This window comes from Klebsiella sp. CB_Kp196 (genome assembly GCF_040061575.1).
GTDB lineage: Bacteria > Pseudomonadota > Gammaproteobacteria > Enterobacterales > Enterobacteriaceae > Klebsiella > Klebsiella michiganensis.
The window spans coordinates 1-56,266 of record NZ_JBEAFH010000043.1; the positions used below are offsets into that span (position 1 = coordinate 1).

Genomic DNA, 56,266 nt, shown 5'->3' on the forward strand with positions numbered 1-56,266 from the left:
AGTACTCGGCTACGAACCGAGCGGTCGGAGGTTCGAATCCTCCCGGATGCACCATCTTCTCCAGGATAGCAGTCACGCTGTTGTTTCACGGTCTGCGAAATAATCGCCAGCGCCGGGGAGGATAACGTTGCTTCAGCAACGGCCCGAAGGACGAACCGAGTGAGTCATCCTCCCGGATGCACCATCCCTTACTTGATACGGCTTTAGCAGCGGTATCAATATCGGCAGTAAAGCAAGTTTCCCGATGCATCCGTAGCTCAGCTGGATAGAGTACTCGGCTACGAACCGAGCGGTCGGAGGTTCGAATCCTCCCGGATGCACCATCTTCTCCGAGATAGCAGCTACGCTGTTGTTCCATGGTCTGCGAGATAATCGCCAGCGCCAGGGAGGATAACGTTGCTTCAGCAACGGCCCGAAGGGCGAACCCAGTGAGTCATCCTCCCGGATGCACCATCTTCTCCGAGATAGCAGCCACGCTGTTGTTTCCGCCAGCCACTCTCCTTGCCTCAAAACCCCTTAAGCGCAATCATTCACCTTATTCTTCAGCACTTTTTTCATTGGCAACTCCCTCTTTCCACTATAATTTATTCCTGTATATCGATCTGATTTTGGGTGAGATAAGTGCAAGGAGAGAAATCCATGAAATGGTTCAAAGCAATATCTGCGTTTTGCGCGACGCTTCTGGTCGCCGTATCGCTGGCGGGCTGCGCAGGTTCGTCCACAAAGGAAAGTACTGGTGGGTACATTGACGATACCGTCGTGACCACCAAAGTCAAAACCGCGCTCTTCAATGATAAAGAGATTAAGTCTTCGGAAATTAGCGTCCAGACCTTTAAAGGTCGTGTACAGCTGAGCGGCTTTGTCTCATCCGCCGAAAGCGCTAAACGTGCGGTAGAAGTGACGCGAAAAGTGCAGGGCGTTCGCGTGGTGGAGAACGATTTAAGAATCAAATAAACGCATCAGATTGCATCTGTATCGACAAGGGCGCCTTCGAGCGCCCTTGTCGCATCTGCCGCTGGCAGCGACAAACCTGACCTTTTGCGTTACAGTAAGACCTCCTTAACCGGTTGGTGAGAAGACGATGTACGAACGTTATGCAGGACTGATTTTTGATATGGATGGCACGATCCTCGATACCGAGCCGACGCATCGTAAGGCATGGAACGAGGTTCTCGGACGTTACGGTATGCGTTTTGATATGCAGGCTATGGTCGCGCTTAACGGCTCTCCAACCTGGCGGATTGCTCAGGCCATTATCGAATTAAACCAGGCTGATTTAGATCCTCACCTTCTGGCGCGGGAAAAGACGGACGCGGTGAAAGCGATGCTGCTTGATAGCGTCCGTCCTCTGCCGCTGATTGAAGTGGTTAAAGAGTGGCACGGTCGTCGTCCGATGTCAGTCGGTACCGGCAGCGAGAGCGCCGTTGCTGAAGCGCTGCTGGCCCATCTGGGCCTGCGTCACTACTTCTCGGCGGTGGTTGCCGCCGATCATGTCGCCAACCATAAACCCGCTCCTGATACTTTCTTACTCTGCGCTGAGCGCATGGGCGTTGCGGCGGAAAAATGCGTGGTCTTTGAAGATGCGGACTTCGGTCTGCAGGCGGCGAAGCGCGCCGGAATGGATGCCGTGGACGTGCGATTGTTGTGAGCGACGCGCTGTCGCTGATATCGCTGTTTGCCAGCAGCTTTTTAAGCGCTACGCTGCTTCCCGGTAACTCGGAAGTGGTGTTGATCGCCATGCTTCTGGCGGGAGTGAGTCAGCCGTGGTTACTGGTTTTAATAGCAATAATCGGTAATAGCCTTGGAGGGGTAACTAACGTTATTCTGGGGCGCCTGTTTCCGCTGCGCAAGACATCGCGCTGGCAGGAGAAGGCGACCGGCTGGCTGAGGCGTTACGGCGCGGTCACGCTATTATTAAGCTGGGCGCCTGTTATAGGCGATTTGCTGTGTTTACTGGCGGGATGGATGCGCATTTCCTGGGGACCAGTGCTCTTTTTTTTATGCCTTGGCAAAGCATTACGCTATATCGTCATTGCGGCGATAACGCTTCAGGGCATGACGTGGTGGCACTAATTGGACTGACGGTTCAACCATTACAATTATGCTAATTCAAACGATTTCGACAGGCGGGAGGTCAAATTGATCCCGGACGTATCACAGGCGCTGGCCTGGCTGGAAAAAAATCCGCAGGCGCTGCAGGGTATTCAACGTGGTCTTGAACGCGAAACGCTGCGCGTCAACGCTGACGGCACGCTGGCCACTACCGGTCATCCGCAGGCACTGGGTTCAGCGCTGACTCATAAATGGATTACCACCGATTTTGCCGAAGCTTTGCTGGAATTTATTACGCCGGTTGATGGCGATATCCAGCATATGCTCACCCTCATGCGCGATGTTCATCGCTATACCGCACGCCATATTGGCGACGAGCGGATGTGGCCGCTGAGCATGCCTTGCTATATCGCGCCCGGCCAGGATATTGAACTGGCGCAGTACGGTACCTCTAATATCGGCCGCCTGAAAACGCTGTATCGCGAAGGGCTGAAAAATCGCTACGGCGCGCTGATGCAAACCATCTCCGGCGTGCACTATAACTTCTCGCTGCCGATGGCTTTCTGGCAGGCTAAGTGCGGCGTTGAGGATGCTGAAAGCGGTAAAGAGGCGATTTCCGCGGGCTATTTCCGCTCCATTCGCAACTATTACCGTTTTGGTTGGGTGATTCCATACCTGTTCGGCGCCTCTCCGGCGATCTGCTCATCGTTCCTGCAGGGCAAACCGACGGCGCTGCCGTTTGAGAAAGCCGGCAACGGCATGTACTACCTGCCGTATGCGACCTCGTTGCGTCTGAGCGATCTGGGCTATACCAATAAATCGCAAAGTAATCTCGGAATTACGTTTAACGATCTCTACGAGTATGTGGCAGGATTGAAGCGGGCGATTAAAACGCCTTCCGAAGAGTATGAAAATATCGGGCTGGAGAAAGACGGTAAGCGTCTGCAAATCAACAGCAACGTGCTGCAGATCGAAAACGAGCTGTACGCGCCGATTCGCCCGAAACGCGTGACCCGCAGCGGCGAAACGCCTTCCGACGCGCTGCTGCGCGGCGGTATTGAGTACATTGAAGTTCGCTCCCTGGATATCAATCCGTTCTCACCGATTGGCGTTGATGAGCAGCAGGTGCGTTTCCTCGATCTGTTTATGGTCTGGTGCGTGCTGGCCGATGCGCCGGAGATGAGCAGCGACGAGCTGCTGTGCACGCGCACCAACTGGAATCGGGTGATTCTGGAAGGCCGTAAGCCGGGCCTGACGCTGGGTATTGGCTGCGAAACCGCTCAGTTCCCGCTGGCTCAGGTCGGCAAAGATCTGTTCCGCGATTTACGCCGCGTGGCGCAAACGCTGGATAGCATCCACGGATGCCAGGCCTATCAGCAGGTCTGCGATGAGCTGGTCGCCTGCTTCGATAACCCGGAATTAACCTTCTCGGCGCGCATTCTGCGTTCTATGCTTGAAGAGGGGATTGGCGGTACCGGCAGAGAGCTGGCCGATCGGTATCGGACGATGCTGCGCGAAGAGCCGCTGGAAATTTTAAGCGAAGCGGATTTTGTCGCCGAGCGTGAAGCATCGGTACAGCGTCAGAAGAAGGTGGAGGCGGCGGATAGCGAGCCGTTTGAAGCGCTACTGGCGAGGCACGCGTAGTTTTACGAGCCGTAAAAAAGAAAACGGCCACATCACTGTGGCCAAACTTTCATCTCTGATTCAGGGATGATGATGATAATAAATGCGCGTCTTTCATATACTCAGACTCGCGGCCTCAAAAAGAGTTCATTTTATTTTAAAAAAAATCACTATCGGAGGTGAAGAATGCCGTTGTTAGATAGTTTCACAGTCGACCATACCCGAATGGAAGCGCCTGCGGTGCGTGTCGCGAAGAAAATGAACACGCCTCACGGCGATGAAATCACCGTTTTCGATCTGCGATTCTGCGTGCCAAACCAGGAAGTGATGCCGGAAAGAGGCATTCACACCCTTGAGCACCTGTTTGCCGGCTTCATGCGCGATCACCTGAACGGCAATGGTGTGGAAATTATCGACATCTCTCCGATGGGCTGCCGCACCGGGTTCTATATGAGCCTGATCGGTACGCCGGACGAGCAGCGCGTCGCGGATGCCTGGAAAGCGGCGATGGCCGACGTGCTGAAGGTGAAAGATCAGAATCAGATCCCGGAGCTGAACGTTTATCAGTGCGGAACCTACACCATGCACTCGCTGGAGGAAGCTCAGGAAATCGCTCGCCATATTATTGAGCGCGATGTCCGCGTCAACAGCAACGATGAGCTGGCGCTGCCGAAAGAAAAACTGCAAGAACTGCACATCTAGTGCTTCTGCCACGGCCCGGCGAACCGCGTCGGGCCGCTACTCCCTGACGCCGCGATGTCGACGACTTTAACCTTCAATTTTCAACACCGTTCGCTGGTGCCTTTTGCCCATGATTACGCCCATGGCGATAGCGAACCCTGGCATCAGCACGATTGCGCCCAGCTGCTGCATATCCTCAGCGGCGTGGTGCGGGTGGAAACCGCACAGGGTTATTGGGTTGTGCCGCCGGGGCGTGGCGTCTGGCTGCCCGCCGGTACGCCGCATACCCTACGGGTGACCGGCGTCGCGGCCGCGCGAACCCTGTTTATCGATCCCCTTGCCCGGGCCGATCTCCCCTCATCCTGCCAGATAGTCCAGGTGACTCCGCTGCTGCGTGAACTGATCGTCGCGTCGCTGACGCTGGCGGAATCCTACGCGCCGGGCAGCCGCGATGAACGCATTTACGAACTGATCCTCGATGAAATTCGCGGCATGGCAGTGCTGCCGTTTGGCCTGCCGGAGCCGCAAAGCGAAGCGCTGCGCCGTTTATGCCAGAAGGTAAGAGAAGCGCCCGGCGAACCCTGGAGCAGCGCCGAGGCGGCGAAGGAGAGCAGCATGAGCGAGCGCACGCTGAATCGTCATTTTCAGCAGCAGACCTCGCTCACCTGGAGCGAGTGGGTGCGCCGGGCGAAGCTGATGGAAGCGCTGGTTCGCCTGGCACAGGGGCATTCGGTACTGCGGGTGGCGCTGGATCTCGGCTACGGCAGCCATAGCGCTTTTAGCGCCATGTTTCGCCGGGTGATAGGCGTTGCCCCCAGCGACTACTTCCGCTCGCCGGCGTAATGGCCTGCGCTCATCGCATTGCACAACGCCTGCAGCGAGGCGCGCGCCACGTCGCTATCAATTCCTACCCCCCAGCGGCTGTCGCCATTCGGGAAGACGCAGCGAATATAGGCCACTGAACGGCTGTCGCTACGTTCGCCGAGGGTGTGTTCATGATAATCTTTAATCACGATGTGTTGGTTTAACAGGCCGCTCAGCCCGCTGGCGGCGGCGGACAGCAGGCCGTTGCCGCGGCTCTGCAGTCGTCGCGTTTCACCGGCGATGCGCAGGGTCGCCTGCAGAGAAAGCTGGCCGTCCTGCTGGCTATCGCTTTGGTAATCCAGCAGCGCAAGCGGCGGCTGGGGCAGAAGTCCGTAGCGGGCGCGAAACAGCTGCCACAGCGCGTTCTGGGTCATCTCTTTACCATGCGTATCGGTTTCGTGCTGAACGTGCAGGCTAAAATCCTGCTGCAGCGCGCGCGGCAGCTTCAGGCCATGATTCTGCTCAATCAGCCACGCGCTGCCGCTTTTGCCGGACTGGCTGTTGACGCGGATCACCGCTTCGTAGCTACAGCCGATATCCTGCGGGTCGATGGGCAGATAGGGCATTTCCCAGCGATCGCCGGGCCGGCGGGCATCGAACCCTTTTTTGATCGCATCCTGATGCGAGCCGGAAAAGGCGGTATAGGCGAGGCTTCCCGCCCAAGGGTGGCGCGGATGAACCGGGATCTGGTTGCAGCTTTCGACAATTTCGACCACCCGGTTCATTTCGGAGAAGCTGAGCCGGGGATCGACGCCCTGGCTGTAGAGATTCATCGCCAGCGTCACCAGACAGACGTTACCGGTGCGTTCGCCGTTGCCGAACAGGCAGCCTTCGACGCGGTCGGCGCCGGCCATCACCGCCAGCTCCGCGCTGGCGACGCCGGTTCCCCGGTCGTTATGCGGATGGACGCTGATGCACACATCGGCGCGGCGCGAGAAGTGACGACAAAAATACTCAATTTGATCGGCATAAACGTTAGGCGTGCTCACTTCTACCGTCGCGGGCAGATTGATAATCATCGGCCGTTCGGCGCAGGGCTGCCAGATTTCCGCCACCGCTTCGCAAATCTCCAGCGCGAATTCCGGCTCGGTGAAGCAGAAGGTTTCCGGGGAATACTCGTATTGCCAGCGGGTTTGCGGCTGCTGTTCGCACTGCTGGCGGATAAGCCGGGTGGCGCGGGTCGCCAGCTCGACCACCTGCGCTTTGTTCATTCCAAAAACCAGCTCGCGGAACAGCGGAGCGGTGGCGTTATAGAGGTGAACGGTGGCGCGGTGGGCATCGCGCAGCGATTCGAAGGTTCTGAGGATTAAATCTTCCCGCGCCTGGGTCAGCACCTGAATCGTCACATCCTGCGGGATACGCCGTTCTTCAATCAGTTGACGCACAAAGTTGAAATCGGTTTGCGAAGCCGAGGGAAACGCCACCTCGATCTCTTTAAATCCGCACTCCAGCAGCAAGTCCCAGAACTGCAGCTTGCGCGCGCTGTCCATCGGCTCGGCCAGCGCCTGGTTGCCGTCGCGCAGGTCGGTGGAGAGCCAGCGGGGGGCGCGGGCTATTTTTTGCTCCGGCCAGCGGCGGTCGGGCAGGGCAATCGGCGGATAGGGACGGTATTTTTCACCGGGTTGAGTCAGCATGATTTTCTCCTTCTTAGCGGATCTTCATCGTGCATGACAAGGCGAAAAGGTATCTCCAGCGAACTGGACATCAACTAGCGTAAACCGGACAACCTGCGTTTTGGGCAATAAAAAAGGGATCCGCAGATCCCTTCAGGTCAAACCTTAGTGCGCGCCGCCGCCGCCGCCGCCGGCGCTAAACGGCGGCCTGGCAAACCACACCAGCCCGAGCAGAAGGATAAATATCGCCGCCGAGAACCAGAAAATTTCGTTGGCGGAGATAATCAGCCCCTGGTTGGTTATCTGCTGCGCTATCCAGCCGGACGCCTGCTGTTGCGTCATCCCTAATCCCTGCAGCTGATCGTACATCTGCTGGGCGTTGGGATTATACGGCGTCACCGATTCGGTAAGCTGAGCATGGTGCAGCGCCTCGCGGTTCGTCCACATGGTGGTGGTAATCGAGGTGCCGATGGAGCCCGCCAGGGTACGCGTGAAGTTCGACAGGCTCGATGCCGCCGCCAGCCGTTCCGGCGGCAGGCCGGACAGCGTGATGGTCGTCAGCGGCATAAAGAAGCAGGCCACCGCGAAGCCCTGGATAAACTGCGGCCACGCCGAGGCGCCGAAGTCCATACCCGGTTCGAAGGTCCACGCGCGCCAGTAGAAACAGACCGCGTACATAATAAAGCTGAAGGTGACCAGCCGACGCATATCCAGCTTATGCGCGAAGCGGCCGATAATCGGCGACAGGATAACCGGGATCACCCCGACCGGGGCCGAGGCCAGACCGGCCCAGGTGGCGGTATAGCCGTATACCTCCTGCAGTAGCTGCGGCAACAGCACGATAGCGCCGAAGTAGAGCATATAGGCGAGGCTGATACACAGGCAGCCGATGGTGAAGTTTCGCGACTTAAAGAGCGACAGGTCGACTATCGGGTTGTCGTCGGTTAGCTCCCAGACGATCAGGAAGCTTATCGCCACCACTGCGACAATGGTCAGGATGATGATCTCGTTTGAGGCGAACCAGTCCAGCTCTTTACCTCGGTCGAGCATCACCTGCAGGCTACCGATACCAATAATCAGCAGCGCCAGGCCAACGCCGTCAATCCGCCGCTGCTCGGTGCGGGTTTCGCGGTTGCGCAGGGTCTGTAGCGTCATGACCACCACGGCGATGCCAATCGGCACGTTGATAAAGAAGATCCAACCCCAGTGGTAGTTGTCGCTGATATAGCCGCCGAGGATGGGGCCGCAAATCGGCGCGACGATCACCGTCATTGACCACAGCGCCAGGGCGATAGAGCGCTTGGCGGGCGGATAGTTGCTGAGCAGCAGACTTTGCGACAGCGGGATCAGCGGACCGGCGACGATCCCCTGAATCACGCGGAAGAAAATCAGCATCGTCAGGCTGTTTGACATGCCGCAGGCCCAGGAGGCGATGGCGAACGCCACCGTCGACCAGAGGAACAGCTTCACTTCACCTACGCGTTTTGCCAGCCAGCCGGTAATCGGAATGGAGATAGCGTTCGCCACCCCAAACGAGGTGATAACCCAGGTCCCCTGGCTCAACGATGAGCCAAGGTTACCGGCGATGGTGGGGATGGCCACGTTGGCGATGGTGGAGTCCAGCACCTGCATAAAGGTCGCGAGCGACAGCGCAATGGTCATAATGACCAGCTGCGCGCCTTCCAGCGGTTTTTGCTGTTGCATTACGCTCACCCCGAATTATCCGGCGTTGGCCTGGATGATGTCGTTTATCAGCTTATTGACCGGCTCAAGGCCGATTTCGCGGGCATTACTTTCGTAAACCGGAGAGCTGCGCACCTGGCTTGCCAGCATCTCGCCGCCGCGGTCGGTGGTGTTCACCTCAACCAGGGTCGAAAGGCCGATGCGCAGCGGGTGCTCTGCCAGCTGTTTTTCATCCAGCTCGATACGTACCGGCAGGCGCTGAACCACTTTGATCCAGTTGCCGGTGGCGTTCTGCGCGGGCAGCAGCGAGAAGGCGCTACCGGTGCCCATATCGAGGCCGACCACTTTACCGGTGTATTTCACATCGTCACCGTAAATATCGCTGATCACGGTGGCCGGTTGACCGATACGCATGTGCGCCAGCTGGGTTTCTTTAAAGTTGGCGTCAATCCACAGGTTGGTCGCCGGTACGACGGCCATCAGCGGGGTGGTGCTGCTGATTTGCGCGCCGGGCTGTACGGAGCGACGAGAAACGTAGCCGCTAATCGGGCTGACGATTTTCGTCCGCTGCAGGGCCAGCCAGGCGTTACGCACTTCGGTGGCCGCTTGCAGTACCGCAGGCTGCTGTTCCAGCTTCGTGCCCAGAACGATCGCCTGATTGGCGTTATATTGCTGAATCGCCACGTCCAGTTCGGCCTGCGCGCTGGCAACCGTGTCGCGCGCGTGCTGCAGCTCTTCGCGGCCAATCAGGTTGGCGGCCCCCAGCGGAATACGACGGTTAAGGTCGGTCTGCGCCTGGGAAAGCGCGGTTTTTTTCACGTCGATGCTGGCCTGCAGCTGCTTGCTGTTGATCATCTGCTGGCGCGTTTGACGTACGCTGGCGGCCAGCTGGGTTTGCGCTTTTTCAAACGCCTGCTGGGCATCGGTCTGGTCGAGGGTGACCAGCGGATCGCCTTTTTGCACGTAGTCGGTGTTGTCGGCCCAGACTTTCGTCACGCTGCCGGACACCTGCGCCATAATTTGTACCTGATTCCCTGCCACGTACGCGTCGTCGGTCTCTTCGAAGTGACGCAGTACCAAAAACCAATAAATCCCGTATGCCACGGCAACAATAATAAAGAGCAAGGTCAGCAGCAGGAGGGCGCCTTTACGTTTCCCTTTTTTGCTGCCCGGTTGCTGCGGGGTTTGGCTCTCCGCATTTGCGCTCATGTTATTCTCCACGATCTTATTATTTCACATCGGCTGAGCCGACCTGTTTATCAGAAAGGCCAGCAGAAGATCTGCTGGCCTGTCCGTTTTCCTTGTCAATCCAGAAAAATTGTTGAGCGGTTGGTTCCGCGCTTAGCGCAGAGACTCCGCAAGCACGCCATCCTCTTCCATTTGGTCAAGGCGACCAAGCAGCTTACGGGTGATGTGCTCGAGCTGATCTTTTTCGCTGGTGCTTAAAGAAGACCAGAGTTGATGCAGGCAGTTGTGCTGCGGGGGTAACACTTCGCGCAGGAACTGATGCCCCTTTTCGGTAAGCTGTAAATGCAGGCAGCGACGATCGTTATCGCTTTCGCGGCGCTCAATCCAGCCGCGTTTTTCCAGCTCGTCGGCAATGCGCGTGGCGTTGGTACGCGAAGAGCCCAGCGCGCAGCTCAGCTCGGAAGGCTGAATGCTGTGGTTTTCCTGAGACTCGAGCGTGATCAGCGCCATAAACAATGTCTCGTTAATCCCTTGCGCTTTCAGCATCTTGTTGCGGTTTTCCAGCAATTTTCCCTGCATATGCATGCAAAGACGGGTGAGCAGAATCTCCTGAAAAGGAAAGTCTTCGTGACGGCTGGCGCGGAACTTGAGCATTTGCTCAATGGGAGTAAACGAACTATCCATTTTGGTTATGACCTCATTAATTACAGTCGATATAATAACTATTGTGACAAATAAATCAAATGAATTATTGACAGAAATTGATACTTTAAGCTTATAGCCATGTGCCGATTTTCCAGACAACACCGTAGGTTAGGGCGCTTAATAGTGTAGGCAAAATAATGCTGCGCGTTTTCCAGAAAGCCAGGCCCAGCACGGCGAAGCCAGCCAGCGTGGGCAGCAGGCGGCGGGCATCGTGGAGAATTTCCGGTACGCTGGAGACCACCAGCAGCGCGCAAATAGAGGCGATGCCGATGGTGTCCAGCAGCACGCTGACCGGCCCGCGACGCGTCGGACGCGCGTTCCCGGCGCGCAGGCGCAGCGGCAGATAGCGGAACAGATAATTTACGCAGCCGACCACGACGCCGATAATTAAAACATCACTGTTCATCGGGCATCCCCTCAATGCTGGCCTGCACCAGCGCGGTCAGACAGCCGCAGACGATCCCGGCAAGGATGGCGGCGGGAATGGAAAACAGGATGATCCCCCCCAGCGCCCCTGCCAGCGCGGCGGTTACGCTAAGCGACTGCTTGCGCTGGAAAGAAGCCAGCAAAAAGCTCATAAACAGCGCGGGAAGCATAAAGCCCAGCGCCGCTTCCACCGCCGGAAAGTCGGTCAGCAGGCCGCTGCCCGAATAAGCGCCGATCAGCGTACCGAAGACCCATGACGCCCAGGACATCAAAGCGATACCGATCATCCAGTTTTCGCTCCAGCGTCGATTGTCGCGTACCAGTTTAGCAGTGGCGGCGGCAAAGACCTCATCGGTCAGGCCGAATGCCCATACCGCGGTTTTTTTCTTGCTCAGCGCGCGCTGGATGCGGCTGCGCAGGGAAGGGCCGTAGAGAACGTGGCGAACGTCCATCGCCATGACGGTGAGCGCGGCGACCCACAGCGAGCTTCCCGCCGCCAGCATCGCGGTGATCACGAACTGGCTGGCGCCCGCGTAAATAATGCAGGAGAAGAACAGACTTTCCAGCGGAGTGAAGCCGAGCTTAGTGGCGTTGAGGCCGAAGGCGAAGGCCACGGGGATATAGCTGATGACGATCGGCAGGCTGTCTTTCAGGCCTTCAGCCAGCGTGGCCGCGTCAGCGGGAGGAGAGTGCGTCAATGCGTCAGGATTTTCCATAGGAATTGCTTATTGATAACTCACGTGAAAATCACATGATTAAACAGGTGGATTTACCTTAGCAGAGAGCGGTGCGGCTTAACAGTAACGAAAACGTTGATGGCTAAAGTTATGCAGTTTATTTGCATATCAATCCATCATTTAGAACAGGAGATGTCGTGTTGTGCAGGATGCGGTCTTCCCCGGGGGCGGCGCAAAGCGCCTTGCCCGGGCTACGGCTTTTGTAGCCCGGGCAGATGCGTAGCATCGCCTCCGGGAATTGGCTATAAAGTGGGAGACTATTTCTGCGCGGCCAGCGCTTCGTTCACCCAGCCGTCAAACTGCTGCTGGTGGGCTTTGATCCAGCCGTCGACGTGGCCTTGGATATCTGCTTCTGAACCATGTCCCTCGTGCATCATGGCATTCTCGGCGTTGATGTCGGCAATCGGCAGCTTCATGATGCTAAACAGCTTCGCCGCCGCCGGGTTTTTCTCGGCCCAGGCCTTATTGGCGACGATATGCATGGTGCTGACCGGGAAGCCGTAGTTGGCGCCATTAGAGAGCTTCGTGTCGATGTTTTTTTGCACACCCGGCAGGGAGGAGAATGGCACCTGCAGCCAGACGACGTCTTTACCCGGCTTCAGCACATCGCTGACCCAGTAAGGTGTCCAGGTGTAGTAGATGACCGGCTTGCCCTCTTTATAACGGGCAATGGTGTCGGCCATCATGGCGGCATAGTTACCCTGATTGTGGGTGACGGTATTATTCAGGCCATAGGCATCAAGCTGATGGTTGATCACCGCTTCACAGCCCCAGCCCGGGGTGCAGCCGGTCAGGTCGGCTTTACCGTCGCCGTTGGTGTCAAACAGTTTGGCGATTTTCGGGTCTTTTAACTGATCGATAGATTTAATGTGGTACTGCTCGGCCGTTTTCTTATCAATCAGATAGCCCTGCGCCGCACCGTTCACAAACACGCCTTCGCGGTAGAACTTTTTATCCCCGCCGGCGGCAGCGTACATATCGTCGTGCAGGGGCTGCCAGTTGACGGCGGTAAAAGTGGCGTCGCCGGAGGCGAGCGAAGTATAGCCAACGTTGTAATCCACTTCGCTCGGCTTATCGACGGTATAACCGAGTTTCTCCAGCGCGCGGCTGACCAGCAGGGTCTGGAAGGTCTCTTCCGAAATGGTGCTCTGAATCGGCTTAACGGTAATGCCTTTGCCAGGCAGATCCGCCGCGAAGGCGGTGGTGGAAATGAGGGCGGTTAACGCTGTGGCAAGGATCGCTGTATGTCGCATCGTTGTTCCTTTTACTTATCAGAAGGGAAGTCTATCCCCCCGGCTGTCGGGGGGATGGGCTCTTATTTACAGAAAGGGCGAGTTATCAGCCCCAGTGGGCCGGTTGCATACCAGCGGCGGTTGCCGCGGCTGCGCGAGTCCCGTCCTACGGCCTGAGTCAGACGGTCAAGAATAATGGCGAGGATAACAATCCCGACGCCGCCAACGGTGGCCAGACCCATATCAAGGCGACCGATGCCGCGCAGTACCATCTGGCCGAGACCGCCAACGGCAATCATTGAGGCGATGACCACCATCGACAGGGCCAGCATCAGCGTCTGGTTGACCCCGGCCATAATCGTCGGCATGGCCAGCGGTAGCTGAACCTTAAACAACAGCTGACGCGGGCTGGCGCCGAAGGAGCGCGATGCTTCAATCAGATCCGCCGGCACCTGGTTAATCCCCAGAATGGTCAGACGAACAATCGGCGGCAGGGCGAAGATAATGGTGACCACCACGCCCGGAACGTTGCCGATACCGAACAGCATCACAATGGGCACCAGATAGACAAACGCCGGCGTGGTCTGCATCGCGTCGAGCAGCGGACGGATAATTTTCGCCGCCCGCGGGCTCCGCGCCAGCCATATCCCAAGCGGCAGGCCGATCAGCATACAAAACAGCAGCGCGGTCAGCACCAGCGCCAGGGTCACCATCGCCTGCGACCAGGCGCCGATAGCGCCGATAGCGATCAGCGAAATCAGCGTCGCCGCGCCCATGCCGACGCTGGAAATCTGCCAGGCAATCAGCGAGAAAATAATAATCGCCACCGGCGCCGGCATACCCAGCAGCAGCTGCTGGAAGGCGCTCAGGATGTAATCCACCGGTACGCGTATTCCCTGGAATACCGGACGAAAATGCATCACGACCCAGTCGATACCGTGCGTGACCCAGCTGTCGAGTGGGATCAGCGTTTTATGGAACGGGTCCATAATATTGAAGTGTTCCGGCTGCGGCGCGGGCGCGCTGCTCAGCCAGTCGGCACCTCCGCCATCGGTCGACGCCGGCGTAGAGGTGCCCCAGGCATCGGCGGATTGCGCTGCGCTATCCGCCGCCGGTGCGGTGTCCCACGGGTTAGATTGATCAGCCATTGTTTGCCCCCTCGCGATCTAAAGCCTGCAGCAGCATCCGTTTGGAAATGATGCCGATGTACTGGTGCCCCTCGTCGACAACCGGCACCGCGCACGGTGCATGGCCGACGTGAGAGAGCAGCTCGCTGAGCGGCGTTTGCGCATCCACCGCCTGCGGTGAGTCGATTAACGCCGCATCAATTCCCTGACCTTCGCTTAGCGCGGCTTTCAGGGAATCAATAGAGACAATGCCAACAAACTTATTCCCGCGTTCAATGACGTAGCCATATTCGCGGTCTTCATCCTGCAGCAATTTCAGCGCGGAACGCGGGCCAAAGCCGGGCGTTTTGCGAATCAGCCCCACCGGGCTACGGCGGGCAATATCTTTGGCGCTGAACACCTGGCTAATATCGACGCCGCGGAAGAAGGTTCGGACATAATCATTGGCCGGATTATTGAGTATTTCATCCGGCGTGCCGACCTGAACCACTTCACCATTTTGCATAATGGCAATCCGATCGCCAATACGCATGGCTTCATCAAGATCGTGGGAAATAAAGACCACGGTACGCTGATGTCTGGCCTGTAATTTAGTGAGCTCATCCTGCATCTCGGTACGAATTAACGGGTCGAGCGCGGAGAAGGCTTCATCCATTAACAGAATATCGGGATTAATCGCCAGCGCGCGGGCGAGACCAACGCGCTGGCGCATGCCGCCGGAGAGTTCGTCCGGGTAGGCATGAGCGTAGTTTTCCAGGCCGACCTGGCGCAGCGCCTCCAGCGCTTTCTCCTGGCGTTCCTGAGTCGGCACGCCGGCCAGCTCCATGCCGAAAGCGGCGTTGTCGAGCACGGTCATATGCGGCATAAGCGCAAAGGATTGAAAAACCATCGCAATTTTTTTTCTGCGCACCTCGCGGAGCTCGGCGTCAGAGATTTTAGCGATATCGACGCCGTCGATCAGGACCTGGCCGCGGGTGGGTTCAATCAGGCGATTGAGAAGGCGAACCATGGTAGATTTCCCCGATCCGGAGAGCCCCATGATGACGAATATCTCGCCTTCTTCAATGGTCAGACTGGCGTTCTTTACGCCAAGCGATAACCCCGTCTTTTCCAGTATTTGTTCTTTCGATAGTCCTTTATCGATATATTTGAAAGCCCGCTGCGGGTGCTCGCCAAATATTTTATAGAGATTCTTGATTTCTAATTTAATTGCCATGCAATAGAGTGTTTCCTGTTATTTATTAATATCGATACGGTACCCGGTGATGATAATTGCTTTTTTACACCCTAACATACTGAGAATCTGTGACAACCCTTTATGTGGCGTTGCCAGGGAAATGCGCAAGGGAGAATTCCGGTGCATCCCCCGTGATATAAGGGCTGAGCGCGAATGACTTGTGGTCGATATTTTTTAGTTATGTTGCGTTAATTCAGGCGAAAATCGAGGGCATGCTGTTGAATATGACACGGTGATGACCGAAAGATATTGAGTGAGGCGAAAACAAATAATGTGAAATAAATCACCAGGAAATATGCTGATATATTCCTGGTGAAAGTAAGGCTAAAAGTCCCAATCGCCGTCGACGGTTTCTTCCGCTTTTCCCATCACATACGATGAACCTGAACCGGAAAAGAAGTCGTGGTTTTCGTCGGCATTCGGCGAAAGCGCGGCGAGGATCGCCGGATTGACGGCGGCCATTTCCGCCGGGAACAGCGCCTCGTAGCCGAGGTTCATCAGCGCCTTATTGGCGTTGTAGCAGAGAAAGGCGTTGACCTCCTCAATCCAGCCGCTATCGGCGTACAGTTCGCGGGTGTAGGCCAGTTCGTTGTCATACAGATCCATCAACAGGTCGAGGGCGAAGTTTTTCATCTCCTCGCGCTTCTCGGCGCTGACTATTTCCAGCCCTTTCTGGAATTTGTAGCCAATGTAATAACCGTGTACCGCTTCATCGCGGATGATCAGGCGAATCAGATCGGCGGTGTTGGTCATCTTCCCCCGGCTGGAGAAGTACATCGGCAGCCAGAAGCCGGAGTAGAAGAGGAACGATTCGAGAAAGACGCTGGCGATTTTTTTCTTCAGCGGTTCATCTGCCTGATAGTACTCCAGCATCAGCTGCGCTTTGCGCTGCAGCGGCGCGTTTTGTTCGCTCCAGGCATAGGCGGCATCGACATCTTTGGTCTGGCAGAGCGTCGAGAAAATGGAGCTGTAGGAGCGGGCGTGCACCGCCTCCATAAAGCTGACGTTCGACAGCACCGCTTCCTCATGCGGGGTGAGGGCGTCGGCCATCAGCGCCGGGGCGCCAACGGTATTCTGGATGGTATCGAGCAGCGTCAAACCGGTGAAGACGCGAATCGTTAGCTGCTGTTCCGCCGGGGTGAGCGTTTGCCAGGCGGGGATATCGTTAGACAGCGGTACCTTCTCCGGCAGCCAGAAGTTGCTGGTCAGCCGATTCCAGACCTCCAGATCCTTATCATCTTCAATTTTGTTCCAGTTGATGGCGCTGATGCGCGATAAATGGGTCATCCTGTTCTCCTTACAGCGCGCAGGACACGCAGCCTTCGATTTCGGTACCTTCCAGCGCCAGCTGGCGCAGACGGATGTAATAGAGCGTTTTGATGCCTTTCTTCCACGCGTAGATTTGCGCTTTATTGATATCGCGCGTGGTGGCGGTATCGGGGAAGAATAGGGTCAGCGACAGCCCCTGATCGACATGGCGCGTCGCCTCGGCGTAGGTGTCGATGATCTTCTGCGGGCCGATTTCGTAAGCGTCCTGATACAGCGCCAGGTTGTCGTTGGTCATAAACGGCGCCGGATAGTAAACGCGTCCGGTTTTCCCCTCCTTGCGGATCTCTATCTTCGACACGATCGGATGGATGCTGGAGGTCGCGTGGTTGATGTACGAAATAGAGCCCGTCGGCGGCACCGCCTGCAGGTTGCGGTTATAAATGCCGTAGCGCATCACGTCATCGCGCAGCTGCCGCCACATATCGCGGTCGGGCAGGACAATACCGGCACGGGCAAACAGCGCGCGGACTTTCGCCGTTTTCGGCTGCCAGTCGCCTTCCAGGTAGGGGCGGAAATAATCACCGCTGGCGTACCGCGACTGCTCGAATCCGGCAAAACGCGTGCCTTTTTCCCGCGCTATCAGCATCGAGGTACGCAGCGCGTGCCAGGTGATGGTATAGAAATAGAAATTGGTGAAATCCAGCCCCGCTTCGCTGCCGTAGGCAATACCTTCGCGCGCCAGATAGCCGTGCAGATTCATCTGTCCAAGGCCGATGGCGTGCGAGGCGGCATTGCCCGCCGCGACCGACGGTACCGAACGGATATCGCTCATTTCGGACACCGCGGTCAGACCGCGCACCGCGACCTCAACCGTGCGGGCGAAATCAGGAGAGTCCATAGTATGGGCGATATTCAGCGAGCCGAGGTTGCAGGAGATATCCTGGCCGATGCTGGCGTAATCCAGGTTTTCGTCAAAGGTAGAAGGCGCGTTAACCTGTAGGATCTCCGAGCACAGGTTGCTCATATTGATGCGCCCGGCAATTGGGTTCGCGCGATTAACCGTGTCTTCAAACATGATGTACGGATAGCCGGATTCAAACTGAATTTCCGCCAGCCGCTGGAACAGATCGCGGGCGCGGATCCAGCGCTTGCTGACCCGCGCGTCGGCCACCAGTTGTGCATACATTTCGCTTACCGCGATATCGCCGAACGGTCTACCGTACAGGCGCTCGACGTCGTAGGGCGAGAAGAGCGCCATCTGCGCATCTTCTTTCGCTAGCTGAAAGGTGATATCCGGAATCACCACCCCGAGCGAGAGCGTTTTAATGCGGATTTTTTCATCGGCGTTCTCGCGTTTGGTATCAAGGAAACGCAGGATATCGGGATGATGGGCGTGCAGATAGACCGCGCCGGCCCCCTGGCGCGCGCCGAGCTGGTTGGCGTAGGAGAAGGCGTCTTCCAGCATTTTCATCACCGGTACCACGCCGGAGGACTGATTCTCGATGCGCTTGATTGGCGCCCCGGCTTCGCGAAGATTGGAGAGCAGAAACGCCACGCCGCCGCCGCGCTTGGATAGCTGTAGCGCCGAGTTCACCGCCCGGCCAATGGATTCCATATTGTCTTCGATGCGCAGCAGAAAGCAGGAGACCAGCTCGCCGCGCTGTTGTTTACCCGCGTTGAGGAACGTCGGCGTGGCGGGCTGAAAGCGTCCGGAGAGGATCTCATCGGTTAGCTGCCGGGCCAGCGCCTCGTTACCCTGCGCCAGGGCCAGGGCCACCATGCAGGTGCGGTCGGCAAAGCCTTCAAGGTAGCGCTTACCATCGAAGGTTTTCAGCGCGTAGCTGGTATAGAACTTCCATGCGCCGAGAAACGTCTGGAAGCGAAAACCGTAGCCCTGAGCGTACGCGAACAGCGCAAGAATAAACGAGCGATCGTAGCGGGCCAGCACCCTGGCGTCGTAATAGCCTTCGGCGACCAGCCACGTCAGCCTGTCGTCCTGGCTGGTAAAGGGCACGGTATTCGGCTCAACGTGGTTGGCCATAAACGCCGCTACCGCCTGATGGTCTTTGTCAAACGGAATGCGGCCGTTGCTGTCGTAGAGATTCAGCATCGCGTTGAGGGCGTGGAAATCCGGCGCCTCGGTGGTTATACGTTCTGCGGTTGTCGTTGCCAAAATTCGCTTACTCCTTTACGCACGTTGTCGACATCTTGCGGGGTGCCCATCAGCTCAAAGCGATAGAGATACGGTACGCCGCATTTCTGCTTGATGACGTCGCCTGCCCGGCCGTAGGCCTCGCCAAAATTACGATTGCCCGCGGCGATGACGCCGCGAATGAGCTGGCGGTTATGCGGATCGTTGAGAAAACGGATCGCCTGCCGGGGGACCGCGCCCGCCGTGCCGCCGCCGCCATAGCTGGGGACGATAAGAATGTAGGGTTCGTCTACCTGGATGCGCTCGCGTTCGTTAAGCGGTATACGCACGGCGGGCAGCCCCAGACGCTGGACGAACCGGTGCGTATTTTCGGAACTGCTGGAGAAGTAGACGATCAGGCTCATACGCTGGCCGCTGACGCTGTCGGGCGCAGGCGATTGATCATATCGGGACGGAAGCCGGACCAGCGGGTCTCTCCGGCAATCACCACCGGCAGCTGACGGAAACCCTGCTCGCGCAGCATATCGACGGCTTCAGGATGGTGGTCGATGTTGATCATGTCGAATTCAAACCCGCGGGTTTCCATGGCCCGTTTAGTGGCATGGCATTGCACGCAGTCGTTTTTAGTGTAAATAGTAATGCGCATGATTCGTATTTCCATTTAAGATAACAGTACGACGTAAAAATTGACGTCGCGTGCTATGGGTTATCGTTGAAGGAAATACTAGATGTAGTTATTTAAAAGTTCAACAACTCAATATATATGGTTTTTGTAAAGGTTAGCCCCCGCGGGAGGATCCGGCGGGGGGCGGGATTTCTTGCCGTGAAATTACAGGCGCATACTCACCGCCAGACGATTAAAGGCGTTCATCAGGCTGATGGCGAAGGTCAGATCGCTGATCTGGCGGGCGCTGAAATGGTCCAGCAGCGGCTGATAAACGGCGTCTTCCGCATGGCTTTCGGCGATATGGGTCACCGATTCCGCCCACGCCAGCGCCGCGCGCTCCGCATCGCTGAAATGGGCGCTCACCCGCCAGCCTGCCAGCGCGTCCAGCTTGTTTTGCGCGACGCCGGATTTACGCAGGGCTTTGCTGTGCATCTCCAGGCAGAAGGCGCAGCCGTTGATTTGCGATACCCGCAAATACACCAGCTCGATCAGCGCGCCATCCAGCTCGCTTTTTTCCAGCGCAATTTTGGCCTGAACCAGGGCGTTATAGACTTCCGGGCTCAGTTCATTGTACGGCTGACGTAGTGTGTTCATTTTACTCTCCTCATTAAGACGCGAGGAAAATAGCACTATAATGGACTGCATAAGATAGCCATATTGCGATGAAAAAAGCAGACCATGATGGACGGTAAAAAAATTCCGCACTACCAGCGCATTGCCCGACAGCTTAAGCAGGCGATTGAGCGCGGCGAGCTGGCTCCGGGCAGCAGGCTGCCTGCAAGTCGGGTCTATGCTCAGGAGCTTGGCGTGTCGCGGGCGACGATTGAGAACGCGTGGGGGGATCTGGTGGCGCAGGGATGGCTGGAGCGGCGCGGACAGGCGGGGACCTTTGTCAGCGATCGGCTGCTGCCGCAGCAAAACGCGCCCGTTCAGCCCATCGCGGGCGATGAACCCGCGGCGCCGCTGCCGTTTCAGCTGGGGCTGCCCGCGCTGGATCTGTTTCCACGCGGCCTGTGGGCGCGCGTGATGGGTCGGCGTCTGCGTACGCAAACGCGTTTTGACCTCGCGCCAGGCGATCCCTGCGGTGAACCGACGCTTCGCCGGGCGATCGTCGATTACTTGCGTCTGTCGCGCAGCATTGAGTGTCGGCCTGAGCAGGTCTTGATCACCGGTTGCTACGCGGCCTCGATGCGCCTTATTTTGCGCACGCTGGCGCGGCCTGGCCAGCAAATGTGGATGGAAGATCCGGGGTTTCCGCTGATCCGGCCGGTAGTGAACGACGAGGGGGTGGCGATCAATCCCGTTCCGGTCGACGACGACGGGATGGATATTCCCTGGGCGCAGCGGCATTACCCGAGTGCCCATTTCGCGCTGCTGACCCCGGCTCATCAAAGCCCGCTCGGCGTGGCGCTATCGCTGGCCAGGCGCAGACAGCTCCTGCTATGGGCGGCGCAGAATAACGCGTGGATTATCGAAGATGATTACGATAGCGAATTCCGCTATCACGGTAAGCCGCTGCCGCCGCTGAAAAGCCTCGACGCCCCGCAGCGGGTCATCTATGCCGGGGCGTTCAGCAAGTCTTTGTTCCCGGCATTACGCGCCGCCTGGCTGGTGGTGCCTGAGCCGCTGGTGGCGCAGTTTCGTGAACGGGCCGCGCTGATGTGCTGTAGCGTGCCGACGCTGTGGCAGCAGACGCTGGCGGATTTTATTCGCGAAGGCCACTTCTGGCGGCATCTGAAGAAAATGCGCGCCAGCTATGCCCAGCGCCGACTGTGGCTTGAGTCGGCGCTGCGGGCGCAGGGATTCACCGTCGTGCCTCAGGCGGGCGGGATCCAGATGGTGGTCAGGGTCGCCGGAGACGATCGGCCTCTGGCGCAGCGCGCCAGACGGGCTGGTCTGGCCGTACAGGCGCTGAGCGACTGGCGGATGGAGGCTCGGGGAGAAGGTGGGCTGATAATGAGCTTCACCAACCTGACGTCGGCAGAAATGGCGAACCAGGCTGTGCGTAAGCTTTATGTCGCGCTTTACCCGCAGAGATAACAAAAACCCCTGCAGGGCAGGGGTAGACGCGTATTTGTTATCTTCATGGGTCTGGCTGTTTTATTATCGACGTAAATTCAGCAATACGCCAATAAATACCCCAACGGCAGCTGCGGCGCCGACGCTTTGCCACGGTTTATCGCGCACGTAGCTGTCAGCGCAGCCCATGGCATCGCACGCCGCCTGCTGAACGCGGTTATTGCCGTTAAGCCGCGCGCGGGTCTCTTTCAGCAGCGCCTGCGCTTTTTTACGCGCGGCCTCCGCTTCGTCCTTGGCGTCGCTGCCCCATGATTTCAGCACCTCTTCCAGCGTATCCGCTAATTGGCTGACATCATTATGGATATCTTCAGCGCTCTCTTCTACGTTGTTGCGGTTTGCTCGGTTGGCCATTGGTTTCTCCCTTAATTCCATTGAGTCTATAAGTGTAGGACAAGATTTTGAATTATGCTGTAAATAGCCCTTTATGGAATATTCCGAAAGCGTTGCCTTTAATGAATAAGGTAAGGTTAACGTGCGGTAAAAGATAATGAGGAATGAGTATGTATTTAAGACCCGATGAGGTGGCGCGTGTTCTTGAAAAAGCCGGCTTCACCATGGATGTTGTGACGCAAAAAGCGTACGGCTATCGCCGTGGCGATAATTATGTTTATGTGAACCGTGAAGCTCGTATGGGGCGTACCGCGTTAATTATTCATCCGGCTTTAAAAGAGCGCAGCACAACGCTTGCGGAGCCCGCGTCGGATATCAAAACCTGCGATCACTACGAGCAGTTCCCGCTCTATTTAGCGGGCGATGCTCAGCAGCATTATGGTATTCCACACGGGTTCAGTTCGCGCATGGCGCTTGAGCGTTTTCTGAGTGGCCTGTTTGGCGAAACGCAGTATAGCTGACAAAAAGCGGCTGGCTGAACCAGTCGCTTTTTTGTATCAACTCAGGCTTTGGCCTGCTGATAGGGGCTGACGCGAAACAGGCGGCGGCAGTAGTCGAGGAAATAGCCGTAAGCTGCGCCCATCATCATCGATACCACGATGTTGGAACTTACCGCCGCGGCGATCTGATGCCAGTCGGCGCCGACAACCAGCAAAATCGCGACGTATACCGGCGACTGGAACGTCACATAGGCCACCACATCCGCAATATTCTTCATCCAGCCGGACGCGCTAATGCGGCGCGCCTGGCGCATCGCGAAATCGCGATAAAAACCGTAAGGCACGGCAATAATAATGTTCACCGGAATCGCCACCAGTCTCGAAGATAACGACTGCTGGAAGGTCATTCCGGAGAGAAAAATTTCGATCATCATGTTCACAACGGTGCAGTACACCACCATCGCGAAGGTGTCTGCTACCGCATGACGCAAGCGGGACTGCGCAGAGAACATTGGTATGCTCCTCGAAAATGAAGTCGATAATGCCAAAAGATTCGCGGTTATTCAGCGTTTTTGGGTGCCTGTTTTGATGTGCGTAGATTATATCTCTGCATTAAAAGAGGCAACTAGCTATAAATTTTTATTTAAAGGCTTTTGGTCGATAAAATACTCTGCGTCAGGCTATTTTTTGTTCGTTACGCTACTTTTGTTCTCTTTGTTGATTTTTTTATTGTTTTTCAATTGGTTGTAAAATAAATACGTCATATGGATGAGAGCCAATCCGGGTTGTGAGGGGGGATTTCGCGACAGAATCGCGTAGCGGTGTGAGTTGTGTCACTTTTGGCGTTTTTTACACGTATAAAAGAGGAATGGTAGCATTATATGCTGATTTGTCTGCTGGGTGGGCATTCGGATTTTTTGCATGACTATTCTATAAGCGCCCGTAGCGCCCTGCGAGGCGCAACCGTAAATATACGGATAACCTGCTGAGCAAACAGGTAATAAGATAAAGACGTTGCCTGGTGAATAGTATTATTTGCAAAAGAATTTATTCAGTGTTGATAATTTCGCTTTTATCGATTTGTTTGCCTTATTAATTGCTAAACATTTCTGGTGCTATATCAGGAATTAGTGAAAGGCTGGAAATACATTATCATATCAATTAAACTAGCGCCGTAATCTTTGTTTCATTTGCTATTTGGGAATTTTTTGAATTATATGTCATTACTATTAGAGAAATTGAATAATATCCGTTCACTTCGCGCCATGTCCCGTGAATTCTCCATTGACGTGCTTGAAGATATGCTGGCAAAGCTAAGGACCGTCACTGAAGAAAAACGCGCTGAGGAGCAGGCGGCTCAGGCGCTGCGCGCAGAACATCAGGAAAAAATAAATACCTGGCTGGAATTAATGATGGCTGACGGCATTACCCCTGAACAATTAGCGGGCTACAACAGCGCTTCCCCGAAAGGGAGCAAAAAGCGCCAGCCGCGTCCGGCTAAATATCGTTTTACCGACCATACCGGCGCCGAGAAAACCTGGACCGGTCAGGGACGTATGCCGAAGCCGCTGGCTAAAGCGGTGGCTGAGGGAAAATCCCTCGATAGCTTCCTGATCTAATATTGAAAACGGTGGGGAGACCCACCGTTATCGTTAGCCGGCTTAATCAGCACACGCCAAAATCGCCGTCTTCTTTATAAGCCGTCACATCGGCGGCCTTCAGCGTATATTTCTCACCCTGCTCGTTGCTTGCCTGAACGGCAATAATGCGATCGTCCTGGACTTCAACGACTTTAAGTTTTGGCCCACCCGCGCGCGGTTGTACCAGGTCACCGACTGAAAACATACTGCTTCTCCTGTGTGCTGATGAATCTTTTCGCTGACATAACCATAGCTCAGCAAAAGCGTTACCAACAGTCTCTCAAAAGAGGTAGAGGCTAGCGACGGTTCCAGGGCATCAAAGCCAAAAGACGCGCCATACCGCAAAACCCGGTAATACCGGCAAAGGTTAAGCCGGCGCCGACGAAGGCGCTAAGCAGAAAAAAGCCGCTGCTGAAAGCATAACCTAAAGCGACGCCAAGCAAAATCAGGGCGCCGGCGACGATCTGTACCTGACGCATAAGCGGCAGCGGCTGTGATTTATCCTCTTTCACCGGCAGACCGGCCGCTTTCCACGCCTGAATTCCGCCAGCCAGCAGCTTTACCTGCGCCGGTGCGGCGGCCTGCGCCAGACGGGCCGCGTTATTTTGGGTGCGCGATCCCGCCTGACAGTGAAAAATAATCGTCTCTTCGGGACTGGCGTGCAGCGCTGCGCCATTCGTCAGCGTCGCCAGCGGCACGAGCTCCGCTCCGGGAATATGCTCGCGGGCGTATTCATCGGCATCGCGGATATCGATCAGCCGGCCGCCCCGGGCGACGAGCGCCTGGGCTTCGGCAGGCGAAAGAGTAGCAATAGGCATAAAGGCTCCTTAAGGACAATAGATTGACTTCAGCGCGGCGACGATTTGCTGAACCGCTGGCCGGGTAATGAAGTAGTGAATGCGCTGCGCCTGACGTTCGCAGCCGATCAGGCCTTCATCACGCATCCGCGCCAGATGCTGGGAAGTTGCGGAGGGGCTCAGCCCGGTTATCCGCGCCAGTTCGCCGGCGCTGGTGCCCGGCGCATCGCATAGCATGCACAGAATCAATAGCCTGCTGGGATGGCTCATGGCTTTCAGCAGCGCGGCGGCTTCGCCGGCGCTGGCCTGTAGCTGTTCGGGTGTATTCATTTATTTTAGTCTTTTCTAAATTTAATAAAGTCTAAAATAAAAAAGCGTATTACGCCAGCAATGGCTGCCGCTGTGGCTAAGCAGCGTGGCCAAAACCAGGACGATTCTTGAGCGCCGGGTTAAGCGTAACTTAAGCCAGGGTGGCGATAATGACGGAAATATGACTGTCGCGAGCTACCGCCATGAACGCACTGGAAACCCTTAATCAAAGCGCCTTTTTAGCGCTGAACGCATCGCCCGGCACGCCGGAGGCGATCCTGGCATTGGCGCGTTTTTCAGCTAGCGGGATCATCTTTGTGGTTCCGGCCATTCTGCTCTGGCTGTGGTTTTCCGGCGGGCGGCAGGGTCATCGGCAGGCGCTGTTTTGTACCTTGAGTATTCTGATCGCGCTGGGATTGGGATCGATCTGCGGAATGCTGCTGTTTCATCCGCGGCCGTTTATGATCCCGCTCGGCCATACCTGGATAAATCATCCGGCGGATAACTCTTTCCCGAGCGACCACGGCACGGTGATGTTTAGCGCCGCGTTTGCACTGCTCTCGCTGCGTTCACGCGCCGCGGGGCTCTTTCTGCTGCTGGCGGCGCTGCCTGTGGCCTGGTCGCGGATCTTTCTTGGGGTTCACTTTCCGCTGGACATGGTGGGGGCGGCGTTGGTTTCAGCCTGCGGCGTCTGCGTCGCGAAGCTTATCTGGTCGGGCATTGGGCACCGCTTAACCTCCCTGTGTGAAGCGATAAGCAGACGCCTGTTCGCCTGGCTACCGCCGCGCTTCACGCCCTGAGCGAATCAGAAGGCTATGCGCTATGGCTTCCGCGACGGGCCGCACGGCGATACAGCGTACTGCGGGCGACGCCTAACGCCTGCGCGGCCTTACTGATGTTGCCGTTATAGCTTGCCAGCGTGTCGGCAATCAGCTGCGCATCGTGCTGCTGAAGCCCGCGCAGCGGGCGGGCGACGGGCGGGCTTCGATACTCCAGGGGCAAATCATCTATCCCCAGCGTTTCACCCTCTTCGGCGAGGGCCAGCAGTACCCTCAACACACTTTGCAGCTGGCGGACGTTGCCCGGCCAGGGATGAGACGTCAGATGTTGCACAACTTCCGGGGCCAGCGCGATGCGACGCTTTTCTCCGCCCAGCTCGCGCCACAATCGTTGGATAAACCCGGACAGTTCAGGCCATTCGCGCAGGGGCGGCAGCGTTAAAGCAAACTCACGCAGGCGGTAGAGCAGGTCTTCGCGGAAGGTCCCTTCCGCGACGCGCTGCGCCAGATTGCGGTGGGTGGCGCAAATCACCGCGAAATTAACCGGCGAGCTCTGGCTGGCGCCAAGCGGCGTGACCTCTTTCTCCTGTAAGATCCTCAGCAGCCGGGTCTGAAGCGTTAACGGCATATCGCCAATCTCATCAAGAAACAGTACGCCGCCGTCGGCTTCGCGAATTTTGCCGATGTAGCCGTTTTTGTTTGCGCCGGTAAACGCCCCGGGCTGGTAGCCAAACAGCTCGGATTCAATCAGTGATTCCGGCAGCGCGGCGCAGTTGATGGCGACGAATTTGCCGCCGCTCCAGCGGCTGTGCCGGTGCAGGGTACGGCTGACGTACTCTTTGCCGCAGCCGGTTTCGCCTTCGATACACAACCCAATCCCGGCGTTAAGCAGGCGCAGCAGCTTTTCGCCTTCGCGCTGGCTGGAGAAAGGCAGCTCGAGGGTGGGGCGTGCGGTCACCGCCACGCCAGCGGTCACGGGAGCGCGTAGACGGTAATAGTAGTTTCGATCTCCGGCGACGAGCGGCAGCGGTACGCTGACGGCGGTTTGCCGCAGCTGCGGAAAAAGCTGCTGGAACGTGAGGTGGCCGAACCGATCTGCGTTAAGTGAGAACTCGCGCATCGCCAGCCGGTTAGCCGCCATCAGCACATTGTCGGTAAAGACCAGCAGACATTCGTCGACGCCGTCGAGCTTTTCCAGCTGAGGATGCAGGCTCATCAGCCACTGTTGCGGATGCAGACTCTGTTTAACCCACAGATATTCTATCTGCTTCGCGGCGCCTTTTACCCACGCCAGCGTGCGGGCGTGCGGGTACCGGGCCGGGCCGGAGATATCCAGCACCCCGGCTATTTTGCCATCGGGACTTTGCAGCGGCACGGCGGCGCAATAAAGACCCTGGTTACTGGTCAGAAAATGCTGGCGGCCATCGATTTCGCAGCTGTCGTCAATCGCCAGCGCGGTGCCAATGGCGTTGGTTCCGCGTCCGCTTTCGCTCCACAGGTTGCCCGGCGCTAAAGCGAAGCGCTGCGCTTTCTGCATGGCGTGCGTATCGCCAAAGGTTTGCAAAACCAGACCGCTGGCGTCAGAGAGAACCACGACGGATTGCAGAGCGTTGACTTTGCGGGATAGCTCATTAACGACCGGCTGGGCCAGCGTTTGCAGGCGGCTGTGTCTGGCGAGCCTGTCGGCCAGTTCGCTGGCGTGCAGGCGAGGGAAGTCATCCGTGGCGGGGTCGAGGCCATAGCGCTGGCTACGGCACCAGGAGTCGCTGAGCAGCGGGTTCGCTTCGATCTCTGGCGTCAGGGCAAACGGATTTCCTGGCACGGGACACCTCGTCGTTTAATTTGTGTTGCAATATTGTAGCTATATGGTTTTCGTGGTGTTGCGATTTGCGACACATAAGAGAGATTCTGTGCGACAGAAAGTGACGTAACCTATCTAATTCATTGAAAATTAATTTCTTTTTTAAAATATAAAAAATGGCATAACCCCTGCAATAGACGAGAGACGCAGCGAGCCGCCGTACAAAACTAATATGCCGCTGCCCTCAACCCTACATGAAGGAGATTCGCGATGCGTTATGCTCATCCTGGCACACCGGGCGCTTTGGTTTCACTGAAGTCAGCCTACGGTAACTTTATTGACGGTAAATTTGTTGAACCCATCGGTGGAGAATTCTTTATGAATACCTCCCCGGTCGACGGTAGCAACATCGGGCAGTTTCCGCGTTCTGATGCCAAAGATATCGACTTCGCCCTTGATGCGGCGCACCGGGCCGCCGACGCCTGGGGCAAAACGTCGGCTCAGCACCGCGCTAATCTGCTGCTGCAGGTTGCCGACCGTATTGAGGCCAACCTGGAATATCTGGCGGTAGCGGAGAGCTGGGATAACGGTAAGCCGATCCGCGAAACCCTCAACGCCGACCTGCCGCTGGCGGTCGATCACTTCCGCTATTTCGCCGGCTGCCTGCGCGCGCAGGAGGGAAGCACGGCGGAGATTGATGAAACGACGGTGGCTTATCACTTCCATGAGCCTCTCGGCGTGGTCGGACAAATTATTCCGTGGAACTTCCCGCTGCTGATGGCCGCCTGGAAGCTCGCTCCGGCGCTGGCTGCGGGCAACTGCGTGGTGCTGAAACCGGCAGAGCAGACGCCGCTCAGCATTACATTGCTGCTGGAGATTATTGGCGATCTGTTCCCGGCGGGCGTCCTTAACGTGGTTCAGGGATTTGGCAAAGAGGCGGGCGAAGCGCTGGCAACCAGTAAACGCATCGCCAAAATCGCCTTTACCGGCTCAACGCCGGTAGGCCGCCATATCATGGCCTGCGCGGCGGAAAACATTATCCCCTGTACCGTTGAGCTGGGCGGTAAATCGCCGAACATCTACTTTGCCGACGTGATGGAAGGCGAAGAAGAGTATATCGAGAAGGCGGTTGAAGGCCTGGTTCTGGGCTTCTTTAATCAGGGTGAGGTCTGCACCTGCCCGTCCCGCGCGCTGATTCAGGAGTCTATTTACGAGCCCTTTATGGCGCGGGTCATGGAGAAGGTGGCGCAAATTCGCCGCGGCGACCCCTTTGATACCGATACGATGATCGGCGCGCAGGCGTCGCGTCAGCAGTTCGATAAGATCCTTTCCTATATTAAGATCGCTCGCGATGAAGGCGGAAAGATCCTGACCGGCGGCGAACGCGCCAGCATCTCTGCCGAACTGGATAACGGTTTCTATATTCAGCCGACGCTGATTCAGGGCCGCAACGATATGCGCAGCTTCCAGGAGGAGATCTTTGGCCCGGTTATCGGCGTCACCACTTTTAAAGATGAAGCCGAGGCGCTGGCTATTGCAAACCAAACCCAGTTTGGCCTTGGGGCCGGGGTGTGGACGCGGGATACCAACCTGGCTTATCGCATGGGGCGCGGCATTAAGGCCGGTCGGGTGTGGACCAACTGCTATCACATCTACCCTGCGCACGCCGCGTTCGGCGGCTACAAACAGTCCGGCGTAGGGCGCGAAACCCATAAGATGGCGCTCAATGCCTATCAGCAGACGAAGAACCTGCTGGTGAGTTACGGTACCGCGCCGCTGGGCCTGTTCTGATCGTCTCTGTCAGCTATTTATTTTAGGATAACCCGCAATCTTCAGCATCGATTGTGGGTTTATTATTCCACAAAGAAAGTGTTGTTATTCATCTTTCCTCCCCGGCTTTCAGATGAAATACACTTGTCATCAATATCTCCTGCTTATAATGACTCGCGTGATTATTGTTTATTCGATAACGAAAATAAGATAAAAGCCAATCTAAGATTTATCCTAATATTCTATAAAAACCCAGTCCGCTCACAGAATTATTGCCGAAAAATCGCGGTGAAATTAGGGGTGGTTGTTAAATTACGCCACCTGATGTTGCTTTTTGATGTTATTGTATCGTGATTTTTGGTTGCATTAATTAACAATGCGCATAATGTTTTTAATATTATCTTTATATGTAAAATAAAACAGCATTTCATTAACATAACAAAATATTGCGATTTGTAATCGGTAGGGATAGTATTTATTTGTTACCTTAATAAAGGGTTTATCAATTTCGCCGAAGAACTTCTTTTTATCAAAATAGCCAATTAAGCAGCTTATTTTTGCTGCCTGATGTCCTGCGGACGGAACGCGAATATTATTAACATGGAGGATCTGCACGCAGATTTGCCCGGGGCTTAAGCCCTCGCGCACAATCTGTCGAAAATATAAGTTAGAGATGAGATGAATAATGAAAACGCAATTTCGTATTATGGCAATGTTTGTCGGTGCTCTGGTGTCCGCTAGCGCAGTATCCTCGCCTTCACAACCCGCCAGATCGGCAATGACCGTTAACCCCGGTTCTAATGCGGGCACGCAGGGGACGGGTGGGCAGGTAGAATTTACCGGATCGATTACCGATTCCTCCTGTAATGTTGATAGCACCAGCGCAAATCAGAGCGTCGATCTGGGGAAATGGGCGAGCAGCTATTTTACCGGCGCAGGTTCTGAAACGACCAAAACCGCCTTCCATATCAAAGTGAAAGATTGTCCTTCTACCGTTACCACCGTCTCGGTGCTATTTGACGGTACCCGCGATACCAACAATAGCGATCTGCTGGCGATTAACGGTACCGCAAGTGGGGTAGCGATAAAGCTGTATGAAGATGATAAGTCGACGCCGGTTGATCTCGGCGCCGTCTCACGCGGCCACAGCGTTACCGCTGGCGCGAGCGGCGCGGCAACGGGTACCGCCGATCTGGAATTCTTTGCTGACTATGTCTCAACCAGCGCGGTTTCCGCCGGTTCTGCCAACGGTACGGCCAACTTCAATATGGTTTACAACTAATACCCTGGAAGCGGGTAAAGCTGCGGTTATTCATGGCTTCCCACGCCGGGTAAGCCGCCAGCCGCCGCCCGGCTGAAATAGGGTCGGCATAATTAATGCAGATTATTTATCAGCTTCAGGCAGTGATACCCGCTTTTATTATTCCCGGACGGTAGTCATTATGAAACGAACGATCGCCGCGATAGCCTTTTTATTGCTATCAACTGCGGCACAGGCCGGTATTGTCATGGGAGGAACCCGTGTTGTTTATCAGGAAGGGAAACGTGAAGCCGCAATATCGGTCACCAATGCTGATACTCATTCACCTTATCTGGTGCAATCGTGGGTAGAAAACTATGCGGAAAACAATAAAAGCCGGGTGCCTTTTATTGTGACGCCGCCGCTTTTCCGTCTCGATCCTGAACAGCAGAACGTATTGCGTATTAACTATATTGGTGGAACGCTGCCCACCGATCGCGAATCCGTTTTTTGGCTCAATGTGAAAAGTATTGCTCCAACGAAACAAGATGAAGTGAACAAGCTTCAGGTCAATATTAAATCAAAGTTTAAGATCTTCTATCGCCCGAATGGTCTGGCGGGCGAGCCTGACGATGCATGGCGCAAGCTGACGTTTAACATTGAAGGTTCCAGGCTGGTTGCCCAAAACCCGACGCCCTATTTTGTCTCCTTTTTTGTTATTTCGGTTGGCGGTACAGATATTCCGCAACCCGGCATGATTGGCCCCTTTGAACATAAAGCGTGGCCGATTACTCATTCCGGGGTAGTTAAATGGCGCGCCATTAATGACTTCGGTGGTATTACGGATTACGCGCAACAGTAATTAATTTGCTTCGCCTGGTCAGGATATTGTGAAAAATAACACTTCGGATATGACTCCCGTTTATTCGGCGATCGCGGCGCCAACCGGCGGGATTTTATTATTGCCGACGGCGCTTTTTCTGCTGTACCAAAGCGGTATCGTGCGGGCGGAGGACTACTTTGATCCGGCGGCATTAGAATTTACTAATCCGCAGCAAAAGACCGCTGATTTACACTATTTTGCTAAAGCTGGCGGCCAGCAGCCCGGGACATACCCGGTCAGCATTTGGGTGAATAACCAGGAGATAGCCCAGGGCGAGGTGACATTTGTCGACAGCAACGGCGAACTGCGGCCGCAGTTAACCCCGGCGCAGCTGGCGGAATATGGCGTCAACGTCAGCGCTTTCCCGGCGTTTAATACCCTGCATGAGGGAGAAACGTTTACTCGCATCGAGCGCTACATCCCCGATGCCAGCAGCCGTTTTGATTTCGCCACTCAGCGTCTGAACTTAAGTATTCCCCAGGCGGCCATGAACGCCCAAAGCCGCGGAGACGTGGATCCGGCACGCTGGGATGACGGTATCCCGGCGGCGTTTGTTAACTATAACCTGACCGGGTCGCAAACCCGGCAGACGGATGACAGCAGCCGCTCCAGCTACCTGAATCTACGCAGCGGGGTTAACCTCGGTGCCTGGCGCCTGCGTAACGTCTCGTCGATGGAGTATGACCGGACCCGGCGCTGGAATTCTCAGAGTACCTGGCTACAGCGCGACCTGAAGTCACTCAAAAGCCTGCTGCGGATGGGCGATACCTTTACGACCGGCGACGTTTTCGACAGCGTGCAGTTTCGCGGCGTTCAGCTGATGTCCGATGATGAAATGCTGCCGGATAGCCAGCGCGGCTTCGCCCCGACGATCCGCGGAATGGCGCACAGCAACGCCAAAGTCACCATCTCCCAGCATGGCTACGTTATCTATGAAACGTTCGTCTCGCCGGGAGCGTTTGCGATAAACGACCTCTATCCAACGGCGCAAAGCGGCGATCTCGAGGTGCAGGTAAAAGAGAGCGATGGTTCGGTGCGGACCTTTACCCAGCCCTTTTCAGCCGTCCCGTTTATGCTGCGGGAAGGACGCGTGAAATTCAGCCTGAGCGCCGGACGCTACCATTCGGAGCAGAGCCAGGCGCGCTCGCCGACGTTTTTGCAGGGTACGCTCTTTTATGGGCTACCGGCTGAATTCACGCTCTACGGCGGTAGCCAGCTGGCGCAGGATTACCAGTCGTGGGCGCTCGGCGTCGGGCGCGGTTTTGGCGAGCTCGGATCGCTTGGAGGCGATGCGACATGGGCGAACACCACGACGCCGTCGGGAAAGCGCTCGGCCGGCCATTCGGTACGGGTGCAGTACCAGAAGGATTTTGCCGGCACCGGCACCTCATTTAGCCTCGCCAGCTATCGCTACTCCTCAGGCGGTTATTACGACTTCAGCGAAGCCAGCGCGCTTGAGAGCCGCAATGGCCTGCTGGATAACAAGCGCAGCCGCGAAGAGGTCTCCCTTTCTCAGGCGTTTGGCGGTATGAGCAGCCTGGCGATTTCCGCCTGGTCGCAGGAGTACTGGCACCGCCAGAGCCGCGATGAAACGATCCATCTCGGTTTTTACAGCGCCTGGCGAGGCGTTTCGTGGGGCGTGGGTTATTACTACACCCAGTCATCCGATCGCCAAAAAGACGATCGCTCGTGGTCCTTGAACCTGAGCATTCCGCTTGGCGGCCCGCTGTCCGAGAGCGCGGTTAGCTACAGCACCACCTCCGACAATAACGGACGCACCTCGCAGCAGGCGTCGCTGTACGGTTCGCTTCCGCGCAATCCCAATCTCTACTACTCCCTTCAGCAGGGCTACGTTAACGGCGGCCAGGGCAGCAACAGCAGCGCATCGCTCGATTACCACGGCGGCTATGGAACCGCGCAGCTCGGCTATCGCCGCGATAGCGCAAGCCATCAGCTGACCTGCGGCGCATCGGGGTCCATCGTCGCCCATCCTCATGGCGTGACGCTGGGTCAGACCGTCGGCGAAAGCTTTGCCATCGTACGCGCGCCGGGTGCCGCCGACGTGGCGATTCAGAACGGCAGCAACGTGCATACCGACTGGCGGGGCTATGCGGTGGTGCCCTCGCTGACGGCGTATCGCAAAAACACCATTACGCTCGATACCGAATCGCTGGCCGACGATGCCGATGTTGAACTTGAAGGACAGACGGTGATCCCCGGCGGCGGGGCGGTGGTGCAGGCAAACTATCAGACCCACATCGGCAGCCGCGTGCTGTTTACCCTTCGCGATAGCCACGGCCCGCTGCCGTTCGGCGCCAGCGTTCGCTTGCGTAAAGCAGAAGACGATCGGGGCGCGGCGCCGGGCGGCATGGTGGCGGATGGCGGGCAGGTCTATCTGAGCGGTATTCCGCAAGAAGGGACGCTCGATGCCGCCTGGAACGCCGACAATCTCTCACGGAGATGCGCGCTGCATTTCCATCTTACCGATACCGTACAGCAGGGGCAGAGTCCGGTTAAAACCGTCTCTGGCCTCTGCCAGTAGGTCTGCACAGAGGTGATTTTGCGCATAGTATCGTTTTTATTCCTGCTGATGGCGGGGATTTATAGCCACAGCGGCTGGGCGGAAACCTGCAGAGGAGATATCGGCCAGATGACCGTGAACGTCCAGAATATCAAGTACCTGCCCACGCTGCCGTTGAATACCCAGATGACCGGCATGATGGCGGATAACGGCAGCGGGATTCATTTCTCCTGCGATCTTCAGGTGCCGAAAGCGGCGGCAAAGCGTCTGGTTTATCGGCAGCTAAAAACGGCCTCAACGCCGCTGTCAATCGGCGGTCAGCACGTGTTCCCCTCAGCGCTGGACGGCATAGGATACTCGCTGGGCTTCCAGTGCAGCGGCGGCGCCGTTCGCTTTATTGATGGCAGCCATGCGGCCGGTAATGGGGAATCCGTGACGGTTTGCGACAGCAATGAGATGGCTAATCTGCTGAACCAGCAGCAGATTGTGGTGAAAGTCTTTGTGACGTTTTATAAGACCGGTAATGTCGCCCTGGTCAGCGGCAACCACGCAAACGTTCCGGCGCAGCCGCAGATTGGCGAACTCACTATCCAGCAGCAGGCCGACAGCCACAGCGGTTTTGTCGCCAGCTCGCCGGTCACGCTCGATATGGCGGCGCTGAATGTCGATATCGGCAGCAGCGGCAGCTGTCAGGTTTCAACCGCGAATATTCACGTTAGCCTCGGCACGGTAAATAAAGCGGAGTTTAAGGGCAAAAACACCACCGGCGGCGTCGCGAAGCGCTTCTCCATACCGGTCTTCTGCTCCACGCCAACCGATATCCGCATCGGCTTTTTTGGCGTCACCTCGCCATCCGGGGGAACGGATACTCTGGCGCTAAGTAAAGCAAACGCCTCCGCGAGCGGTGTGGGCGTCAGGCTCACCTACGGCAATAACAGTGCCCCAGCGCCCGCCGCCGGAACCGGCGTCAAAATCAATGAGGCCAGTAACTTACCTGTACTCAAGCGGATTACCGCCAGCAGCGCGGGGGCGGCGGAAAATATCAACTTTAACGCCCAGTACGTACAGACGGATGACGCGGTAACCGCCGGTACCGCCAATAGCATGGTGACGTTTGCGCTGGAGTATAACTGACCGTCGCTTTCGCGCTGTCGCTCACAAAAAAGAGAAGTCATAACGATTTTTCGCACGGCGAGCGGATCGGTACGCTATCAATGATCGAGAGATTAAGCGGCTGTCCGGGAATACTTTTGTGCGGGAAAATCGATAATGAAAATCGCCTTTGGGGAGCTTAAGCCACTATTGCAGGCGCAGCGGATTTTTGTCGGCGGGCAGACGCTGGCCTGTAGCCACGCCTTTTACCGTGACGACCTGTCGATTGAGATACCGGAAAACTTAGCCACCGAGGCCTATACCACCTACTGGGGACGCTGCGGCGAACGGCTGGCCTCGCTGGGCGCCTTTAGCTATACGCGAACCCTGCTGCCGGCGCTGATTAACGTGGGGCGCTACACGTCGATTGCCGATCGGTTACAGGTGCTCGGCGACCGACATCCCCTGGAGTGGGCCAGCGCCAGCCCGGTGTTTTATGCCCATCATTCCGGCGTGATGGCGACGCTGGCTGCCGATAGCGGCAGGACCAACCAGTTTTATCCTTTTGCAAAAACGCCCCGGCCGATAACCATCGGCAACGATGTGTGGATTGGCCAGAATGTCACCCTGGCGCAGGGGATTACTATTGGCGATGGGGCTGTCATTGCCGCCAACGCGCTGGTGGTCAAAGACGTCGCACCGTACGCCATCGTCGGCGGTAATCCCGCGAAGATCATCCGCATGCGCTTCAGCGAGGCGATTATTGAGCAGCTGATGGCGCTACGATGGTGGCGTTACTCCGCCCAGGATATTGCCGGGTATCCGGTTAATCAGGTTGAGCGCTTTTGCGAGCAGCTCGCCGGGCGGGTGGCCGAAGGAACGATGCCGCCTTTCTCGCCGCCGGTATTGACGGTATCCATGATTAAAGATTTTATAAACAATAAACAGCATCCGCTGCGCAGCGCGGTGTAATCATAAACGGTTCACATTTGAACAAGGATATAACGATGAAGTTGAAGTCAGGTCTTGTTTTCGTCATCGCTGCCGTCGCCTTTGGCGCCCAGGCGCGCGACATGAACAGCATTCAACAAAGCGGCGAACTGAAAGTCGGCGTCCCGGGGGATTACGCGCCGCTGGCGTTTCATAATAAAGCCGGGGAGCTGGTGGGCTACGATGTTGATATGGCGAAAGATCTCGGCAAGCGGCTTGGGCTAAAGGTGAGCTTTGTGACGACCAGCTGGCCCACGCTCTCCGCCGACCTGAAGGCCGATAAGTTTGATATCGCCATGGGCGGGGTGACGGAAACCGCAGCGCGGGCGAAAGATTTCGCGTTAAGCCAGCCGGTGGTGCCGAACGGCAAGATTGCGCTGGCTAACTGCGCGGCGGCGCCGGCGCTCGGTAGCCTGGAAAAAATCGACCAGCCAAACGTGAAGGTGGTGGTGAATCCGGGCGGCACCAACCAAAGCTTTGTCGATGAACATATCAAGCAGGCGCAGATTATTCGGGTGAAAAACAATATCGATAACCTTGAAGCGCTGCGGCAGAAAACGGCGGATATGATGGTGACCGACCTGATTGAGGGCGTCTATTACCAGAGCAATGAACCGGGCGTGTTTTGCGTGGCCAATGAGCAGCCGTTCCCGGGTACCGCCAGCTTCAAAGTCTATATGATGAATAAAGATAACCCGCAGCTGCTGGACAAGGTTAACCAGTGGCTGGCCAGCCAGGACAAAAACGTGCTGAAACAGAAGTGGCGCATTCATGACCAGCTAAAACCATAAAGCAATAAAGGTTTTCTATGCGGGTGTGGCGGAAGATATTCAGCGTATCGGGTTTTCCGCCAGCACATCGTGAAGCAGCCAGTCATAAAACACCTTCACTTCCGGGCGCATGACCGCATGCTGGGGCGTCACAATATAGTAGGACCAGGTGAGCGGCCAGCGGCGGGCCGGGTGTAGCTGAACGAGCTGGCCGGTGGCGAGGAGCTGTTGTACCAGCGCCCGGCGAACAATAGCGACGCCGCGCCCGCTGAGCGCGGCCAGGATGACCGCCGACGTTGAGTTAATATGCAACCCGCTATCGCGCGCCGTTGGCGCCTGAGTGGCCTCCAGCACTTCCGCCCATGATGGAAAGCTGGCGCCGGGATAGGGCGTATCATCATGAATCAGCTTTTGCGCCGCCAGCCACTCGCCGCAGGCGGTTTTGTCTGCCGGGACGATTAGCGGGCTGCACACCAGCACCGCTTCTTCATCCATCAGCCAGGTTTTATTGACCCCGGGCCAGTCGCCGCGACCGCAGCGTACCGCCAAATCCGCTTCGCCGTGGGCCACGTCCATCAGCTTTTCCGTAACGTTGAGACGCAGGTCGATATTATCATGGACTTCAGAGAAGCGGTTTAAGCGCTCCATCAGCCAGTTCATCATCAGCACCTGCGAGGCGGTAATCACCACCACGGAACGCGCCCGGCGGCCGCGAAGCTTATTCAGTCCGCTCTCCAGCTTATCCAGCCCCTGAGTAATATCCTGCAGCGCCGCCTGCGCCTCGCTCACCAGGGTGAGACGCTCTTTACCGCTACGGGTACGGTGCAGCAGCGGATGGCCGACCCACTCTTCCAGCGCCCTGACCAGCTGCCCGACGGCGGCGGGCGTCACGCCCAGCTCGCGCGCCGCGCCGGTAAAGCTGCCGTGGCGGGCGGTGGCTTCAAATGCGTGAAGCCATTTCAGTCGGTTAAGCGAACGCATGGTGAATATCCCTCAGTGAATTTGCGTCTCAGTATAGGTCATCAAGATAGATTTTCTTTGTCGTTGGGCTATTTCTTCTCATTCGTCAGCGCGCTGCAGGAAAGGCATGCTTAGGCTACACAAATCAAGCGTGAAGAGGTGAATGATGAATACGGTGTTTATGGGGAAAAAGCTGTTAGTGGTTGGCGGGACCAGCGGTATGGGGCTGGCGACGGCCAAACGGGTGGTGGAGAATGGCGGCAGCGTGGTGCTGGTGGGCAATCGTCGGCAGAAGGCCGAACAGGCGCGTCAGGCGCTGGCGGCAGCGGGGAAAGTGGATGTTATCGTCGCTGACCTGATGAGCGAAAGCGGTATGCAGCAGGTTATGGCCGCTATTAACGCGGAACATCAGGATATCAGCCTGCTGGTCAACGCCGCCGGCGTTTTCTTCCCGAAGCCGTTTATCGAACATGAAATGGCTGACTACGATCGGTATATGCATCTCAACCGCGCGACGTTTTTTATCACCCGCGAGGTGGTGCGCAATATGCTGGCTAATGGCATCAAAGGTTCGATTGTGAATATCGGCTCGATGTGGGCGCAGCAGGCCATCGGCGCAACGCCGTCGTCAGCCTACTCCATGGCGAAAGCGGGTCTGCATGCGCTGACCAAAAATCTGGCGATTGAGCTGGGCGGCAGCGGGATTCGGGTCAATGCGGTATCGCCGGCGGTGGTGCATACGCCGATATATGAAGGGTTTATCCCTAAAGAGGATGTGAAGGATGTGATGAACAGCTTTGACGGCTTCCATCCCATTGGCCGCGTCGGCACGCCTGATGATATCGCGCAAACCGTGGCGTTTCTGCTCAGCGATAGCACCCGCTGGGTGACCGGCGCGGTTTGGGATATTGATGGCGGCGTGATGGCTGGTCGTCATGCCTGATTACGTTCATTATGTCAGTCAGGGTATTGGCATAACGCAAACGAATTCAGGATAAAGAGAGTCATGAGCGCTGAGATAACGCTGCCCGTCGGACAGCAAAACCAAAATATTGTTCGCCTGGCGACGGCGCAGGCGCTCGCAGGGGCAAACTCGGTGGTGTTTTACGCCACCGGGGCGATTGTGGGCAACGCCATCGCGCCCTCGCCGACGCTGGCTACGCTGCCCATCACCATTTTTGTGCTGGGTATGGCGGCCTGTATTTTGCCGTTTGGCGCGCTGGCCAGAAGACGTGGGCGCAAAACGGTCTTTATGGTCGGTACCGGCGCCGGCGTGTTGACGGGAGCGCTGGCGGCGCTGGCGGTCGCGATCGCTTCGTTCGGGCTGTTCTGTCTCGCGGCCTTTTTCGGCGGCGCCTATGCGGCGGTGGCGGTGTCATTCCGCTTTGCCGCTACCGACGGCGTCAGCGGCGAGCGGCGCGCGCGGGCGCTCTCGCTGGTTATGGGCGGCGGCGTGGCGGCGGGGATCATCGGCCCGATGCTGGTGACTGCGACCATGAATTTGTGGCCGCCGCACACCTTTGCGATGACCTTTATCGCTCAGGGGCTGGTGGCGGCGGTATCCGCGCTGGTCTTGCTGGGAGTAAAAACCCCCGAGCCGGCGGCGCAGGCCAAATCGGGCGGGCGTCCGCTGGGCGAAATCGTGCGCCAGCCGGGGTTTTCCCGGACGGTTTTTAGCGGCGCAATATCCTATATGGTGATGAACTTCCTGATGACCGCGGCGCCGCTTTCCATGCATATGCACGGGATCTCCCAGCAGGCGTCGAATCTGGGCATTCAGTGGCACGTGATCGCCATGTACGGTCCCGGATTTTTTACCGGCAAGTTGATTAATCGCTTCGGCGCCCGGCGTATTAACGCGGCCGGTTTAGTTCTGCTGCTGCTGTCGGTGATGGTTGGCCTCGCCGGTATCGACGTGATGCACTACTGGCTGTCGCTGATCCTGCTGGGTATCGGCTGGAACTTCGGCTTTACCGGCGCGTCGGCACAGATTATGGATTTCCACCGGCCGGAAGAGAAAACTCAGGTGCAATCGCTGAATGATTTTATTGTCTTCGGCGTCATGATGATTGGCTCATTTTCCTCGGGCGCGTTGATGAATCTCTTCGGCTGGAATGCCGTGCTGTGGGGATCGCTGGTGCCGGTTGCGGTTGCGCTGATCGCATTGTTGGCAGGCCGACGCCCAACGCTAAGGGGTTAATCCTCTTAGCTTTTCAAACGCAGGCGGAATTATTTTTCCGCTTTTTATTTCTGCCGCGAGAGCAAATTTAAAATATGAATTGGTAGGGTGAGATAAAATTCATCTCTCTTTTTTACTGCTTAATGGAAACACGCTAATGTGAATCCTCTCATTAATGTTTTACCCGTTTATATAATAAAAATGAATACATGGAAAATTGAGCAAGGGAGTGAGGTTTTTAGCCGCCGCGCGCAGTGCAGAATAATATAGTGATGATAGGGTGTGGTTATTATATCTATAGGCCCTGCCTGTCATCGGCTTTGACGTTAATCAATATCCACGGCGCCGTCACCGCTATGATGTTACGTGAAACTATAAATATAAAACGTCATTATCTCAGCTGCAATGCCTCAAAGGAATGATCTTATGAAGAAAATTGCGACCATTACAGCCTCGGTCATTACCGCAGGCGTGTTATGTTATTTAGGGTTGTCAGGCTATATCTGGTATTACGACAGTCAGCGTATTAAAAAAAACGACGTCCGGCTCTCGGCGGTTGCCGAGAATAATAAAGTCCTCTCTTTTTTTAATGAAAAAGGTTGCGACTATTGCCACACGCCCTCGGCGGAGTTGCCCTTTTACGCCGCTTTTCCCGTTGCCAAACAGCTGATGGATTATGACGTACAGCTGGGATACAAATCCTTTAACCTTCAATCCGTGCGTACGTCACTGATTGACGATAAACCCGTTTCACAAAGTGGATTAAACAAGATTGAGTGGGTTATGCAGCATCAAACGATGCCGCCTACGCGATACGTCGCGCTGCACTGGGCCGGCGGCGTTAGCGACAGCGAACGTATTGAGATACTCAACTGGATTAAGCACCAGCGCGAGCGCTACTATGCCAGCGCTGATACCGCCGCGAAGCATCGCAATGAACCTCTCCAGCCGATCCCTAAAAAGCTGCCCGTTGATGAGCGGAAAGCTGCGCTGGGTTTTCGTCTTTATCACGACGCGCGAATGTCCGGGGATAGCACCATTTCTTGCGCACACTGCCATGCGTTAAACGCGGGCGGGGTCGATGGCAGAAAAACGTCTATCGGCGTGGGGGGCGCTGTTGGGCCAATTAACGCGCCAACGGTATTTAACGCCGTCTTTAATATTGAGCAATTCTGGGACGGACGGGCATCAACGCTGCAAGAACAGGCCGGTGGCCCGCCGTTAAACCCCATTGAGATGGCATCAAAATCCTGGGGAGACATTATTAATAAACTGGATAAAGATCCCGTATTGAAAAAGGATTTTTTAGCCGTTTATCCGCAAGGTTTTAGCGGTGAGCGCATCACTGACGCTATCGCTGAATTTGAAAAAACATTAATTACCCCCGACGCGCCATTTGATAATTGGCTGCGCGGTGATGAAGACGCGCTGACCGCGCAACAAAAACATGGCTATCAGCTATTTAAAGATAATAAATGTGCTACCTGTCACGGCGGTATTATTCTCGGCGGCCGCTCTTTTGAACCGCTGGGGCTGAAGCGTGATTTTAATTTTGGTGAAATCACGGCTGCTGATATTGGCCGAATGAATGTGACGAAAGAGGTACGGGATAAATTACGCCAAAAAGTGCCGGGGCTACGCAACGTGGCGCTCACCGCGCCCTATTTTCATCGCGGTGATGTTCCGACGCTTGATGGCGCAGTAAAACTGATGCTGCGCTATCAGGTCGGTACGGATTTAGCGCAAAAAGATATCGATGATATTGTCGCTTTTCTGCATAGCCTGACCGGTGTTTATACGCCGTATCAGCCGGGGCAATAACGGGATGATGAGCGAAAGTTCCCGGAGCTGGCTCAGGGCCATTAAACTGCACTGCGAACGCGATGGTCGGACGCTGCTGAAAGATTTTTCATTCAGCGTTTCGGCGGGCGATTGGGTGCAGATAGCCGGAGGCAACGGTGCGGGGAAAACCACTCTCCTGCGCCTGCTTACCGGGCTGGCCCGCGCTGATGCCGGAGAAATCTACTGGCAAGGGCGCCCTCTGCATCGCGTGCGCGATAGCTACCAGCAAAACCTGCTGTGGATTGGCCATAAGCCGGGAATCAAAGCCAGGCTGACCGCCATGGAAAACCTGCGCTTTCTCCATCAACACGATGATATCGCCCAGTGCCGGGAGGCCCTTAAGCAGGCCGGGCTTGCCGGCTTCGACGATATTCCTGTTAACCAGCTCTCCGCCGGTCAGCAGCAGCGCGTGGCGCTGTCGCGCCTCTGGCTGACCCGCGCCCGCCTGTGGATCCTCGACGAACCTTTTACCGCCGTCGATACGGAGGGCGTCGAACGCCTGATTCAGCGCATGGCGCAGCACACGGAGCAAGGCGGCATCGTCATTTTCACTGCCCATCAATCAATTAGCGCGGCATCCGACAGGATTCGACGCATTGCGCTGTGCGGCGAGAGGGCGGAACCGTGATGTGGCGGATTTTTTGCCTTGAACTGCGGGTCGCGTTTCGCCATCGCGCGGAAATCGCCAATCCGCTGTGGTTTTTTCTGATTGTCATTACGCTGTTTCCGCTTGCCGTTGGTCCGGAGCCGCAGCTGCTGGCGCGGCTGACGCCCGGCATTATTTGGGTCGCTGCGCTGCTCTCCTCGCTGCTGGCGCTCGAGCGCTTGTTTCGCGACGACTTACAGGACGGCAGCCTTGAACAGCTGATGCTGCTGCCTTTACCGCTGCCGGCGGTGGTCGTGGCTAAAGTGATGGCTCACTGGGTGGTCACCGGTGTGCCCCTGCTGATCCTGTCGCCGCTGGTGGCTCTGCTGCTGGGCATGGACGTCTATGGCTGGAAAATTATGGCGCTGACCCTGCTATTAGGGACGCCGACGCTGGGGTTCCTCGGCGCGCCGGGCGTGGGGCTCACCGTCGGACTTAAGCGCGGCGGCGCGCTGTTAAGCATTCTGGTTCTGCCGCTGACTATTCCCTTACTTATTTTTGCTACCGCCGCGATGGATGCGGCCTCCATGCATCTGCCCGTGGCGGGGTATATGGCGATACTGGGCGCGCTGCTGGCGGGCAGCGCAACGTTAAGCCCCTTTGCGACGGCGGCGGCGCTACGCGTCAGTCTGCACTAGCGCGGTTTTTGATGGATGACGCTTATCAGGTTTGCGGCGCCGGGGATCCAGGCCCGGGCTTATCAATGGATTTATCTTTATTTCTGGTGACTGAAATATGAGGAAAACAGGGATTCAACTGACGAATCCGCCGCGGTTTTATCAGCTCTGCGGCAGGGTCGCTCCGTGGCTGGGCGGCGCCAGCGCGCTGGTACTGATCGCAGGCTGGGTCTGGGGATTTGGCTTTGCGCCCGCGGACTATCAGCAGGGCGAGAGCTATCGCATTATCTATCTGCATGTTCCGGCGGCAATGTGGTCTATGGGCATTTATGCCCTGATGGCGGCCGCGGCGTTCATCGGCGTGGTCTGGCAGATGAAAATGGCCAATCTGGCGCTGGCGGCGATGGCGCCCGTGGGGGCGGTGTTTACTTTTGTGGCGCTGGTGACCGGTTCCGCGTGGGGTAAGCCAATGTGGGGAACCTGGTGGGTTTGGGATGCCAGATTAACCTCTGAGCTGGTGCTGCTGTTTCTCTACGTCGGCGCGATAGCGCTGTGGCACGCTTTTGACGATCGCCGTCTGGCCGGGCGCGCGGCGGCTATTCTGGTGCTGATTGGCGTGGTGAATTTACCGATCGTTCACTACTCGGTTGAGTGGTGGAACACCCTGCATCAGGGCTCAACGAATATGCAGCAAAGCATCGCTCCGGCGATGCGCGCGCCGCTGCGGCTGGCGATTATCGGCTACCTGCTGCTGTTTATCACGCTGGCGCTAATGCGCATGCGGAATCTGATTTTGCTCATGGAAAAACGTCGCCCGTGGGTCAGTGAACTGATTTTAAAAAGAGGTCGTCGATGAGCAGCGCATTTACAAGCTGGAGTGATTTCCTGGCCATGGGCGGCTATGCCTTTTACGTCTGGCTGGCGGTGGCGTTGACCGTTTTTCCGCTGGCGGCGCTGGTCGCGCACAGCGCGATCCTGCATCGTGTCATTCTGCGCGATATCGCCCGGCAGCGTGCCCGTGAAGCCCGCAGGCGCGCGGCGCGGGAGGCGATATGAATATTCGCCGCAAAAACCGCCTGTGGGTCGCCCTCGCGGTGATCGCCGGGCTAACGCTGACCACCGCGCTGGTGCTCTATGCGCTACGTTCCAGTATCGACCTGTTCTATACGCCTGGCGAAATCCTCTACGGCAAGCGCGAAACGCAGCAGCGGCCCGAGCGGGGTCAGCGTCTGCGCGTCGGCGGGATGGTCGCGCTCGGCAGCGTGAAGCGGGATGCGAATTCGCTGCAGGTGAGTTTTAGCATCTATGACGCCGAAGGTTCGGTGGACGTCAGCTACGAAGGCATTCTGCCGGACCTGTTCCGCGAAGGGCAGGGCGTGGTGGTTCAGGGCGAGCTTGATGCGCACAACCGGATACAGGCGAAAGAAGTGCTCGCCAAACACGATGAGAACTACACTCCGCCAGACGTGGAAAAAGCGATGGAGAGCAACCATCGTCGCCCGGATAGCGCCTACAGGGACACATCCTTATGATGCCTGAAGTCGGCAACGGGCTGCTGTGCCTGGCGCTTGGCGTCGCGCTACTGCTTTCCGTCTATCCGCTGTGGGGCGCGGCGCGGGGGGACAGGCGAATGATGGCCTCTTCCCGGGTATTTGCCGTTCTGCTGTTCATCCTCATTATGGGCGCCTTTATGGTGCTGATTAACGCCTTCATTACCAACGATTTTACGTTGAGCTACGTGGCCAGTAACGCCAATACTCAGCTGCCGATCCGGTACCGCGTGGCCGCAGCCTGGGGCGCACATGAAGGTTCGCTGCTGCTATGGGTGCTGCTGATGAGCGGCTGGACAGTGGCGGTAGCGCTGCGCAGCAGGCGAATGCCGCTTGATATTGTCGCCCGGGTGCTGGCGGTGATGGGAACGATCAGCGTTGGCTTTCTGCTGTTTATTCTGTTCACCTCCAACCCGTTTGCCCGTACGCTGCCGGAATTTGCCATTGAAGGGCGCGACCTGAACCCGCTGTTGCAGGACCCCGGGCTCATTTTCCATCCGCCGCTGCTGTATATGGGCTATGTGGGCTTCTCGGTGAGTTTTGCCCTGGCGATAGCCGCGCTGTTGAGCGGGCGGCTGGATAGCACCTTCGCTCGCTTCTCTCGCCCGTGGACGCTGGCGGCGTGGGCCTTCCTGACGCTCGGTATTGTGCTGGGCTCCGCGTGGGCTTACTACGAGCTGGGATGGGGAGGCTGGTGGTTCTGGGATCCGGTGGAAAACGCGTCGCTGATGCCATGGCTGGCCGGCACCGCGCTGCTGCATTCGCTGGCGGTCACTGAACAGCGCGCCAGCTTCAAGGCGTGGACGCTTCTGCTCGCTATCTGCGCATTTTCGCTCTGTCTGCTGGGGACCTTTCTGGTGCGTTCCGGCGTGCTGGTCTCGGTTCACGCTTTTACCTCCGACCCGGCGCGCGGCATGTTTATTCTGGCCTTTATGGTGCTGGTCATTGGCGGCTCTTTACTGCTGTTCGCCATGCGTGGCTATAAAGTCCGCTCTCGGGTAAATAATGCGCTCTGGTCGCGCGAGTCGCTGCTGCTCGGCAACAACGTTCTGCTGATGGCCGCTATGCTCACGGTGCTGCTGGGTACGCTGCTGCCGCTGGTGCATAAACAGCTGGGTCTCGGCAGTATTTCGATTGGCGCGCCGTTCTTTAATACGATGTTTAGCTGGCTGATGGCGCCGTTTGCGCTCCTGATGGGCATCGGCCCGCTGGTGCGCTGGGGGCGCGATCGCCCGCGTAAGCTCAGGAGGCTGCTGGTTATCGCCTGCGCAAGCACGCTGGCGCTGTCGCTTCTGTTGCCGTGGTGGTTGGGCGATAAGATTGTCGCCATGACGGTGGTCGGGCTGGCGATGGCCTGTTGGGTCTTTGTGCTGGCGGGAGTAGAGATCGCTTTGCGGGTTTCACGCGGCGCCAGGATGACCCTCAGCTACTGGGGAATGGTCGCAGGCCACCTCGGGCTGGCGGTCACCCTCGTGGGTATCGCCTTTAGTCAAAATTACAGCGTGGAGCGCGACGTGCGCATGCGGGTGGGCGACAGCGTCGATGTCCATGAATATCGCTTTTCTTTCCGTGAGGTCAAAGAGGCGATCGGCCCAAACTATCGCTCCGCCGTCGCGGTGATTGGCGTCATGCGACGCGGCGAACCGCAGGCGATACTGAATGCGGAAAAGCGCTTTTACCACAGCAGCAGCGCCATGATGACCGAAGCGGCGGTTGACGGCGGATTTACCCGCGATCTCTATGCCGCGCTGGGCGAAGAGCTGGGCAACGGCGCCTGGGCTGTACGCCTTTATTATAAACCGTTCGTACGCTGGATTTGGGCCGGGGGAGTGCTGATGGCGCTGGGCGGGCTGTTGTGCCTGTGCGATCCGCGCTATCGCCCGCGCCGCGGATATCCTGGCGCGGAGGCCAGATGAAGCGCTGTACGTTGTTGATGCCGCTGGTCATTTTTATGGCTATCGCGATGCTGCTGCTGTGGCAGCTGGCGCGTAATGTGGAAGGGGACGATCCCAATAGCCTGGAGTCGGCGCTGATCGGAAAACCGGTACCGATTTTCCGTCTTGAGGCGCTGGAAGATCCCGGGCAGCATTTTCAGTCGGATGCGCTGGCCCAGGGCAAACCGCTGCTGCTTAACGTCTGGGCGACCTGGTGCCCGACCTGTCGCGCAGAGCATCAGTATTTGAATCAGCTTTCCGCGCGGGGGATCCGCGTGGTGGGCCTGAACTACAAAGACGATCGGCAGAAAGCAATTGGCTGGCTGAACACGCTGGGCAATCCCTACGCGCTGAGCCTGTTTGACGGCGACGGGATGCTCGGGCTGGATCTCGGAGTCTACGGCGCGCCGGAGACGTTTTTGATCGATGGACAGGGGATCATTCGCTACCGCCACGCGGGGGATCTTAACGATCGGGTGTGGGAGCGCGAATTCAGGCCGCTGTGGGAGAAGTTTAGCCGGGAGGCTGCGCCATGAGATTATTACTGAGCGCGCTGATGCTGCTGCTTTGCGCAAACGCGCTGGCCGCTATTGATGTCATGCCGTTTAAGGACGAGGAGCAGGAACAGCGGTTTCGCCTGCTCACGGAGCAGCTTCGGTGCCCGAAATGCCAGAACAATAGCATTGCGGATTCCAGTTCCGCGATCGCGGCCGACCTGCGGCAGAAAGTTTTTACGCTTATGCAGGAAGGAAAAAGCGACAGCGATATTGTGGACTACATGGTGGCGCGCTACGGCAACTTCGTTACCTACGATCCGCCATTAACCCCGCTGACGATGCTGCTGTGGGTCGTGCCGGCCGCAGCGATCGCCATGGGCGGTTGGGCTATAGTGGCCCGCTCCCGCCGCCGCGTCAGGCCAGGGCAGGAGACGTTTTCTGACGGCCGGGCGCCGGAGGATAAATCCGCCGGGCCGTGGATTTTTATACCTGGCGCGGTGCTTGCGCTGGCGGTAGGTGCGGTCAGCTATAGCCAGACCGGCCACTATCAGCAGGTGCAACGCTGGCAGCAGGCGGTGGCTCAGACGCCGGCTCTGTTGGCGCGGGTGCAGGATCCAAAGGCGCAGCCGCTTGATGAAGACGAACTGCGGCGTCTGGCCCTCGGGCTACGCACGACGCTGTGGCAAAATCCGGACGCTTCTATTGAGGACTGGCTTATGCTCGGGCGTCTCGGCAGGGTCCTGGACAACGCCGCTATGGCGACTCAGGCCTATGCTCGCGCTTACGCGCTGGCTCCGGATAACGATAGTGCGGCATTTGGCTATGCGGAGGCGCTGCTGCGGGTATCTGACCCGCGGGGCGATGCGCTGGTGCGCCAACTGATGGAGAGCCAGCGCGTTAACGACCGCCTGCTTAATCTGTACGCGCTCAGTGCATCAGAGCAGGCGCATTTCAGCGAGGCGCTGACGGCGTGGCGGTTGCTGCTAAAACGATTACCGCCGGACGATACGCGCCGGGCGGTCATTGAGCATCATATCAACCAGACGGAGCAACGGTTAACCCACGAACATCCCGCCGTTGACGCGCAAGGTTAATAACCGCTCCGTTTGTTCACCAGGTTTTTCAGCGGCAGCGCCTGCTGCTGCCGCCGGATGTTGTCCAGCAGCTGGCGGGCAATCACCTCCGTCTGCGCGATGGAGGCCATATGCGGCGTGATCGCCACCTGCGGGTGTTGCCACAGCGGGTCCTCCTGGGGCAGGGGCTCGACGGGGAAGACGTCCAGCACCGCGCCGGACAGCTTGCCGCTATCCAGCGCCTCGAGCACGTCCTGATTCACCATATGCTCGCCGCGGCCGCAGTTAATCAGCGACGCGCCGTCGGGCAGCTGCTGCAGTAAAGGATGGGCGAGGATACCTCGCGTCTGCCCGGTTAACGGCAGGACGTTGATCAGCGCATCCAGCTGGCCAAGGAATTCGCCAGCCTGCGCCTCTCCGTGATAGCAGCGCACGCCGGCAAGGGATTTTTCGCTACGCGCCCAGCCGGAAACCCGATACCCCAGCGCGGCCAGCTGCGAGGCGATATAGCCGCCAATTTCGCCGAGGCCCATGACGCCAACGTGATAATCGGCCGCCGCTCGCTGCGGATACATCTTCCAGACGCGCTCGCGCTGGTGGGCCAGCGCCCGGTCAAAGCGACGCTGAAACCACAGCACGCCCCACAGCGCGTATTCAAACATACCGTGACGAAAATCTTCATCCACCACCCGGCAGAGCGGAACGTCGCTGGCGAAAACGCTGGCGGGCAAATGGTCTACGCCGGCAGACGCGGCCTGGATCAGCTTCAGCTGAGGCGAGCGCGCCAGCAGCTGCGGGTCGGGAAACCAGCAGCAGGCGTATTGCGCCTCGCGGGCGGCGGGCTCCTCGGGCAGAACCGCTTTCACTTCCGGGAATAGCGCGAACGCGGCGCAAATCTCCCGGGTGTACTGAGGATCGTTACAATCCACGACGATGGTGAACTGAGTCATAGGCATTAGCTCTTATAAGAAGTATCAAGACGGTCCAGGCGCCGCAGCCACGCCTGCCACACCAGCTGGCGTTCATGTTCAACCCCCATCAGCTGCTCACAGGCGTGCCGGCTCAGCGGTTCAGGTATCGTATGGATGGGGCCGAGCGGCGCCAGCTGCGCGGCGGCCATCTGGATCTCGCAGGCGCGGTTCAGGTAGTACATGATATAAAACGCATCGGCGACGGTGCGCCCGACCGACAGCAGCCCGTGGCTTTGCAGGATCAGGGCGATGTTCTCGCCGAGCGAGCGCTGGATCCGCACGCGTTCATCGAGATCGAATGCGACGCCTTCATAAGGATGGTAGCCGACGCGTTGATAAAATTCGGTGCTGATTTGGTTAAGCTGCAGCAGCCCGTCTGCGCAGGCGGCAACGGCCATCCCCGGCAGCGTGTGGGTGTGGATCACGCAGTGGGCGTCTTCCCGGGCCATATGGACCGCGCTATGAATGGTAAATCCCGCCGAGTTTGCCGGGGCGCTGCCCTCGACGACCTTACCCTGCATATCGACCACGATTAAGTTGCTGGCGGTGACTTCGTCAAACATCATGCCAAAGGGGTTAATCAAAAACCGCGGCTCGCCGTCACCGGGCAGGCGCACGGAGAAGTGGGTATACAGCGTGTCTTCCCAGCCGAAGAGCGCCGCCAGACGATAGGCGGCGGCCAGCTGCTGGCGTAGTTCCCGTTCAGTTGCCATTTATTGCACTCCCATAAATTCACGAATGCGGGTGAGGGACGGATCGGCGGCATCGCTGCGAATGCGCTGCGGCGGCATATCGCTCTGCACGACGCCGTTTTCCATCATCACCACCCGGTCAGAAATTGATAAGGCGAAGTCCATCTCGTGGGTCACGATAATCATCGTCATGCCTTCGCGGGCGAGGGACTGAATGACCTTCAGCACTTCGCCAACCAGTTCAGGGTCCAGCGCCGACGTGGGTTCATCAAACAGCATGATGTCCGGTTTCAGCGCCAGGGCGCGGGCGATGGCCACGCGCTGCTGCTGGCCGCCGGAGAGTTGATACGGGTACTTTTCGGCGTGCGCCAGCAGACCGACGCGATCCAGCAGCCACAGCGCCTGCTCTCTGGCGGCGGCGCGGTCGAGCAGCTTGTGATAGAGCGGGGCGAGCATCACGTTATCCAGCACCGTGCGGTGGGGAAACAGGTTGAAGCCCTGGAACACCATGCCGATGCGGCGTACGCCCGCGCGCATTTGCTGTTTATCAACAATGGAGGCGCCCTTCAGGTAATCCTCGCCGTAAAGAATGATCTCGCCGCCGTCGATGCTTTCAAGGGCGTTAATGGTGCGGATCAGGGTGGTTTTGCCGGAGCCGGACGGGCCGATGATACTGATTACCTCGCCGTTTTCCACTTTCAGGTCGATGCCTTTCAGTACGTGGTGCTGGCCCCAGGATTTTTCGATGGCGTGCAGATCCAGCGCCGGCGGGTTGCCGCTGGCGGCCTGCGCTTTTTGCGTCTGTACCGGCGGCTTCAGGTTCAGGCGCAGGGTTTCGCATTCATGCTCGTTGAGCGTTTGCGGGCGCTTACGCTGAATATCCAGCAGGTTTTCCAGCGCCCGGAACAGCCAGCTAAACACCGTGACGACCATAACGTAGTAAATGGCGACCGCCAGCAGCGTCTCCATGACGAGAAAATTCTGCGCGTACAGGCGCTGGCCGGTCAGCAGCAGCTCCGGCAGCGAAATAACCGACAGAATCGAGCTGAGCTTGATGATGGTGATGTATTCGTTAATCAGCGTGGGCAGGGAAATACGAAACGCCTGCGGGATAATAATTAAGCGCTGAATCCCGATAAAGCTAAAGCTTAAGGCATGCCCGGCTTCGCTTTGCCCCCTGGCGACCGAAAGCAGGCCGCCGCGATGGATTTCGGCCATGTAGGCCGCTTCGGTCACCGTCATTGAGACCAGCCCGGCAATAAACGGAACGCCGAGCAGCGGTTGGGTGGCCGGAAACAGCTGCGGCAGGTTATAGACAAAGACCAGCAGGACCATCAGCGGTACGCTGCGGAAAAACCAAATATAGAGTTCGACGGGAACCTTCAGCCAGCGCGGGCCGGAGAGCTTCGCGCAGGCTAAAAGAAAACCTAATATCAGGCCAATAAACCAGGACAATGAACTGACGACAACCACGGTGACACACGCCTGCCAGAATGCCCCAACGCTAAATAATGAAAAAAAGTATCCCCAATCGAACTCCATACCGACTCCCGTTTAATTATTGTATTAATTGATGCTTTCTAAGTTGTATTTCTTGATGATGGCGTCATATTTGCCGTTGGCTTTAAGGGTGGCTAACGTTGATTTAATGGCCTCGGCCAGCTCGGTGTTGCCTTTGGCGACGTAAATTCCCAGCGGCAGCGGATAGACCAGACGGTTCGAGCTAATGGCCAGGCGGCCGCGGCTTTTCTCGACGATAATTTGCGCCGCCGGGGCGATTTCTAACTGGGCGTTGATATTTTTCGACAGCAGGGCCTGGGAGGCTTCCGGCGCGGTCGGGAACTCCTGAATACTAATGGCCGGTTTGCCGTTTTTCAGGCAGTACTCGTCGGAGTGCGTTTTCAGGCTGGAAACCCAGGCGGTACCCGCCTGCAGACCTACCTTCACGCCGCACAGTTCGTCTTCCGTTTTTGGCTGAATGGCGCTGCTTTTCAGCGCAATAATGGACGCGCCGGACAGGGCGTAAGGGATGGCGTCCGCCTGCTTCTGGCGCTCGGGCGTCACGTACATCCCGGAGATCACCGCATCGTATTTTTTACCGATACCTAAGATCAGGCTGGTGAATTTCGTGTCGATAAGCTGCGGTTTGGCCTTCAGCTGTTCGGCGATCAGCGCCGCGAACTCCGGGTCGATGCCGACAATATTGTTATTGCTGTCATAGGATTCAAAAGGCGGATAGGTCACCTCCATCCCGACTTTAAAGACGCCCTCGGTCAGCAGCTCAGCGGCCTGAGCCAGCGGTGAAAAACAAGCGGTGACGGCGATGGATAAAGCCACACGGCGCGAGAGTTTTTTTAGCGTTTTGTTCATCATTTATCCTCACGGGTTATTTACGGTTTTTTGCTGTGCTTGTTTTTTCAGATGGCCAAAGGTGTTAGTGCCGCGGGCGCGTTCGGGGAGCTGGAGCTCGCCTCGGGTGACTTTCTCGCGCAGGTAGCGATAGGTCTGTAACGCCTGGCTCCACATATGCTCACCAATGCTCAGTTCTTGATATTCGCTGGCTTCGCCTGCCTCAAGGAAGCCCGGCAGCGGGCGAATCAGCGTGTGGTAGTCGCAGGCGAAAAACAGCGGGAAGGAGTAGCGTTCCTGCGGCACCTTGCGTACGCGGTGTGCGGTTGCAACAAATGTGCCAGCGCTCAGGACTTCCAGCATGTCGCCGATATTAATCACGAAAGCCTCTTCTCCGGTCGCGTTCTTCAGCGGCGGAGCGTCGATCCAGTCGCTATCTTCATTCAGCACTTCAAGACCCGGCTGGTCGGCGAGCAGCAGGGTGAAGCATTCATAGTCGGTGTGTGCACCAATACCGGGAACATCTTCGGCGCTGGCGTCAAAGGGGTAGTGGATCAGACGCAGCTTTGACGGCGGGCAGGTAACCATCGACCTGAAATAGCCCTCCGGCAGGCCAAGGGCGAGAGCGAAGGCGTCAAACAGGCGATGCCCAAGGGCGAAGACCGCGTCATAGTAGGCCAGCACGCGGGATTGAAATTCCGGCACGTCCGGCCACTCGTTGGCGCCAATCAGCGGCGTTTTCGCCACGACGAACGGGTGGTCGTCGGCGGCCTGAAAGCCGATATCAAACGCCTCTTTGTGATCCGGCTTGCCGGAGCCGTAAATCTCTTCCCCTTCGGGAACGTAGCCCTTATGGCTTTTCGACTGTCCGATGTAGTACGCCATCTTGCGCTCCATCGGCAGGGCGAAAATCTCTTTGGCCGCCGCGCGGATCCCGGCAATCAGTTCAGGCGCGATGCCGTGGCCGGTAACGTAGAAAAAGCCGACTTCGCGGGCCGCCTGGCCGATGGCGTCGGCCACCGCCTGGCGTCGGACGAGATCGTCGCAGGCCAGGTCGCTGATATCGATGGTCGGTAATTCAGTAAACGAACTTTTTGCAGCGGTCATTTCTTCCGTTCCTTATTCAGTTTGCGAGGTGAATTCAACAAAATGCTGCTGTTCACGCTGGGCCATCCAGGCGTTCAGCGACCACAGGTCGGCGACCGGAACGTTGGTAAACGGCAGGTGATGCAGGTAGCCATCGGGGCCAAATTCCGGCGTAAGCGTGGTGTACTGGTAGCCGCGCCGGCGCTGCGATTGCCAGATCTGTTCCCAGAAGCGCTGCTGAAACCGCAGGGCCGCCCGATATTCCGGCGCGGCGGGGTGCGGCACCTGCGGCCCCTGGTCGTACCCGGCGCGGGCCTGAATATGGTGGACCCGTTCGATAAAGGCGCTGAAGTCATCGCAGGGGTCATCCAGCAGGCGTTCGCTTACCACGATCCAGTGGCTGATATCGGCGGTAAAGCGCAGCTGCGGCAGCTGTTGAATTATCTCCAGCGTCAGCCACGGGCTATACAGCGACGTGGCGCGATGGGTTTCAAAGCTGCAGAACAGTTCATATTCGGCGGCGAGCTCATGCGCTCTGCCGAGAAAATCCACCTGCTGCGCCAGCGGCCAGCGGTCGTTACCGGCCAGCAGATTGACGAAGCGCGGATTAAGCGCTTTTGCCGCCGCAAAACGTTCTTTTAAGCGCTCCAGATGCTGCGCGGGCGTCTCGGCCTGGGCCGGAATAACTCCGCCGCCGCTGAACACAATGGCGATATACTCAAGCGCGGACGCTTCGATGCGTTGGGCCAGCGTCCGCTGCTCTTCTGGCGTCAGCGGAACCCGCGCTTCAATACCGCAGCAGCCGACGCTCCGGAGTTCGCTGACCGTTTGCTGCCACGGGGTGGTGACGCCCCACAGCGTGCGAAAGACGTTAAGCTGCATGGTTTTTCCTCTATGGATATTTCACGCCCGGGAGAACGCAGAGCATTTCATACAGCAGGTTGGCGGCCAGCTGGGACGTGTTGCCGCTGACGTCATAGGGGGGCGAGACCTCGACCAGGTCGCAGCCAATCAGGTTCAGGCCGCGGCAGCCGCGCACGATTTCCAGCGCCTGAATCGATGTCAGTCCGCCCACTTCCGGGGTTCCGGTGCCGGGGGCCCAGATCGGGTCGAGGCTATCAATATCGAAGCTGAGATAAACCGGGCCAGCCCCCATTTGCTGGCGCACTTCGGCCATTAGCGGGGTCAAAGATTTGTGCCAGCACTGCTCGGCCTGAACCAGACGAAAACCGCGATCGACGCCCCACTGGAAGTCACCTGCGGCGTAGCCCTGCGCGCGCTGGCCAATCTGCACGACGCGTTTAAGATCCAGCAGCCCCTCTTCGACGGCGCGGCGGAAGGTGGTGCCGTGGGCAATCTTTTCGCCGAACATCTCATCGTTGGTATCGGTGTGGGCATCGACGTGAATCAGCCCAACCGGACCGTGCTTTTTGGTCAGCGCGCGCAGGATCGGCAGGGTAATGGTGTGATCGCCCCCCAGCGTCAGGGGGATAAGCGGAAAACTATTTAAACCGGTGTAGTAATCCTCGATAATCTGCACCGATTTGAGCAGGTTGTAGGTATTGATAGGTACATCACCGATATCTGCCACCGACAGTGAATCAAAAGGCGCGGCGCCGGTGGCCATGTTGTACGGGCGAATCATTACCGATTCGGTACGAATATAGCGCGGTCCGTAGCGCGTTCCGGAACGCTGTGAGGTTCCGATATCCAGCGGGATGCCGACAAATGCTGCATCAAGTCCCTGTAAATCTTCGATAAATGGCAGGCGCATCATCGTGGCGCGGCCACCAAAACGCGGCATCTCGTTGCCACCCTGCGGTTGATGAAAGACGTTATCCATTTCAGCTCCTGAATCTGACAAACAAAACTCAACAGCAGGGATAGTGCGAAAGATGTGCTGGACTTTAAATCGTCTGCCGCAAATACTTAGTTCATTTATTAGTGAACTAAGACGCCATGCTTAACGACGCGACGCTTAACATTCGACAGCTCCAGGTTTTTGAGGCGGTGGCCCGTCTTGAGAGCTATGGCCGGGCCCAGCAGGAGCTGGGGATTTCCGTTTCCGCGATCAGCAATGCGATGTCGCAGCTGGAAGGCCAGCTTGGCTTTAGCCTGTGTCAGCGCGGGCGCGGCGGCTTTGCGTTGACCGAAAAAGGGCAGCATTTTTTACAGCAGGCGATCCGCGTGCTGAGCGAACTGAATGAACTGGAGCGCCAGTCGGCGCTGCTGAAAGGCGAGCATAGCGGCACGATTTGTATCTCAACGCTTGATTCCATCGAGACGGAAACCGCGCTGTCGCTGCCGGTCGTGCTGCGCAGCTTTAGCGATAAGTTTCCTAATGTGCATATCAAGCTGATTATCCGTACCCCGGCGGAACAGCTTAACGGCGTATTGAATAACCATATCGATCTCGCCATCGGCAGCTACAACTCGCGGGTGCATAACATCATCAGCGAACCGCTCTATCGCGAGCAGCACTGGCTCTACTGCAGCGACCTGCATCCCATGTTCTTCAGTCGACAGCTCGATAAAGAGCTGATCAGCCAGTGTCCGCTGGTGACGCGCAGCTACTGGAATACCAGCGATCTGCGGCGGCGCGGGTTCAGCAAGGGCAGCGCGACCGTTGAAACCGTCGATGCGCAGCTGCTGCTCATCCTCTCCGGGAAATACATCGGCTACCTTCCCGAGCACTACGCCTGGCCGTGGATTAAGGAGAATCGCCTGCGCGTACTGCTGCCCAATGAGTTTGGCTTTCAATCTCCCTTCTCGGCGATATGCAAGCGCGGGCGCAGCAACGAACCCTACCTGAAGGAGTTTCGCAATCTACTCAAGAAGAATACGGTGGCCAGACCGAAGTGGAGCGAATGAGATTCGTATTGAATGAGTAACAGCTTATGCCTGATTAGAATTGTAAAAAGACCGCTCAATATCAGGCATATAAAAGGTAATGTGCCATTAATCATATGTGGCTAAGAAAAAGCTTAGATAAAAATATCGTCCTGCACCTGGATAATTCCCATTCCCGACCTGGTTAAAAAATGACCTTTTTGTGTGTTTTTTCTGAATTAATGTTAAATCCAACGCCTGACGTTGTTTGTTAAAATTTTTTC

The 56,266-nt window shown here is 57.1% G+C and carries 57 protein-coding genes and 1 tRNA gene; 30 read left to right on the forward strand and 28 right to left on the reverse strand.

What is annotated here, in order from left to right; all coding sequences use genetic code 11:
* Positions 1-246 precede the first annotated feature (246 nt).
* From ABLU87_RS12795 to ABLU87_RS12825, 7 genes are all read left to right on the forward strand, one after another.
* Positions 247-323, forward strand: a tRNA-Arg gene (locus ABLU87_RS12795).
* A 316-nt stretch (positions 324-639) separates the two neighbouring features.
* On the forward strand, positions 640-954 hold the full coding sequence (locus ABLU87_RS12800) for a BON domain-containing protein (RefSeq protein ID WP_004853477.1): 315 nt from the start codon (positions 640-642) through the stop codon (positions 952-954).
* A gap of 127 nt (positions 955-1,081) precedes the next feature.
* Positions 1,082-1,648, forward strand: a complete 567-nt coding sequence (gene yqaB, locus ABLU87_RS12805) for a fructose-1-phosphate/6-phosphogluconate phosphatase (RefSeq protein ID WP_014226508.1) — start codon at positions 1,082-1,084, stop codon at positions 1,646-1,648.
* Positions 1,645-2,073, forward strand: coding sequence for a YqaA family protein (locus tag ABLU87_RS12810; RefSeq protein ID WP_025107289.1), 429 nt, complete (start codon positions 1,645-1,647; stop codon positions 2,071-2,073). Before yqaB ends, ABLU87_RS12810 begins: the two co-directional genes overlap by 4 nt.
* A gap of 66 nt (positions 2,074-2,139) precedes the next feature.
* Positions 2,140-3,696 carry a glutamate--cysteine ligase gene (gene gshA, locus ABLU87_RS12815; RefSeq protein WP_025107290.1) on the forward strand — a complete coding sequence of 519 codons (1,557 nt, stop codon included), beginning with the start codon at positions 2,140-2,142 and terminating at the stop codon, positions 3,694-3,696.
* 165 nt (positions 3,697-3,861) lie between these two features.
* The gene (gene luxS, locus ABLU87_RS12820) at positions 3,862-4,377 is read left to right on the forward strand and encodes an S-ribosylhomocysteine lyase (RefSeq protein ID WP_004104795.1); all 516 of its coding nucleotides are present in this window, start codon (positions 3,862-3,864) and stop codon (positions 4,375-4,377) included.
* 54 nt (positions 4,378-4,431) lie between these two features.
* Positions 4,432-5,199 carry a helix-turn-helix transcriptional regulator gene (locus ABLU87_RS12825; protein WP_014839297.1) on the forward strand — a complete coding sequence of 256 codons (768 nt, stop codon included), beginning with the start codon at positions 4,432-4,434 and terminating at the stop codon, positions 5,197-5,199.
* On the opposite strand, the gene leuA is transcribed toward ABLU87_RS12825, so the two are convergent.
* The 14 genes from leuA to ABLU87_RS12895 all read right to left on the reverse strand — a co-directional run bounded on the left by leuA (position 5,178) and on the right by ABLU87_RS12895 (position 19,850).
* A complete protein-coding gene (leuA, locus tag ABLU87_RS12830; protein ID WP_025107291.1) occupies positions 5,178-6,854 on the reverse strand; it encodes a 2-isopropylmalate synthase in 1,677 nt (558 codons plus the stop codon). The two genes, ABLU87_RS12825 and leuA, sit on opposite strands and share 22 nt — an antisense overlap.
* Before the next feature lie 144 nt (positions 6,855-6,998).
* Positions 6,999-8,537 carry a multidrug efflux MFS transporter permease subunit EmrB gene (gene emrB / locus ABLU87_RS12835; RefSeq protein WP_004123984.1) on the reverse strand — a complete coding sequence of 513 codons (1,539 nt, stop codon included), beginning with the start codon at positions 8,535-8,537 and terminating at the stop codon, positions 6,999-7,001.
* A 15-nt stretch (positions 8,538-8,552) separates the two neighbouring features.
* A complete protein-coding gene (gene emrA / locus ABLU87_RS12840; RefSeq protein WP_004853464.1) occupies positions 8,553-9,725 on the reverse strand; it encodes a multidrug efflux MFS transporter periplasmic adaptor subunit EmrA in 1,173 nt (390 codons plus the stop codon).
* Between the two features lie 132 nt (positions 9,726-9,857).
* Positions 9,858-10,388, reverse strand: a complete 531-nt coding sequence (gene mprA, locus ABLU87_RS12845) for a transcriptional repressor MprA (RefSeq protein ID WP_004104785.1) — start codon at positions 10,386-10,388, stop codon at positions 9,858-9,860.
* A 91-nt stretch (positions 10,389-10,479) separates the two neighbouring features.
* On the reverse strand, positions 10,480-10,815 hold the full coding sequence (ygaH, locus tag ABLU87_RS12850) for an L-valine transporter subunit YgaH (protein WP_009652550.1): 336 nt from the start codon (positions 10,813-10,815) through the stop codon (positions 10,480-10,482).
* The gene (locus ABLU87_RS12855) at positions 10,805-11,551 is read right to left on the reverse strand and encodes an AzlC family ABC transporter permease (RefSeq protein ID WP_014226501.1); all 747 of its coding nucleotides are present in this window, start codon (positions 11,549-11,551) and stop codon (positions 10,805-10,807) included. The genes ygaH and ABLU87_RS12855 overlap by 11 nt, the downstream gene beginning before the upstream one ends.
* Before the next feature lie 278 nt (positions 11,552-11,829).
* The gene (gene proX, locus ABLU87_RS12860) at positions 11,830-12,825 is read right to left on the reverse strand and encodes a glycine betaine/L-proline ABC transporter substrate-binding protein ProX (RefSeq protein WP_014226500.1); all 996 of its coding nucleotides are present in this window, start codon (positions 12,823-12,825) and stop codon (positions 11,830-11,832) included.
* Between the two features lie 62 nt (positions 12,826-12,887).
* A complete protein-coding gene (proW, locus tag ABLU87_RS12865) occupies positions 12,888-13,952 on the reverse strand; it encodes a glycine betaine/L-proline ABC transporter permease ProW (RefSeq protein WP_080528353.1) in 1,065 nt (354 codons plus the stop codon).
* Complete coding sequence (gene proV / locus ABLU87_RS12870; protein ID WP_014226499.1) at positions 13,945-15,147, reverse strand: glycine betaine/L-proline ABC transporter ATP-binding protein ProV; 1,203 nt, start codon at positions 15,145-15,147, stop codon at positions 13,945-13,947. Before proV ends, proW begins: the two co-directional genes overlap by 8 nt.
* Positions 15,148-15,492: 345 nt before the next feature.
* Complete coding sequence (gene nrdF / locus ABLU87_RS12875) at positions 15,493-16,455, reverse strand: class 1b ribonucleoside-diphosphate reductase subunit beta (RefSeq protein ID WP_014226498.1); 963 nt, start codon at positions 16,453-16,455, stop codon at positions 15,493-15,495.
* A 10-nt stretch (positions 16,456-16,465) separates the two neighbouring features.
* Entirely contained in the window at positions 16,466-18,610 is a 2,145-nt protein-coding gene (gene nrdE, locus ABLU87_RS12880) for a class 1b ribonucleoside-diphosphate reductase subunit alpha (RefSeq protein ID WP_122117453.1), read from the reverse strand.
* Entirely contained in the window at positions 18,583-18,993 is a 411-nt protein-coding gene (gene nrdI, locus ABLU87_RS12885; RefSeq protein WP_004104769.1) for a class Ib ribonucleoside-diphosphate reductase assembly flavoprotein NrdI, read from the reverse strand. The genes nrdE and nrdI overlap by 28 nt, the downstream gene beginning before the upstream one ends.
* Positions 18,990-19,235, reverse strand: coding sequence for a glutaredoxin-like protein NrdH (nrdH, locus tag ABLU87_RS12890; RefSeq protein WP_004853449.1), 246 nt, complete (start codon positions 19,233-19,235; stop codon positions 18,990-18,992). The genes nrdI and nrdH overlap by 4 nt, the downstream gene beginning before the upstream one ends.
* A 183-nt stretch (positions 19,236-19,418) precedes the next feature.
* The gene (locus tag ABLU87_RS12895; RefSeq protein WP_004853446.1) at positions 19,419-19,850 is read right to left on the reverse strand and encodes a carboxymuconolactone decarboxylase family protein; all 432 of its coding nucleotides are present in this window, start codon (positions 19,848-19,850) and stop codon (positions 19,419-19,421) included.
* Between the two features lie 87 nt (positions 19,851-19,937).
* Here ABLU87_RS12895 and ABLU87_RS12900 point away from each other — a divergent pair, with 87 nt between their 5' ends.
* The gene (locus ABLU87_RS12900; protein ID WP_162557670.1) at positions 19,938-21,296 is read left to right on the forward strand and encodes a PLP-dependent aminotransferase family protein; all 1,359 of its coding nucleotides are present in this window, start codon (positions 19,938-19,940) and stop codon (positions 21,294-21,296) included.
* Positions 21,297-21,359: 63 nt separating this feature from the next.
* On the opposite strand, the gene ABLU87_RS12905 is transcribed toward ABLU87_RS12900, so the two are convergent.
* Complete coding sequence (locus ABLU87_RS12905; protein WP_004123945.1) at positions 21,360-21,686, reverse strand: DUF883 family protein; 327 nt, start codon at positions 21,684-21,686, stop codon at positions 21,360-21,362.
* A 149-nt stretch (positions 21,687-21,835) separates the two neighbouring features.
* Here ABLU87_RS12905 and ABLU87_RS12910 point away from each other — a divergent pair, with 149 nt between their 5' ends.
* On the forward strand, positions 21,836-22,186 hold the full coding sequence (locus ABLU87_RS12910) for a DUF2002 family protein (protein WP_004123942.1): 351 nt from the start codon (positions 21,836-21,838) through the stop codon (positions 22,184-22,186).
* A gap of 41 nt (positions 22,187-22,227) precedes the next feature.
* Here ABLU87_RS12910 and alaE read toward each other — a convergent pair whose 3' ends face one another.
* Positions 22,228-22,677 (reverse strand): L-alanine exporter AlaE, encoded by a 450-nt coding sequence (gene alaE / locus ABLU87_RS12915; protein ID WP_004853442.1) that lies wholly within the window; start codon positions 22,675-22,677, stop codon positions 22,228-22,230.
* 705 nt (positions 22,678-23,382) lie between these two features.
* On the opposite strand from alaE, the gene stpA reads away from it, so the two are divergent.
* Entirely contained in the window at positions 23,383-23,784 is a 402-nt protein-coding gene (gene stpA / locus ABLU87_RS12920) for a DNA-binding protein StpA (protein ID WP_014839288.1), read from the forward strand.
* A 46-nt stretch (positions 23,785-23,830) separates the two neighbouring features.
* On the opposite strand, the gene ABLU87_RS12925 is transcribed toward stpA, so the two are convergent.
* The 3 genes from ABLU87_RS12925 to ABLU87_RS12935 all read right to left on the reverse strand — a co-directional run bounded on the left by ABLU87_RS12925 (position 23,831) and on the right by ABLU87_RS12935 (position 24,932).
* Positions 23,831-24,010 carry a hypothetical protein gene (locus ABLU87_RS12925; protein ID WP_014226493.1) on the reverse strand — a complete coding sequence of 60 codons (180 nt, stop codon included), beginning with the start codon at positions 24,008-24,010 and terminating at the stop codon, positions 23,831-23,833.
* A 91-nt stretch (positions 24,011-24,101) separates the two neighbouring features.
* Positions 24,102-24,623 carry a rhodanese family protein gene (locus ABLU87_RS12930; protein WP_014226492.1) on the reverse strand — a complete coding sequence of 174 codons (522 nt, stop codon included), beginning with the start codon at positions 24,621-24,623 and terminating at the stop codon, positions 24,102-24,104.
* 9 nt (positions 24,624-24,632) lie between these two features.
* Positions 24,633-24,932, reverse strand: a complete 300-nt coding sequence (locus tag ABLU87_RS12935) for a metalloregulator ArsR/SmtB family transcription factor (protein ID WP_014226491.1) — start codon at positions 24,930-24,932, stop codon at positions 24,633-24,635.
* A 182-nt stretch (positions 24,933-25,114) separates the two neighbouring features.
* On the opposite strand from ABLU87_RS12935, the gene ABLU87_RS12940 reads away from it, so the two are divergent.
* The gene (locus ABLU87_RS12940) at positions 25,115-25,711 is read left to right on the forward strand and encodes a phosphatase PAP2 family protein (protein WP_025107295.1); all 597 of its coding nucleotides are present in this window, start codon (positions 25,115-25,117) and stop codon (positions 25,709-25,711) included.
* 13 nt (positions 25,712-25,724) lie between these two features.
* Here ABLU87_RS12940 and ABLU87_RS12945 read toward each other — a convergent pair whose 3' ends face one another.
* Positions 25,725-27,512 carry a sigma-54-dependent Fis family transcriptional regulator gene (locus tag ABLU87_RS12945; protein ID WP_122117977.1) on the reverse strand — a complete coding sequence of 596 codons (1,788 nt, stop codon included), beginning with the start codon at positions 27,510-27,512 and terminating at the stop codon, positions 25,725-25,727.
* Between the two features lie 249 nt (positions 27,513-27,761).
* Here ABLU87_RS12945 and ABLU87_RS12950 point away from each other — a divergent pair, with 249 nt between their 5' ends.
* The 7 genes from ABLU87_RS12950 to ABLU87_RS12980 all read left to right on the forward strand — a co-directional run bounded on the left by ABLU87_RS12950 (position 27,762) and on the right by ABLU87_RS12980 (position 36,778).
* Positions 27,762-29,282 carry an aldehyde dehydrogenase family protein gene (locus tag ABLU87_RS12950; protein WP_004853428.1) on the forward strand — a complete coding sequence of 507 codons (1,521 nt, stop codon included), beginning with the start codon at positions 27,762-27,764 and terminating at the stop codon, positions 29,280-29,282.
* 664 nt (positions 29,283-29,946) lie between these two features.
* Entirely contained in the window at positions 29,947-30,543 is a 597-nt protein-coding gene (locus ABLU87_RS12955) for a fimbrial protein (protein WP_122117149.1), read from the forward strand.
* 160 nt (positions 30,544-30,703) lie between these two features.
* Positions 30,704-31,363 carry a molecular chaperone gene (locus ABLU87_RS12960; protein ID WP_122117148.1) on the forward strand — a complete coding sequence of 220 codons (660 nt, stop codon included), beginning with the start codon at positions 30,704-30,706 and terminating at the stop codon, positions 31,361-31,363.
* Positions 31,364-31,391: 28 nt separating this feature from the next.
* Complete coding sequence (locus tag ABLU87_RS12965) at positions 31,392-33,926, forward strand: fimbria/pilus outer membrane usher protein (protein ID WP_122117147.1); 2,535 nt, start codon at positions 31,392-31,394, stop codon at positions 33,924-33,926.
* 48 nt (positions 33,927-33,974) lie between these two features.
* Positions 33,975-35,039 carry a fimbrial protein gene (locus ABLU87_RS12970; RefSeq protein WP_064375310.1) on the forward strand — a complete coding sequence of 355 codons (1,065 nt, stop codon included), beginning with the start codon at positions 33,975-33,977 and terminating at the stop codon, positions 35,037-35,039.
* A 135-nt stretch (positions 35,040-35,174) separates the two neighbouring features.
* On the forward strand, positions 35,175-35,969 hold the full coding sequence (locus ABLU87_RS12975) for a CatB-related O-acetyltransferase (RefSeq protein ID WP_014226484.1): 795 nt from the start codon (positions 35,175-35,177) through the stop codon (positions 35,967-35,969).
* 35 nt (positions 35,970-36,004) lie between these two features.
* Positions 36,005-36,778, forward strand: a complete 774-nt coding sequence (locus ABLU87_RS12980) for a transporter substrate-binding domain-containing protein (RefSeq protein ID WP_004853415.1) — start codon at positions 36,005-36,007, stop codon at positions 36,776-36,778.
* A gap of 39 nt (positions 36,779-36,817) precedes the next feature.
* Here ABLU87_RS12980 and ABLU87_RS12985 read toward each other — a convergent pair whose 3' ends face one another.
* Positions 36,818-37,738, reverse strand: coding sequence for a LysR substrate-binding domain-containing protein (locus tag ABLU87_RS12985; RefSeq protein ID WP_048260140.1), 921 nt, complete (start codon positions 37,736-37,738; stop codon positions 36,818-36,820).
* A gap of 145 nt (positions 37,739-37,883) precedes the next feature.
* Between ABLU87_RS12985 and ABLU87_RS12990 the strand changes: the two genes are divergently transcribed.
* From ABLU87_RS12990 to ABLU87_RS13040, 11 genes are all read left to right on the forward strand, one after another.
* Positions 37,884-38,660 (forward strand): SDR family oxidoreductase, encoded by a 777-nt coding sequence (locus ABLU87_RS12990; RefSeq protein ID WP_064358799.1) that lies wholly within the window; start codon positions 37,884-37,886, stop codon positions 38,658-38,660.
* A gap of 63 nt (positions 38,661-38,723) precedes the next feature.
* Positions 38,724-39,917: an MFS transporter gene (locus tag ABLU87_RS12995; protein WP_014839275.1), complete on the forward strand. Its 1,194-nt coding sequence runs from the start codon at positions 38,724-38,726 to the stop codon at positions 39,915-39,917.
* 405 nt (positions 39,918-40,322) lie between these two features.
* Positions 40,323-41,717: a cytochrome c peroxidase gene (locus tag ABLU87_RS13000; protein WP_057173722.1), complete on the forward strand. Its 1,395-nt coding sequence runs from the start codon at positions 40,323-40,325 to the stop codon at positions 41,715-41,717.
* Between the two features lie 7 nt (positions 41,718-41,724).
* Positions 41,725-42,366, forward strand: a complete 642-nt coding sequence (gene ccmA / locus ABLU87_RS13005) for a cytochrome c biogenesis heme-transporting ATPase CcmA (RefSeq protein WP_122117152.1) — start codon at positions 41,725-41,727, stop codon at positions 42,364-42,366.
* On the forward strand, positions 42,366-43,022 hold the full coding sequence (gene ccmB, locus ABLU87_RS13010) for a heme exporter protein CcmB (RefSeq protein ID WP_086074038.1): 657 nt from the start codon (positions 42,366-42,368) through the stop codon (positions 43,020-43,022). The genes ccmA and ccmB overlap by 1 nt, the downstream gene beginning before the upstream one ends.
* A gap of 97 nt (positions 43,023-43,119) precedes the next feature.
* Positions 43,120-43,857: a heme ABC transporter permease gene (locus tag ABLU87_RS13015; protein ID WP_049083626.1), complete on the forward strand. Its 738-nt coding sequence runs from the start codon at positions 43,120-43,122 to the stop codon at positions 43,855-43,857.
* Complete coding sequence (ccmD, locus tag ABLU87_RS13020) at positions 43,854-44,057, forward strand: heme exporter protein CcmD (RefSeq protein WP_049103455.1); 204 nt, start codon at positions 43,854-43,856, stop codon at positions 44,055-44,057. The genes ABLU87_RS13015 and ccmD overlap by 4 nt, the downstream gene beginning before the upstream one ends.
* The gene (ccmE, locus tag ABLU87_RS13025; RefSeq protein ID WP_122117146.1) at positions 44,054-44,533 is read left to right on the forward strand and encodes a cytochrome c maturation protein CcmE; all 480 of its coding nucleotides are present in this window, start codon (positions 44,054-44,056) and stop codon (positions 44,531-44,533) included. Before ccmD ends, ccmE begins: the two co-directional genes overlap by 4 nt.
* Entirely contained in the window at positions 44,530-46,467 is a 1,938-nt protein-coding gene (locus tag ABLU87_RS13030) for a heme lyase CcmF/NrfE family subunit (RefSeq protein ID WP_014226474.1), read from the forward strand. The genes ccmE and ABLU87_RS13030 overlap by 4 nt, the downstream gene beginning before the upstream one ends.
* A complete protein-coding gene (gene dsbE, locus ABLU87_RS13035; protein ID WP_049103452.1) occupies positions 46,464-47,021 on the forward strand; it encodes a thiol:disulfide interchange protein DsbE in 558 nt (185 codons plus the stop codon). The genes ABLU87_RS13030 and dsbE overlap by 4 nt, the downstream gene beginning before the upstream one ends.
* A complete protein-coding gene (locus ABLU87_RS13040) occupies positions 47,018-48,076 on the forward strand; it encodes a cytochrome c-type biogenesis protein CcmH (RefSeq protein WP_048260127.1) in 1,059 nt (352 codons plus the stop codon). The genes dsbE and ABLU87_RS13040 overlap by 4 nt, the downstream gene beginning before the upstream one ends.
* Here the strand turns inward: ABLU87_RS13040 and ABLU87_RS13045 are convergent.
* From ABLU87_RS13045 to speB, 7 genes are read right to left on the reverse strand one after another with little or no spacing between them, the layout of a single operon-like run.
* Positions 48,073-49,005 (reverse strand): glyoxylate/hydroxypyruvate reductase A, encoded by a 933-nt coding sequence (locus ABLU87_RS13045; protein ID WP_122117151.1) that lies wholly within the window; start codon positions 49,003-49,005, stop codon positions 48,073-48,075. The two genes, ABLU87_RS13040 and ABLU87_RS13045, sit on opposite strands and share 4 nt — an antisense overlap.
* Before the next feature lie 5 nt (positions 49,006-49,010).
* Positions 49,011-49,739 (reverse strand): class II aldolase/adducin family protein, encoded by a 729-nt coding sequence (locus tag ABLU87_RS13050; protein WP_004853394.1) that lies wholly within the window; start codon positions 49,737-49,739, stop codon positions 49,011-49,013.
* Complete coding sequence (locus tag ABLU87_RS13055) at positions 49,740-51,260, reverse strand: amino acid ABC transporter permease/ATP-binding protein (RefSeq protein WP_122117144.1); 1,521 nt, start codon at positions 51,258-51,260, stop codon at positions 49,740-49,742.
* 24 nt (positions 51,261-51,284) lie between these two features.
* Complete coding sequence (locus ABLU87_RS13060) at positions 51,285-52,088, reverse strand: ABC transporter substrate-binding protein (RefSeq protein ID WP_009652546.1); 804 nt, start codon at positions 52,086-52,088, stop codon at positions 51,285-51,287.
* 9 nt (positions 52,089-52,097) lie between these two features.
* On the reverse strand, positions 52,098-53,174 hold the full coding sequence (locus ABLU87_RS13065; RefSeq protein WP_009652534.1) for a 2-oxoglutarate and iron-dependent oxygenase domain-containing protein: 1,077 nt from the start codon (positions 53,172-53,174) through the stop codon (positions 52,098-52,100).
* 12 nt (positions 53,175-53,186) lie between these two features.
* On the reverse strand, positions 53,187-54,035 hold the full coding sequence (locus ABLU87_RS13070) for a TIM barrel protein (protein WP_025107317.1): 849 nt from the start codon (positions 54,033-54,035) through the stop codon (positions 53,187-53,189).
* Between the two features lie 10 nt (positions 54,036-54,045).
* Positions 54,046-54,996, reverse strand: coding sequence for an agmatinase (gene speB / locus ABLU87_RS13075; RefSeq protein ID WP_014226466.1), 951 nt, complete (start codon positions 54,994-54,996; stop codon positions 54,046-54,048).
* A gap of 116 nt (positions 54,997-55,112) precedes the next feature.
* On the opposite strand from speB, the gene ABLU87_RS13080 reads away from it, so the two are divergent.
* Positions 55,113-56,024 (forward strand): LysR family transcriptional regulator, encoded by a 912-nt coding sequence (locus ABLU87_RS13080; RefSeq protein ID WP_004135102.1) that lies wholly within the window; start codon positions 55,113-55,115, stop codon positions 56,022-56,024.
* The last annotated feature ends 242 nt before the right edge of the window (positions 56,025-56,266 follow it).

Coding starts and splice junctions, on each gene's coding strand:
- ABLU87_RS12985 (WP_048260140.1), bottom strand. CDS start 37,738: ATGCGTTCGCTTAACCGACTGAAATGGCTTCACGCATTTGAAGCCACC.
- ABLU87_RS12990 (WP_064358799.1), top strand. CDS start 37,884: ATGAATACGGTGTTTATGGGGAAAAAGCTGTTAGTGGTTGGCGGGACC.
- ABLU87_RS13070 (WP_025107317.1), bottom strand. CDS start 54,035: ATGCAGCTTAACGTCTTTCGCACGCTGTGGGGCGTCACCACCCCGTGG.
- yqaB (WP_014226508.1), top strand. CDS start 1,082: ATGTACGAACGTTATGCAGGACTGATTTTTGATATGGATGGCACGATC.
- ABLU87_RS12950 (WP_004853428.1), top strand. CDS start 27,762: ATGCGTTATGCTCATCCTGGCACACCGGGCGCTTTGGTTTCACTGAAG.
- ABLU87_RS12905 (WP_004123945.1), bottom strand. CDS start 21,686: ATGGCCAACCGAGCAAACCGCAACAACGTAGAAGAGAGCGCTGAAGAT.
- mprA (WP_004104785.1), bottom strand. CDS start 10,388: ATGGATAGTTCGTTTACTCCCATTGAGCAAATGCTCAAGTTCCGCGCC.
- nrdI (WP_004104769.1), bottom strand. CDS start 18,993: ATGAGCCTGATCGTCTACTTCTCCAGCAGTTCCGAAAATACGCACCGG.
- stpA (WP_014839288.1), top strand. CDS start 23,383: ATGTCATTACTATTAGAGAAATTGAATAATATCCGTTCACTTCGCGCC.
- ABLU87_RS12995 (WP_014839275.1), top strand. CDS start 38,724: ATGAGCGCTGAGATAACGCTGCCCGTCGGACAGCAAAACCAAAATATT.
- ABLU87_RS13065 (WP_009652534.1), bottom strand. CDS start 53,174: ATGACCGCTGCAAAAAGTTCGTTTACTGAATTACCGACCATCGATATC.
- ABLU87_RS12895 (WP_004853446.1), bottom strand. CDS start 19,850: ATGAACACACTACGTCAGCCGTACAATGAACTGAGCCCGGAAGTCTAT.
- ABLU87_RS13060 (WP_009652546.1), bottom strand. CDS start 52,088: ATGAACAAAACGCTAAAAAAACTCTCGCGCCGTGTGGCTTTATCCATC.
- proX (WP_014226500.1), bottom strand. CDS start 12,825: ATGCGACATACAGCGATCCTTGCCACAGCGTTAACCGCCCTCATTTCC.
- leuA (WP_025107291.1), bottom strand. CDS start 6,854: ATGCTGACTCAACCCGGTGAAAAATACCGTCCCTATCCGCCGATTGCC.
- dsbE (WP_049103452.1), top strand. CDS start 46,464: ATGAAGCGCTGTACGTTGTTGATGCCGCTGGTCATTTTTATGGCTATC.
- luxS (WP_004104795.1), top strand. CDS start 3,862: ATGCCGTTGTTAGATAGTTTCACAGTCGACCATACCCGAATGGAAGCG.
- ABLU87_RS12900 (WP_162557670.1), top strand. CDS start 19,938: ATGGACGGTAAAAAAATTCCGCACTACCAGCGCATTGCCCGACAGCTT.
- ABLU87_RS12910 (WP_004123942.1), top strand. CDS start 21,836: ATGTATTTAAGACCCGATGAGGTGGCGCGTGTTCTTGAAAAAGCCGGC.
- speB (WP_014226466.1), bottom strand. CDS start 54,996: ATGGATAACGTCTTTCATCAACCGCAGGGTGGCAACGAGATGCCGCGT.
- ABLU87_RS13030 (WP_014226474.1), top strand. CDS start 44,530: ATGATGCCTGAAGTCGGCAACGGGCTGCTGTGCCTGGCGCTTGGCGTC.
- ABLU87_RS12855 (WP_014226501.1), bottom strand. CDS start 11,551: ATGGAAAATCCTGACGCATTGACGCACTCTCCTCCCGCTGACGCGGCC.
- emrA (WP_004853464.1), bottom strand. CDS start 9,725: ATGAGCGCAAATGCGGAGAGCCAAACCCCGCAGCAACCGGGCAGCAAA.
- ABLU87_RS13080 (WP_004135102.1), top strand. CDS start 55,113: ATGCTTAACGACGCGACGCTTAACATTCGACAGCTCCAGGTTTTTGAG.
- ABLU87_RS13050 (WP_004853394.1), bottom strand. CDS start 49,739: ATGGCAACTGAACGGGAACTACGCCAGCAGCTGGCCGCCGCCTATCGT.
- ygaH (WP_009652550.1), bottom strand. CDS start 10,815: ATGAACAGTGATGTTTTAATTATCGGCGTCGTGGTCGGCTGCGTAAAT.
- ABLU87_RS12980 (WP_004853415.1), top strand. CDS start 36,005: ATGAAGTTGAAGTCAGGTCTTGTTTTCGTCATCGCTGCCGTCGCCTTT.
- nrdH (WP_004853449.1), bottom strand. CDS start 19,235: ATGCGCATTACTATTTACACTAAAAACGACTGCGTGCAATGCCATGCC.
- emrB (WP_004123984.1), bottom strand. CDS start 8,537: ATGCAACAGCAAAAACCGCTGGAAGGCGCGCAGCTGGTCATTATGACC.
- ABLU87_RS12930 (WP_014226492.1), bottom strand. CDS start 24,623: ATGCCTATTGCTACTCTTTCGCCTGCCGAAGCCCAGGCGCTCGTCGCC.
- ABLU87_RS12825 (WP_014839297.1), top strand. CDS start 4,432: ATGTCGACGACTTTAACCTTCAATTTTCAACACCGTTCGCTGGTGCCT.
- ABLU87_RS13045 (WP_122117151.1), bottom strand. CDS start 49,005: ATGACTCAGTTCACCATCGTCGTGGATTGTAACGATCCTCAGTACACC.
- ccmE (WP_122117146.1), top strand. CDS start 44,054: ATGAATATTCGCCGCAAAAACCGCCTGTGGGTCGCCCTCGCGGTGATC.
- ccmD (WP_049103455.1), top strand. CDS start 43,854: ATGAGCAGCGCATTTACAAGCTGGAGTGATTTCCTGGCCATGGGCGGC.
- alaE (WP_004853442.1), bottom strand. CDS start 22,677: ATGTTCTCTGCGCAGTCCCGCTTGCGTCATGCGGTAGCAGACACCTTC.
- ABLU87_RS12935 (WP_014226491.1), bottom strand. CDS start 24,932: ATGAATACACCCGAACAGCTACAGGCCAGCGCCGGCGAAGCCGCCGCG.
- ABLU87_RS12800 (WP_004853477.1), top strand. CDS start 640: ATGAAATGGTTCAAAGCAATATCTGCGTTTTGCGCGACGCTTCTGGTC.
- ABLU87_RS13040 (WP_048260127.1), top strand. CDS start 47,018: ATGAGATTATTACTGAGCGCGCTGATGCTGCTGCTTTGCGCAAACGCG.
- ABLU87_RS13055 (WP_122117144.1), bottom strand. CDS start 51,260: ATGGAGTTCGATTGGGGATACTTTTTTTCATTATTTAGCGTTGGGGCA.
- ABLU87_RS12960 (WP_122117148.1), top strand. CDS start 30,704: ATGAAACGAACGATCGCCGCGATAGCCTTTTTATTGCTATCAACTGCG.
- nrdF (WP_014226498.1), bottom strand. CDS start 16,455: ATGACCCATTTATCGCGCATCAGCGCCATCAACTGGAACAAAATTGAA.
- ABLU87_RS12975 (WP_014226484.1), top strand. CDS start 35,175: ATGAAAATCGCCTTTGGGGAGCTTAAGCCACTATTGCAGGCGCAGCGG.
- ccmB (WP_086074038.1), top strand. CDS start 42,366: ATGTGGCGGATTTTTTGCCTTGAACTGCGGGTCGCGTTTCGCCATCGC.
- ABLU87_RS13015 (WP_049083626.1), top strand. CDS start 43,120: ATGAGGAAAACAGGGATTCAACTGACGAATCCGCCGCGGTTTTATCAG.
- ABLU87_RS13000 (WP_057173722.1), top strand. CDS start 40,323: ATGAAGAAAATTGCGACCATTACAGCCTCGGTCATTACCGCAGGCGTG.
- ABLU87_RS12925 (WP_014226493.1), bottom strand. CDS start 24,010: ATGTTTTCAGTCGGTGACCTGGTACAACCGCGCGCGGGTGGGCCAAAA.
- ABLU87_RS12970 (WP_064375310.1), top strand. CDS start 33,975: ATGGCGGGGATTTATAGCCACAGCGGCTGGGCGGAAACCTGCAGAGGA.
- proV (WP_014226499.1), bottom strand. CDS start 15,147: ATGGCAATTAAATTAGAAATCAAGAATCTCTATAAAATATTTGGCGAG.
- proW (WP_080528353.1), bottom strand. CDS start 13,952: ATGGCTGATCAATCTAACCCGTGGGACACCGCACCGGCGGCGGATAGC.
- ABLU87_RS12955 (WP_122117149.1), top strand. CDS start 29,947: ATGAAAACGCAATTTCGTATTATGGCAATGTTTGTCGGTGCTCTGGTG.
- ccmA (WP_122117152.1), top strand. CDS start 41,725: ATGAGCGAAAGTTCCCGGAGCTGGCTCAGGGCCATTAAACTGCACTGC.
- ABLU87_RS12940 (WP_025107295.1), top strand. CDS start 25,115: ATGAACGCACTGGAAACCCTTAATCAAAGCGCCTTTTTAGCGCTGAAC.